This is a genomic window from Mycobacterium sp. E2479 (assembly GCF_001667925.1).
Lineage (GTDB): Bacteria > Actinomycetota > Actinomycetes > Mycobacteriales > Mycobacteriaceae > Mycobacterium.
On record NZ_LZJR01000154.1, the window covers coordinates 1 to 57,671 of the forward strand.

43 protein-coding genes and 2 pseudogenes (1 of these 45 running past the window's edge) are annotated in these 57,671 nt (G+C 66.1%); 28 read left to right on the forward strand and 17 right to left on the reverse strand.

The window, feature by feature from the left end:
* The first annotated feature begins 332 nt into the window (after nt 1-332).
* The 6 genes from A5686_RS22990 to A5686_RS23015 are packed head-to-tail and all read left to right on the forward strand — an operon-like array spanning nt 333 to nt 5,872.
* The gene (locus A5686_RS22990) at nt 333-857 is read left to right on the forward strand and encodes a general stress protein (protein ID WP_067939071.1); all 525 of its coding nucleotides are present in this window, start codon (nt 333-335) and stop codon (nt 855-857) included.
* A gap of 24 nt (nt 858-881) precedes the next feature.
* Nucleotides 882-2,294, forward strand: coding sequence for an extracellular solute-binding protein (locus A5686_RS22995; RefSeq protein WP_067939073.1), 1,413 nt, complete (start codon nt 882-884; stop codon nt 2,292-2,294).
* A gap of 46 nt (nt 2,295-2,340) precedes the next feature.
* A complete protein-coding gene (locus A5686_RS23000; protein WP_067939081.1) occupies nt 2,341-3,276 on the forward strand; it encodes a carbohydrate ABC transporter permease in 936 nt (311 codons plus the stop codon).
* Nucleotides 3,266-4,105, forward strand: coding sequence for a carbohydrate ABC transporter permease (locus A5686_RS23005; RefSeq protein ID WP_067939088.1), 840 nt, complete (start codon nt 3,266-3,268; stop codon nt 4,103-4,105). The genes A5686_RS23000 and A5686_RS23005 overlap by 11 nt, the downstream gene beginning before the upstream one ends.
* 4 nt (nt 4,106-4,109) lie before the next feature.
* Nucleotides 4,110-5,288 carry an ABC transporter ATP-binding protein gene (locus A5686_RS23010; protein WP_067939091.1) on the forward strand — a complete coding sequence of 393 codons (1,179 nt, stop codon included), beginning with the start codon at nt 4,110-4,112 and terminating at the stop codon, nt 5,286-5,288.
* A gap of 2 nt (nt 5,289-5,290) precedes the next feature.
* Nucleotides 5,291-5,872 (forward strand): suppressor of fused domain protein, encoded by a 582-nt coding sequence (locus tag A5686_RS23015; protein WP_067939558.1) that lies wholly within the window; start codon nt 5,291-5,293, stop codon nt 5,870-5,872.
* Between the two features lie 19 nt (nt 5,873-5,891).
* Here the strand turns inward: A5686_RS23015 and corA are convergent, their stop codons facing one another.
* On the reverse strand, nt 5,892-6,992 hold the full coding sequence (corA, locus tag A5686_RS23020) for a magnesium/cobalt transporter CorA (protein ID WP_067939561.1): 1,101 nt from the start codon (nt 6,990-6,992) through the stop codon (nt 5,892-5,894).
* A gap of 189 nt (nt 6,993-7,181) precedes the next feature.
* Between corA and A5686_RS23025 the strand changes: the two genes are divergently transcribed.
* The 3 genes from A5686_RS23025 (at nt 7,182) to A5686_RS23035 (ending at nt 10,325) form a co-directional block, all read left to right on the forward strand.
* On the forward strand, nt 7,182-8,171 hold the full coding sequence (locus A5686_RS23025; RefSeq protein WP_067939094.1) for a malate dehydrogenase: 990 nt from the start codon (nt 7,182-7,184) through the stop codon (nt 8,169-8,171).
* Nucleotides 8,172-8,244: 73 nt separating this feature from the next.
* Complete coding sequence (locus A5686_RS23030; RefSeq protein WP_067939097.1) at nt 8,245-9,453, forward strand: NADP-dependent malic enzyme; 1,209 nt, start codon at nt 8,245-8,247, stop codon at nt 9,451-9,453.
* Nucleotides 9,450-10,325 (forward strand): glycine betaine ABC transporter substrate-binding protein, encoded by an 876-nt coding sequence (locus A5686_RS23035; RefSeq protein ID WP_067939100.1) that lies wholly within the window; start codon nt 9,450-9,452, stop codon nt 10,323-10,325. Before A5686_RS23030 ends, A5686_RS23035 begins: the two co-directional genes overlap by 4 nt.
* Nucleotides 10,326-10,328: 3 nt before the next feature.
* Here the strand turns inward: A5686_RS23035 and A5686_RS23040 are convergent, their stop codons facing one another.
* The 3 genes from A5686_RS23040 to A5686_RS23050 form a co-directional block, all read right to left on the reverse strand.
* On the reverse strand, nt 10,329-11,156 hold the full coding sequence (locus tag A5686_RS23040; protein ID WP_067939103.1) for an SDR family oxidoreductase: 828 nt from the start codon (nt 11,154-11,156) through the stop codon (nt 10,329-10,331).
* Between the two features lie 93 nt (nt 11,157-11,249).
* Nucleotides 11,250-14,957, reverse strand: coding sequence for a multifunctional oxoglutarate decarboxylase/oxoglutarate dehydrogenase thiamine pyrophosphate-binding subunit/dihydrolipoyllysine-residue succinyltransferase subunit (locus A5686_RS23045; RefSeq protein ID WP_067939106.1), 3,708 nt, complete (start codon nt 14,955-14,957; stop codon nt 11,250-11,252).
* A gap of 184 nt (nt 14,958-15,141) precedes the next feature.
* The gene (locus A5686_RS23050) at nt 15,142-15,921 is read right to left on the reverse strand and encodes a hypothetical protein (protein WP_067939108.1); all 780 of its coding nucleotides are present in this window, start codon (nt 15,919-15,921) and stop codon (nt 15,142-15,144) included.
* Between the two features lie 278 nt (nt 15,922-16,199).
* Here A5686_RS23050 and A5686_RS23055 point away from each other — a divergent pair, with 278 nt between their 5' ends.
* The gene (locus A5686_RS23055; protein WP_067939111.1) at nt 16,200-18,218 is read left to right on the forward strand and encodes an MFS transporter; all 2,019 of its coding nucleotides are present in this window, start codon (nt 16,200-16,202) and stop codon (nt 18,216-18,218) included.
* Nucleotides 18,219-18,222: 4 nt separating this feature from the next.
* On the opposite strand, the gene A5686_RS23060 is transcribed toward A5686_RS23055, so the two are convergent.
* Together A5686_RS23060 and A5686_RS23065 are read right to left on the reverse strand one after the other, a co-directional pair.
* On the reverse strand, nt 18,223-21,639 hold the full coding sequence (locus A5686_RS23060; RefSeq protein ID WP_067939114.1) for a TM0106 family RecB-like putative nuclease: 3,417 nt from the start codon (nt 21,637-21,639) through the stop codon (nt 18,223-18,225).
* Nucleotides 21,640-21,699: 60 nt separating this feature from the next.
* The gene (locus tag A5686_RS23065) at nt 21,700-22,290 is read right to left on the reverse strand and encodes an LppP/LprE family lipoprotein (protein ID WP_067939564.1); all 591 of its coding nucleotides are present in this window, start codon (nt 22,288-22,290) and stop codon (nt 21,700-21,702) included.
* 220 nt (nt 22,291-22,510) lie between these two features.
* On the opposite strand from A5686_RS23065, the gene A5686_RS23070 reads away from it, so the two are divergent.
* Nucleotides 22,511-24,214 carry a DEAD/DEAH box helicase gene (locus A5686_RS23070; protein ID WP_067939116.1) on the forward strand — a complete coding sequence of 568 codons (1,704 nt, stop codon included), beginning with the start codon at nt 22,511-22,513 and terminating at the stop codon, nt 24,212-24,214.
* Nucleotides 24,211-25,362, forward strand: a complete 1,152-nt coding sequence (locus A5686_RS23075) for an acyltransferase (RefSeq protein WP_067939119.1) — start codon at nt 24,211-24,213, stop codon at nt 25,360-25,362. The genes A5686_RS23070 and A5686_RS23075 overlap by 4 nt, the downstream gene beginning before the upstream one ends.
* A gap of 208 nt (nt 25,363-25,570) precedes the next feature.
* Here A5686_RS23075 and A5686_RS23080 read toward each other — a convergent pair whose 3' ends face one another.
* The 4 genes and pseudogenes from A5686_RS23080 to A5686_RS23095 all read right to left on the reverse strand — a co-directional run bounded on the left by A5686_RS23080 (nt 25,571) and on the right by A5686_RS23095 (nt 30,154).
* A complete protein-coding gene (locus tag A5686_RS23080) occupies nt 25,571-26,146 on the reverse strand; it encodes a TetR/AcrR family transcriptional regulator (RefSeq protein ID WP_067939121.1) in 576 nt (191 codons plus the stop codon).
* Nucleotides 26,146-27,387 carry a cytochrome P450 gene (locus tag A5686_RS23085; protein WP_197520673.1) on the reverse strand — a complete coding sequence of 414 codons (1,242 nt, stop codon included), beginning with the start codon at nt 27,385-27,387 and terminating at the stop codon, nt 26,146-26,148. Before A5686_RS23085 ends, A5686_RS23080 begins: the two co-directional genes overlap by 1 nt.
* A gap of 142 nt (nt 27,388-27,529) precedes the next feature.
* Entirely contained in the window at nt 27,530-28,897 is a 1,368-nt protein-coding gene (locus A5686_RS23090) for an FAD-binding oxidoreductase (RefSeq protein ID WP_067939127.1), read from the reverse strand.
* A 9-nt stretch (nt 28,898-28,906) separates the two neighbouring features.
* Nucleotides 28,907-30,154, reverse strand: a pseudogene (locus A5686_RS23095) (MFS transporter).
* A 60-nt stretch (nt 30,155-30,214) separates the two neighbouring features.
* Here A5686_RS23095 and A5686_RS23100 point away from each other — a divergent pair.
* Genes A5686_RS23100 through A5686_RS23110 form a run of 3 tightly spaced genes read left to right on the forward strand, consistent with a single transcriptional unit; the run spans nt 30,215 to nt 33,255 of the window.
* Nucleotides 30,215-31,042: a uracil-DNA glycosylase gene (locus A5686_RS23100; protein WP_067939130.1), complete on the forward strand. Its 828-nt coding sequence runs from the start codon at nt 30,215-30,217 to the stop codon at nt 31,040-31,042.
* On the forward strand, nt 31,039-32,169 hold the full coding sequence (locus A5686_RS23105) for an FAD-binding protein (protein WP_067939131.1): 1,131 nt from the start codon (nt 31,039-31,041) through the stop codon (nt 32,167-32,169). The genes A5686_RS23100 and A5686_RS23105 overlap by 4 nt, the downstream gene beginning before the upstream one ends.
* A gap of 54 nt (nt 32,170-32,223) precedes the next feature.
* On the forward strand, nt 32,224-33,255 hold the full coding sequence (locus tag A5686_RS23110; RefSeq protein ID WP_067939133.1) for an LLM class flavin-dependent oxidoreductase: 1,032 nt from the start codon (nt 32,224-32,226) through the stop codon (nt 33,253-33,255).
* A 74-nt stretch (nt 33,256-33,329) separates the two neighbouring features.
* On the opposite strand, the gene A5686_RS23115 is transcribed toward A5686_RS23110, so the two are convergent.
* Nucleotides 33,330-33,764: an HIT family protein gene (locus A5686_RS23115; protein ID WP_067939566.1), complete on the reverse strand. Its 435-nt coding sequence runs from the start codon at nt 33,762-33,764 to the stop codon at nt 33,330-33,332.
* Between the two features lie 125 nt (nt 33,765-33,889).
* Between A5686_RS23115 and A5686_RS23120 the strand changes: the two genes are divergently transcribed.
* Entirely contained in the window at nt 33,890-35,233 is a 1,344-nt protein-coding gene (locus tag A5686_RS23120) for an amidase (RefSeq protein ID WP_067939568.1), read from the forward strand.
* Nucleotides 35,234-35,282: 49 nt separating this feature from the next.
* Here the strand turns inward: A5686_RS23120 and A5686_RS23125 are convergent, their stop codons facing one another.
* On the reverse strand, nt 35,283-35,807 hold the full coding sequence (locus A5686_RS23125; protein WP_067939136.1) for a DNA-deoxyinosine glycosylase: 525 nt from the start codon (nt 35,805-35,807) through the stop codon (nt 35,283-35,285).
* Nucleotides 35,808-35,847: 40 nt separating this feature from the next.
* Here A5686_RS23125 and A5686_RS23130 point away from each other — a divergent pair.
* Nucleotides 35,848-37,021 (forward strand): annotated as a pseudogene (locus A5686_RS23130) (adenylate/guanylate cyclase domain-containing protein).
* A 272-nt stretch (nt 37,022-37,293) separates the two neighbouring features.
* Nucleotides 37,294-37,878 carry a hypothetical protein gene (locus A5686_RS23135; RefSeq protein WP_067939139.1) on the forward strand — a complete coding sequence of 195 codons (585 nt, stop codon included), beginning with the start codon at nt 37,294-37,296 and terminating at the stop codon, nt 37,876-37,878.
* Between the two features lie 30 nt (nt 37,879-37,908).
* Here the strand turns inward: A5686_RS23135 and A5686_RS23140 are convergent, their stop codons facing one another.
* From A5686_RS23140 to A5686_RS23150, 3 genes are all read right to left on the reverse strand, one after another.
* Nucleotides 37,909-39,777, reverse strand: coding sequence for a serine/threonine-protein kinase PknH/PknJ (locus A5686_RS23140; RefSeq protein ID WP_067939142.1), 1,869 nt, complete (start codon nt 39,775-39,777; stop codon nt 37,909-37,911).
* A 200-nt stretch (nt 39,778-39,977) separates the two neighbouring features.
* The gene (locus A5686_RS23145; protein WP_067939145.1) at nt 39,978-41,891 is read right to left on the reverse strand and encodes an ABC transporter ATP-binding protein; all 1,914 of its coding nucleotides are present in this window, start codon (nt 41,889-41,891) and stop codon (nt 39,978-39,980) included.
* Nucleotides 41,888-43,654, reverse strand: a complete 1,767-nt coding sequence (locus tag A5686_RS23150; RefSeq protein WP_067939148.1) for an ABC transporter ATP-binding protein — start codon at nt 43,652-43,654, stop codon at nt 41,888-41,890. Before A5686_RS23150 ends, A5686_RS23145 begins: the two co-directional genes overlap by 4 nt.
* A gap of 182 nt (nt 43,655-43,836) precedes the next feature.
* Between A5686_RS23150 and A5686_RS23155 the strand changes: the two genes are divergently transcribed.
* The gene (locus A5686_RS23155; RefSeq protein ID WP_067939570.1) at nt 43,837-44,394 is read left to right on the forward strand and encodes a DUF3558 domain-containing protein; all 558 of its coding nucleotides are present in this window, start codon (nt 43,837-43,839) and stop codon (nt 44,392-44,394) included.
* On the forward strand, nt 44,391-44,963 hold the full coding sequence (locus tag A5686_RS23160; RefSeq protein WP_197520675.1) for a DUF3558 domain-containing protein: 573 nt from the start codon (nt 44,391-44,393) through the stop codon (nt 44,961-44,963). The genes A5686_RS23155 and A5686_RS23160 overlap by 4 nt, the downstream gene beginning before the upstream one ends.
* Before the next feature lie 64 nt (nt 44,964-45,027).
* Here A5686_RS23160 and A5686_RS23165 read toward each other — a convergent pair whose 3' ends face one another.
* Nucleotides 45,028-45,531, reverse strand: coding sequence for a histidine phosphatase family protein (locus tag A5686_RS23165; protein ID WP_067939151.1), 504 nt, complete (start codon nt 45,529-45,531; stop codon nt 45,028-45,030).
* Nucleotides 45,532-45,741: 210 nt separating this feature from the next.
* On the opposite strand from A5686_RS23165, the gene A5686_RS23170 reads away from it, so the two are divergent.
* The 8 genes from A5686_RS23170 (at nt 45,742) to A5686_RS23205 (ending at nt 56,403) form a co-directional block, all read left to right on the forward strand.
* Nucleotides 45,742-47,265 carry a CdaR family transcriptional regulator gene (locus A5686_RS23170; protein ID WP_067939154.1) on the forward strand — a complete coding sequence of 508 codons (1,524 nt, stop codon included), beginning with the start codon at nt 45,742-45,744 and terminating at the stop codon, nt 47,263-47,265.
* A gap of 185 nt (nt 47,266-47,450) precedes the next feature.
* Nucleotides 47,451-48,080 (forward strand): hypothetical protein, encoded by a 630-nt coding sequence (locus A5686_RS23175; protein ID WP_067939157.1) that lies wholly within the window; start codon nt 47,451-47,453, stop codon nt 48,078-48,080.
* 242 nt (nt 48,081-48,322) lie between these two features.
* Complete coding sequence (locus A5686_RS23180) at nt 48,323-49,588, forward strand: FAD-binding oxidoreductase (protein WP_067939160.1); 1,266 nt, start codon at nt 48,323-48,325, stop codon at nt 49,586-49,588.
* A 131-nt stretch (nt 49,589-49,719) separates the two neighbouring features.
* On the forward strand, nt 49,720-50,235 hold the full coding sequence (locus A5686_RS23185) for a GreA/GreB family elongation factor (RefSeq protein ID WP_067939163.1): 516 nt from the start codon (nt 49,720-49,722) through the stop codon (nt 50,233-50,235).
* A 90-nt stretch (nt 50,236-50,325) separates the two neighbouring features.
* Nucleotides 50,326-50,793: a GreA/GreB family elongation factor gene (locus tag A5686_RS23190; protein WP_067939166.1), complete on the forward strand. Its 468-nt coding sequence runs from the start codon at nt 50,326-50,328 to the stop codon at nt 50,791-50,793.
* Nucleotides 50,794-51,296: 503 nt separating this feature from the next.
* Entirely contained in the window at nt 51,297-52,448 is a 1,152-nt protein-coding gene (locus tag A5686_RS23195) for an exonuclease SbcCD subunit D (protein ID WP_067939170.1), read from the forward strand.
* The gene (locus tag A5686_RS23200; protein WP_067939173.1) at nt 52,445-55,066 is read left to right on the forward strand and encodes an AAA family ATPase; all 2,622 of its coding nucleotides are present in this window, start codon (nt 52,445-52,447) and stop codon (nt 55,064-55,066) included. Before A5686_RS23195 ends, A5686_RS23200 begins: the two co-directional genes overlap by 4 nt.
* 95 nt (nt 55,067-55,161) lie before the next feature.
* Nucleotides 55,162-56,403: an alpha/beta hydrolase gene (locus tag A5686_RS23205; RefSeq protein WP_067939176.1), complete on the forward strand. Its 1,242-nt coding sequence runs from the start codon at nt 55,162-55,164 to the stop codon at nt 56,401-56,403.
* On the opposite strand, the gene A5686_RS23210 is transcribed toward A5686_RS23205, so the two are convergent.
* Nucleotides 56,390-57,671, reverse strand: the 3' portion of a protein-coding gene (locus A5686_RS23210; RefSeq protein ID WP_067939177.1) for an ABC transporter family substrate-binding protein. Its footprint extends 413 nt past the window's final position; only the last 1,282 of its 1,695 coding nucleotides appear in the window; the start codon falls outside the window, past its right edge — the gene reads right to left on this strand; it ends in the stop codon at nt 56,390-56,392. The two genes, A5686_RS23205 and A5686_RS23210, sit on opposite strands and share 14 nt — an antisense overlap.

Genomic DNA, 57,671 nt, shown 5'->3' on the forward strand with positions numbered 1-57,671 from the left:
CGCATCCGGCTGCTCGCCGGCTCCGCTGCCGGCGGACGAGTCAGCCTTTTCGTCATGGCCACCCTCGCCGAAGCCGCCGCCGGGAGCTGTCATGGTGTTCAACCTAGCCCATCCGCAGGTGGCCGGCGCCGCCGCGAATCGCCGACGGGGCACACGAAGATGCCGTGACGTGTCCAGCGTCGGCCGGACGGAAACCTCGGCTCGTCGTGGCAGCGGCGTCCGACAAAACGCACGGCACGGCGCGTCGCGTTTGCGCAGGTGGTGAAAGGTCGGTGGATAGGTTGGCAGGCCTGAGATGAAATGACGCCCGAGGCGGAGGACAATGAGCGGCGATGACTAATTCTTTCCAGCCTGGGCAGGTTCCCGGCGCAACGCCACCGGGTGCGCCGGGGCGCCGTGGGACGCCCGGACTGCCGACGCCGCCGCGGGGTTGGCCGGTCGGGTCGTATCCCACCTACGCCGAGGCGCAGCGCGCCGTCGACTACTTGTCCGACCAGCAATTCCCGGTGCAGCAGGTGACCATCGTCGGTGTCGACCTGATGCAGGTGGAGCGAGTCACCGGCAGGCTGACGTGGCCGAAGGTGCTCGGCGGCGGCGTGCTGAGCGGGGCGTGGCTGGGGTTGTTCATCGGGCTCGTGCTGGGCTTCTTCAGCCCGAACCCGTGGGGGGCGCTGGCCACGGGTCTGGTCGCCGGTATCTTCTTCGGACTGATCACTTCGGCCGTTCCTTACTCGATGGCGCGCGGCACACGGGATTTCAGCTCGACCATGCAGTTGGTGGCCGGACGCTATGACGTGCTCTGTGATCCGCAAAACGCAGAGAAGGCGCGGGACCTGTTGGCGCGCTTGGCGATTTGAGTCGCGCGCGAGAGGTGTGAATTAGTGGTGAGTCGGCGCGGGCGCGTGCGCCGGATGGGCGCTATCGCGCTGGCGACGGCGATCATCGCGGCGGCGGTATCGGCGTGCGGATCGGAAAGTCGCGGGCTGGTCATCAGCTTCTACACAACGGCCGCCGACGGTGCGACGTTCACCGCGGTGGCCCAGGACTGCACCAGGCAATTCAACGGCCGCTTCGCCATTCGGCAGATCAGTCTGCCGCGGGCTCCCGGCGAACAGCGCTTGCAGCTGGCCCGGAGGCTGACCGGACGCGACCGCACACTGGACGTGATGTCGCTGGACGTGGTGTGGACGGCCGAGTTCGCCGAGGCCGGTTGGGCGTTGCCGTTGTCCGCCGATCCCGAAGGGCGAGCCGAGGCCGACGCCACGGTCGACACGCTGCCGGGCCCCTTGTCGACGGCGCGCTGGCAAGGCAAGCTGTTCGGAGCACCCGTCACCACGAACACCGAATTGCTCTGGTATCGGCCTGATTTGGTGACTCAGCCGCCGCGAACCTGGGACGGCATGGTATCTGAGGCCGCCAGATTGCACGATGCGGGGCAGCCCAGCTGGATCGGCGTGCAGGCCAACGAGGGCGAAGGTCTGGTGGTCTGGTTCAACACGCTGCTGGTGAGCGGTGGCGGTCAGGTCCTCTCCGAGGATGGTCGCCGCGTCACGCTCACCGATACGCCGTTGCATCGCGCGGCCACCATCAACGCGCTGCGCATCCTCAAGTCGGTGGCCATCGCGCCCGGAGCCGATCCGTCGATCAGCCGAACCGACGAGAGCACTGCTCGGTTGGCGCTGGAACAAGGTCGGGCCGCGCTCGCGGTCAACTGGCCGTACGCGCTGGCGTCCATGCTGGAGAATGCGGTGAAGGGCGGGGTGCCCTTCCTGCCGCTCAACCGGGATCCGAAGCTGGCCGGCACCATCAACGACGCCGGGACATTCGTGCCGAACGACCAGCAGTTCCGTATCGCATATGAAGCCAGCCAGAAAGTCTTCGGCTTCGCGCCGTATCCCGGTGTGGCACCGGGCCGTCCGGCAAAGGTGACGATCGGCGGCGCAAACCTGGCGGTGGCCAGCACCACCCGTCACCGCGCCGAAGCATTCGAAGCCATCCGCTGCCTGCGAAGTCTGCAACATCAGAAGTACGTTTCGATCGAGGGCGGCCTGCCGCCGGTGCGCAGCTCGTTGTATTCCGATCCGCAATTCCAGAGCAAATATCCGATGTACACCATCATCCGCCGCCAGCTCACTGATGCCGCGGTGCGCCCGGCAACGCCGGTCTACCAGGGTGTGGCCATCCGGCTCGCGGCGACGCTGAGCCCGATCACAAGGATCGACCCCGAGCGGACCGCCGACGAGCTCAGCACCGAGGTGCAGAAGGCGATCGACGGAAGAGGGCTGCTGCCGTGACATGCGCCGGCGACGATGCAGAGCGACGCGACGAGAAGCGGCGGCTATGACAGTAGTCGATGCCGAAACCGACACCGCGCGAACGTCTTCCGTGCCACCGCGGTGTCCCGGCCGGCGGGCCGAACAGCGGCTGGCGTTTATTCTGATCGCGCCGGCGTCAGTCTTGATGCTGGCGGTGACGGCGTATCCGATCGGCTACGCGGTGTGGTTGAGCCTGCAGCGCAACAACCTTGCCGTCCCCGACGACACCGCGTACGTCGGGCTGAACAACTACGTCACGATACTGACCGACCGCTATTGGTGGACCGCGTTGGCGGTGACGTTGGCCATCACGGTGGTTTCGGTATCCCTGGAATTCGTGCTGGGTTTGGCGCTGGCACTGGTCATGCACCGCACCGTGGTCGGTAAGGGCCTGGTCCGCACCGCGGTCCTGATCCCGTACGGCATCGTCACGGTCGTCGCGTCGTACAGCTGGTATTACGCGTGGACGCCAGGAACAGGTTATCTGGCCAACCTGCTGCCGCGGGGCAGCGCACCACTGACCGATCAGATCCCGTCGTTGGCGATCGTCGTCCTCGCCGAGGTCTGGAAAACAACGCCGTTCATGGCGCTGCTGTTGCTGGCCGGCTTGGCGTTGGTCCCGGAAGATCTGCTGAATGCGGCCCAAGTCGACGGGGCCGGCGCGTGGCGGCGGCTGACCGCGGTCACGCTGCCGATCATCAAGCCGGCGGTGGTGGTTGCCTTGCTATTCCGGACACTGGACGCGTTTCGCATCTTCGACAACATCTACGTCATCACCAACGGCGCCAACAACACCGGATCGGTGTCGATGCTGGGATACGACAACCTGTTCAAGGGATTCAACGTCGGGCTTGGCTCTGCCATCAGCGTGCTGATCTTCGTCTGTGCCGGTCTGATCGCGTGGGTGTTCATCAAGGTGTTCGGCGCGGCGGCCCCCGGAGGTGACAACGATGGCCGCTGACGGAGCGGGCGCGCGGCGCACCGCGATCTGGGCCGTTGTCGACACCGTGGTGGCGGTCTATGCGCTACTTCCGGTGCTGTGGATCTTTAGTCTGTCGCTGAAGCCGAGCTCAACTGTCAAAGACGGCAACCTGATTCCGTCATCGGCATCCTTGGATAACTATCGCGGCATCTTTCGCGGCGACTTTTTCAGCTCGGCGCTGCTCAACTCCCTCGGGATCGGGTTGATCACCACCGTGATCGCGGTGGTGCTCGGTGCGATGGCGGCGTACGCCATTGCCCGGCTGGCCTTTCCAGGCAAGCGATTGCTCGTCGGGGCCACCCTGTTGATCACCATGTTTCCCGCGATCTCACTCGTGACGCCGTTGTTCAACATCGAACGATTCATCGGCTTGTTCGATACCTGGCCGGGCCTGATTCTGCCGTACATCACCTTCGCACTGCCGTTGGCGATCTACACGCTGTCGGCCTTTTTCCGCGAGATCCCTTGGGATCTGGAGAAGGCGGCGAAAATGGACGGCGCCACACCGGCTCAGGCGTTCCGCAAGGTGATCGTGCCACTGGCGGCCCCCGGCGTGGTGACGGCGGCGATCCTGGTATTCATCTTCGCCTGGAACGATCTGCTGCTGGCGTTGACGCTGACAGCCACCAAAGCGGCCATCACCGCGCCGGTGGCAATCGTGAACTTCAGCGGCAGTTCGCAGTTCGAGGAGCCGACGGGATCGATCGCAGCCGGCGCCGTCGTGATTACGGTCCCCATCATCGTTTTTGTTTTAATCTTCCAACGACGAATCGTCGCCGGGTTGACCTCTGGCGCCGTGAAGGGATAACTCGATGGCCGAGATCGTGCTGGACCATGTCAGCAAGAGTTACCCCGGTGGCGCCACGGCGGTGCATGACCTCAACCTCACCATCGCCGACGGCGAATTTTTGATCCTGGTGGGCCCTTCGGGCTGCGGGAAGACCACCACGCTTAACATGATTGCGGGGCTGGAGGACATCTCGTCCGGCGAGCTGCGCATCGGCGGCGAACGGGTGAACGAGAAGGCCCCCAAAGACCGCGACATTGCGATGGTGTTCCAGTCCTATGCGCTATACCCACACATGACGGTGCGGCAGAACATCGCGTTTCCCTTGACGCTGGCCAAGATGAAGAAGTCTGAGATCGCGCAGAAGGTCGAGGAAACAGCGAAAACCCTTGACCTGACGGAACTTTTGGATCGTAAGCCGTCGCAATTGTCGGGCGGGCAGCGGCAGCGGGTGGCGATGGGTCGGGCCATCGTACGGCATCCCAAAGCGTTTCTGATGGACGAGCCGCTGTCCAACCTGGACGCGAAGTTGCGGGTCCAGATGCGCGGCGAGATCGCCAGGCTGCAAAAGAGGCTGGGCACCACAACGGTCTACGTCACGCATGACCAGACCGAGGCCATGACACTAGGCGATCGCGTGGTGGTGATGCATTCCGGTGTTGCGCAACAGATCGGCGCGCCAGACGAGCTGTACGAGCATCCGGCCAACCTGTTCGTCGCCGGGTTCATCGGTTCGCCGGCGATGAATTTCTTCCCGGCCTCACTGACGCCCGTCGGGCTCAAGCTGCCATTTGGCGAGGTGGTGCTGGCGCCGGAAATCCAAGAGGTGGTCGCCCGGCATCCGGAACCCGCTAACGTCATCGTCGGCGTGCGGCCCGAGCATCTGTCCGACGCTGGATTGATCGATGGTTACCAGCGCATCAGGGCGCTGACCTTTCAGGTGAAGATCGACTTGGTCGAGTCGCTGGGCGCGGACAAGTACATTTACTTCTCCACCGCGGCGTGGGCGGCACACTCTGCCCAGTTGGACGAGCTGGCGGCCGAGTCGGAAGGCCATAAAGACCAGTTCGTGGCAAGGGTTCCCGCCGAATCGAAGGCGGCCATCGGGCAATCGATCGAATTGGCCTTAGACACGACCAAGCTGGTGGTCTTCGATGCGGATTCCGGGGCTAACTTGACCATCGCGCCGTCGGGGACACCGTGACGCTGGGTCGAGTGCGCGCGCATCTGCAGGCTCACTTCACCGACGCCGACCCCGAAGCGGCGAGTGTGACATTTCTGGGCACCGAGACCATCGAGGTGTTGCGTTTCCGGGAGCCGGACACGACGGTGCACTACGTCACGCTGGGCTGCTCGCGCCACCCGATGACCGAACCGACGCTTGACATCAGCGATCCGTTGCGCGGTCCGCGCGCCGAAATCGTGCTTCAGTTGCGCGATCCCGGTCCGGTCTCCGGCATCGCCCGCAGCCTGGCGATCCTGGCGGCGACGCCGACGGTCGAAGGTGTGGTGCTGTGCGCCGACGCGCTGGTCGATCTCGGCTCACCGCTGTGGGCATCCCCGTCGTCGCGGGTGCCCTTCACCGCTGTCTTGTTGGGCCGCAGTGGGATTCGCGATCTGCCGCTGGACCCGCCCCGGGACCCGGTGCAGTTTCTGTCGGCCACCCCCATCACTGCCACCGAAGCGGCGTGGGTGCGGCTCAAGGGTGCCGATGCGATGCGTCAAGCGTGGGACAACGACGGCGTCGACGTGCTGAATCCGAATCGTCCGGCCGCACAGCCCGATTGACTCCGCTCCAGCGCGCGGCCTAGAGCCAGTTGTTGCGCCGGAACTGGAAGTACAGGCCCACACAAGCGGCCGTCATCAAGGCGATGATCCCCGGGTACCCCCACGTCCAGTTGAGCTCGGGCATGAAACGGAAGTTCATCCCGTAAATGGCGGCGACCATGGTGGGCACCGCCAAAATACCGGCCCAGGCCGCCATCTTGCGCATGTCGTTGTTCTGCTGCATCCCGACCCGGGCCAATGCCGCCTGAATCAGCGAGTTGAGCATGTCGTCGTAGCTTGCGATCTGGTCGGCGGCCTCGGAGTGGTGGTCGACCACGTCGCGCAGATAGCGTCGCACCTCTTTGGAGATCACATCTTTGTTGTCCGTCTGGATGCGGTGGAAGGCGGCCGACAGCGGATTGACGCAGCGGCGCAGTTCGACGACCTCGCGCTTGAGCAGGTAGATCGGCTCGACGTCGATCTTGCTGCCCGGCGCGAACGCGATCGCCTCGATGCTGTCGATGTCGGACAACATCAGACTGCTCACCTCGAGGTAGTGGTCTACCACGTGGTCGGCGATCGCGTGCAACACCGCGTAGGGGCCCAACTGCATCTGAGCGGGGTCGTCGTCCATCCGCTTGCGCACCTCGGACAGTCCGCCATGCTCGCCGTGTCGCACGGTGACCACGAAATCCTTGCCGACGAAGACCATGATCTCGCCGGTCTCGACGATCTCGCGGGCCAGCACCACCGATTCGTGGGGGACGTAGTTGACGGTCTTGAGGACCAGGAACAAGGTGTCGTCGTAGCGTTCGACTTTCGGCCGCTGATGGGCGCACACGGCGTCTTCCACGGCCAGCGGATGCAGCCCGAACACATCGGCCACTTCCTGCATCTCGGACTGGTTGGGTTCGCGCAATCCGACCCAGACGAATCCGTCGTGCCCCAGCGCTTCGATTTCGCGCACCTTATCCAGCGCGGCCGCGTAACCGAGTTTGCCGGGCAACCGGTGGCCGTCTTCGTAGACGGCGCAGTCAACCAGCGTCTCGTTGGGCGGTTTTGGGGCCGGGACCGGCTTGGCGTGCGGCTCGTGCGCAACGGGTCGAAGCGCTTCGGGCAAGGCGTCGAATCCCTGGAACACATCCACCTCCCAGCATTGCGCAGGTCCGACCAAGCGGTGGTCCATGGTACGCGTTCCGGCTTTTCAAAGCGCGACCATCAGGTCCCAGAAAGCCCTGGTAGCGGACCGGAGATTGTCCGTCGAGCGCAGTGCGCTAGTTTCGAGCCCAAACCCAAACCTGCACGAACTTCTCCACAAGGAGTAATCGACGTGAGCGCAAGTCCTCTCAAGGTCGCTGTCACCGGCGCCGCCGGCCAGATCGGCTACAGCCTGTTGTTCCGCCTGGCAAGCGGCTCGTTGCTGGGCGCCGATCGCCCGATCGAGCTGCGTCTCCTTGAGATCGAGCCCGCCCTCAAGGCGCTGGAGGGCGTCGTGATGGAGCTCGATGACTGCGCGTTCCCATTGCTGTCTGGCGTGGAGATCGGCGCGGACGCGAACAAGGTCTTCGATGGTGTGAACCTCGCGTTGCTCGTCGGCGCGCGGCCACGCGGCCCGGGCATGGAGCGCAGCGACCTGCTGGAGGCCAACGGCGCGATCTTCACCGCGCAGGGCAAGGCGCTCAATTCCGTCGCCGCAGACGACGTCCGCATCGGCGTGACGGGCAACCCCGCCAACACCAACGCGCTGATCGCGCTGAGCAACGCTCCCGACATCCCGAAGGAGCGGTTCTCCGCGCTGACCCGCCTGGATCACAACCGGGCGATCTCGCAGCTGGCCAAGAAGACCGGCGCCCCGGTCACCGACATCAAGAAGATGACCATCTGGGGCAACCACTCGGCCACCCAATACCCCGACATCTTCCACGCCGAGGTCGGCGGCAAGAACGCCGCTGAGGTGGTCAACGACCAGAACTGGATCGAGAATGACTTCATCCCGACGGTCGCCAAGCGCGGCGCGGCGATCATCGACGCGCGCGGCGCCTCCTCGGCCGCCTCGGCCGCCTCGGCCACCGTCGACGCCGCCCGGTCCTGGTTGCTGGGCAGCCCGGACGGCGACTGGGTGTCGATGGCGGTCTTCTCCGACGGCTCGTACGGCGTGCCCGAGGGGATCGTCTCGTCGTTCCCGGTGACCACCAAGGACGGCAACTGGTCGATCGTGCAGGGGCTGGACATCGACGAGTTCTCCCGCGGCCGCATCGACAAGACCACCGCCGAGCTGGTCGACGAGCGCAACGCGGTTACTGAGCTGAAGCTGATCTGATCACCGCGGGTCGGCTGGTATGACCCACATCACCAATTAGGGCTACTAATGGGTAGTCAGTACGCTGAAGCGCGTGTCCGAATTGCTTGAATCGATACCGGCGCAAGCCGTGAACGGCGTGATCACCGACGCGGAGATCTTCGAGGCACACGTAGGCGGCAAGCTTTCCGTAGGCATGACGTCCCCGCTGGACACCCAGCGCGCTCTGTCGATCGCCTACACCCCCGGCGTGGCACAGGTCAGCCGTGCGATCGCCGCCGACCACGCGCAGGCCGCCCGGTACACCTGGGCGAACCGGCTGGTGGCCGTCGTCAGCGACGGCAGCGCAGTGCTTGGCCTGGGGGATATCGGGCCGTCGGCGTCGCTGCCGGTCATGGAGGGCAAGTGCGCGCTGTTTCAGGCGTACGGCGGGCTGAACGCCATCCCGATCGTGCTGGACACCAAGAATCCCGACGAGATCGTGCAAACCCTGGTGCGCTTGCGCCCGACGTTCGGCGCCGTCAACCTCGAGGACATCTCCGCGCCGCGTTGTTTTGAAATCGAGCGGCGCCTCATCGAAGCGCTGGACTGCCCGGTGATGCACGACGACCAGCACGGCACGGCGATCGTGGTGCTGGCCGCGCTGATGGGTGCCAGCAAGGTACTCGGTCGCGACATGGCCTCGCTGAAGGTGGCGGTGTCGGGAGCCGGCGCGGCCGGTGTCGCGTGCACCAATCTTCTTATGGCGATGGGTGTTTCGGATATCACCGTGCTCGACTCGCGTGGGGTTCTGCACACCGGTCGCGACGACATGAACCACGTCAAGGCGGCTCTGGCGCGGCGCACCAACCCCACCGGCCTGACCGGCAGCCTGGCCGAAGCCGTCCGGGGCGCCGACGTTTTCCTGGGGTTGTCGGGCGGCGTGGTCCCCGAAGAGATGATCGCCACCATGGCACCCGACGGGATCGTGTTCGCGCTGTCCAACCCCGATCCGGAGATCCACCCGCAGATCGCGGCCAAACACGCCGCGGTGGTGGCCACGGGCCGTAGCGATTTCCCGAATCAGATCAACAACGTGCTTGCCTTCCCGGGGGTGTTCCGCGGTGCCCTGGACGCCGGCGCGCGCCGGATCACCGAGAAGATGATGGTCGCTGCGGCCGAGGCGATCTTCTCCGTCGTCAGCGACGACCTCGCGCTCGACCGGATCGTCCCCAGCGCACTGGACACCCGGGTCGGGGACGCGGTCGCCAAGGCGGTGGCGCTCGCCACGGAAGCCTCAGACACTTCCGTCGCTCGGGGTTGAGAATCGGCAGGCTGGCGGCACCGCTGCTCGCCGCCGTACTCGCGGTGGCGGGTTGCGCAGCCGGCGCTGACCCCGGCGACCGTCGGGCCAGTGCCGAAACTGTGGTCGGATCCCGGGCTGACGCCGATGCGGCGCTGCTGGCCGGCATCTACGTCGCCGCCCTGCGGTCTTATGGCTTCGGTGCGCGGGCCGCGACGGCGGCCGACCCAATGCCGCAGCTGGATTCCGGTGCGTTCACCGTCGTACCCGCCTTCACCGGCCGCACGTTGCTAGTTCTGCAGCCCGGCGCGACGGCGATGTCGGACAAAGACGTCTACCGCGCAATGATCGCTGCGCTGCCCGAAGGAGTCGTGGCGGGCGACTACACGACGGCTGCCGAAGACAAGCCCGTGTTGCTGGTCAGTCGGCCGACCGCCAAGGCGTGGGGCGGTAGTGACGTCAGCGCGGACTTGAGCACCCTGCCCCGCCACTGCGACGGCCTCGTTGTCGGGAGTGTCGTCGGGCGGCAGGAACCGTCGTCGGTCGGCCCCTGCCGCCTGCCCAAGCCACGTGAATTCCCGGACGGCGCAACAATGTTCGCCGCAATTCGGACCGGGCAGCTGACGGCGGGGTGGACCACCTCGGCCGACCCCGGCATCCCCGGCGACCTGGTCGCGCTGTCCGACGGCAAACCCGCACTGATCCGTGCGGAGAATGTGGTGCCGCTTTATCGCCGTAATGCGCTGAGCGATCGGCAGTTGCTGGCGATCAACGAAGTGGCAGGTGTGCTGGATACCGCGGCCTTGGTCGAGATGCGCCGGCAAGTGCGCAACGGTGCCGATCCGCAGGCGGTGGCGGGCGGCTGGCTGGCCGAGCATCCGCTCGGGCGCTGAGGGTCAGACCCTTGGCATCAACCGGCCCATGACTGGGCCGAAGAGCTGTTGGTAGTACGGGCCCGCCACCCGCACCATCACGTCCAGGAGTTTGGCGTCCGTGCCGACCAGGACCCGGGCCTTCTTCTTGCGGACCGCGTCCAGGATGACCTTCGCGGCGCGTTCCGGGCTGGTCCGGGCGAGCCGCTTGTCGAACAGCTTGGCCAGTTGTTCGGGGTCGAGCCCCTCGGCGGCCGTCGCGTTGCGAGCGATCGCAGTCTTGATGCCTCCCGGGTGCACCGTGGTCACCGCCACCGGGTGGCCGGCCGCCCCCATCTCCTGGCGCAGCGCCTCGGTGAACCCGCGCACGGCGAACTTGGCCGAGTTGTATGCGGCCTGCCCGGGTACCGAGAAGAGCCCGAACACGCTGGATACGTTGATGACGTGCCCGTCACCGGAGGCGATCAGGTGCGGCAAAAACGCCTTGGTGCCGTTGACGACACCCCAGAAGTCGACGTCCATCACCCGTTCAATGTCCTTGAACTGGCTGACTTCGACGTCGCCGGTGAAGGCGATGCCGGCATTGTTGTAGATCTGGTTGACCTTGCCGAAGTGCTCCTTGACGCCGTCGGCGTAGGCCAAGAAAGCTTCCCGCTCGGTCACGTCGAGCCGATCGGATTTGAACGAGGCATTGATTGCCTTGAGCTGTTCCTCGGTGTGGGCCAGGCCTTCCAGGTCGACGTCGCTGATCGCCACTTTGGCGCCCGAGCGGGCCAGCTCGACGGCCAGCGCCTGCCCGATACCTGAACCCGCGCCCGTCACCACCGCGACCTTTCCGGCGAACCCTTGCATGAGCACCCTTCCTTATCGGCACGTTTGCGTTGAGGCTAGCCGGTAGGAGCGGTCCCCGATTCCCGCGGGTCGCGGATCCAGTGGTCGTCCCGATCAGCCGAAGGCCGTGTCGATGATCTCCTGCTGCTCGACCGCGTGCACCTTTGACGAGCCCGACGACGGAGCCGACATCGCCCGGCGCGAGATCCGCTTGATCCCGGTCAGCTTGTCGGGCAACAGCTCTGGCAGCTCCAGTCCGAATCGCGGCCAGGCACCCTGGTTGGCCGGCTCCTCCTGCACCCAGAAGTACTGGTTGACGTTCGGGTAGCGGTCCAGCGTTTCGCCCAGCCGGCGCTTGGGCAGTGGGGCGAGTTGCTCGATGCGCACGATCGCCACGTCTTCGCGGTTGTCCTTGGCCTTGCGTGCCACCAACTCGTAGTAGAGCTTCCCGCTGGTCAGCAGGACCCGCGTGACCTTGCTGCGATCACCGATGCCCTCCTCGTACGTCGGCTCTTCGAGCACCGAGCGGAACTTGATTTCGGTGAAGTCCCGCACATCGCTCACCGCAGCCTTGTTGCGCAGCATCGACTTCGGTGTGAACACGATCAGCGGCCGCTGCACGCCGTCAAGGGCGTGGCGCCGCAACAAGTGGAAGTAGTTGGACGGTGTCGACGGCACGGCGATCGTCATCGACCCCTCGGCCCACAGCTGCAGGAAGCGCTCGATGCGGCCTGAGGTGTGGTCGGGCCCCTGCCCCTCGTGGCCGTGTGGCAGGAGCAGTACGACGTTGGACAGCTGGCCCCACTTCGCCTCACCCGAGCTGATGAACTCGTCGATGATCGACTGCGCGCCGTTGACGAAATCGCCGAACTGCGCTTCCCACAACACCAGAGCGTCCGGGTTGCCCACCGTGTAGCCGTACTCGAAGCCGACGGCGGCGTACTCCGATAGCGGTGAGTCGTAGACCAGGAACTTCCCCCCGGTAGGAGTGCCGTCGGCGTTCGTCGCGAGCAGTTGCAGTGGCGTGAACTCTTGGCCGGTGTTGCGGTCGATGATCACCGAGTGCCGCTGGGAGAAGGTGCCGCGCCTGGTGTCTTGACCCGATAGCCGCACCAGCTTGCCCTCGGCCACCAGCGAGCCGAGCGCCAATAGTTCGCCGAAGGCCCAGTCGATCTTGCCCTCGTAGGCCATCTCGCGCCGCTTTTCGAGCACCGGCTGCACGCGTGGGTGGGGGGTGAAGCCCTCGGGCAGGGACAGAAACGCGTCGCCGATGCGCGAGAGCAGCGCCTTATCCACCGCGGTGGCCAGGCCCGCCGGCAGCATCTGGTCGGCCTCTACCGATTCGCTCGGTAGCGCGCCGTGCTTCTCGAGCTCGCGGACCTCGTTGAACACCCGCTCCAGTTGGCCCTGGTAGTCGCGCAGGGCGTCCTCGGCTTCCTTCATCGAGATGTCGCCGCGGCCGATCAGGGCTTCGGTGTAGCTCTTGCGGACGCCACGCTTGATGTCGACGACGTCGTACATCGCGGGGTTGGTCATCGACGGGTCGTCGCCCTCGTTGTGGCCGCGCTTGCGGTAGCACAGCATGTCGATGACGACGTCCTTCTTGAACTCCTGTCGGAAGTCGACGGCCAGCTTGGCCACCCACGCGCACGCTTCCGGGTCGTCGCCGTTGACATGAAAGATCGGCGCTCCGATCATCTTTGCGACGTCGGTGCAGTACTCACTGGACCGTGAGTACTCCGGCGCGGTGGTGAAGCCGATCTGGTTGTTGGCGATGATGTGGATAGTGCCGCCGACGCGGTAACCGGGCAGGTTAGTCAGGTTCAGCGTCTCGGCGACCACGCCCTGCCCGGCGAACGCGGCGTCGCCGTGCAGCATCATCGGCACCACCGAGAAGGCTTTTTCGTCGCCGTGGTCGTCGGCCCCGCGGTCCAGCAGGTCCTGCTTAGCGCGTACCAGACCCTCCAGCACCGGGTCAACGGCTTCCAGGTGCGACGGGTTGGCGGTCAGCGACACCTGAATGTCGTTGTCGCCGAACATCTGTAGGTACACGCCGGTGGCGCCCAGGTGATACTTGACGTCCCCGGAGCCGTGCGCCTGGGCTGGGTTGAGGTTGCCCTCGAACTCGCTGAAGATCTGCGAGTACGGCTTGCCGACGATGTTGGCCAATACGTTGAGCCGGCCGCGGTGCGGCATGCCGATGACCACCTCGTCGAGTCCATGCTCGGCGCACTGGTCGATCGCCGCGTCCATCATCGGAATGATGCTTTCCGCGCCTTCCAGTGAAAACCGCTTCTGGCCAACGTATTTGGTTTGCAGGAAGGTCTCGAAGGCCTCGGCCGCATTCAGCTTGCTCAGGATGAACTTCTGCTCGGCCACCGTCGGTTTGACGTGCTTGGTCTCGACGCGCTGCTGCAGCCATTCCTGTTGCGAGGGTTCGAGAATGTGGGTGTACTCCACGCCGATGTGGCGGCAGTAGGCGTCGCGCAGCAAGCCCAGCACGTCGCGCAGCTTCTTGTATTCGCTACCGGCGAAGCCGTTGACTTTGAACACCCGGTCGAGATCCCACAGCGTCAGGCCGTGGTTGAGGATCTCGAGATCGGGGTGGCTGCGGAACCGGCTGCCGTCCAATCGCAGCGGGTCGACGTCCGCCATCAGGTGACCGCGATTGCGATAGGCCGCAATCAGCTCCATCACCCGGGCATTCTTGTCGACGATCGAGTCGGGGTTGTCGGTGCTCCAGCGCACCGGCAGGTACGGGTTGCCCAGCTCGCGGAAGATCTCGTCCCAGAATTCGTCCGACAGCAGCATCTCGTGGATGGTGCGTAAGAAGTCGCCGGACTCCGCACCCTGGATGATGCGGTGGTCATAGGTGGAGGTCAGCGTGATCAGCTTGCCGATGCCCAGCTCGGCGATGCGTTCCTCGCTGGCGCCCTGGAATTCCGCGGGGTACTCCATGGCGCCGACACCGATGATGGCCCCTTGGCCGTTCATCAGCCGCGGCACCGAGTGCACCGTGCCGATGGTCCCCGGGTTGGTCAGCGAAATGGTAACGCCGGCAAAGTCTTCGGCGGTCAGCTTGCCGTCGCGGGCGCGTCGCACGATGTCCTCGTAGGCGGTGACGAACTGTGCGAACCGCATGGTCTCGCAGCCCTTGATGCCGGCGACCACCAGGGAACGCTTGCCGTCTTTGCCCTGCAGGTCGATGGCCAAGCCGAGGTTGGTGTGCGCCGGCGTCACCGCGGTGGGCTTGCCGTCGACTTCGGCGTAGTGCCGATTCATGTTCGGGAACTTCTTGATCGCCTGCACCAGCGCATAACCCAGCAGGTGAGTGAACGAGATCTTGCCACCGCGGGTGCGCTTGAGTTGGTTGTTGATGACGATGCGGTTGTCGATCATCAGCTTGGCCGGTATGGCCCGGACGCTGGTCGCCGTCGGCACGTCGAGGGACGCGGACATGTTCTTGACGACGGCCGCCGCGGCGCCGCGCAGCGTCTGCAGCTCGTCGCCTTCCGCCGGCGCAGGAGTAGCGGCTTTCGCCGGTCGCGGCGCGACCCCATTGCCGGGAGGGGCTACGGGCTTGGCGGTCTCGGTGGTCTGCGGGGACGCCGGAGCCGGCTTCGGCGGGGCCGCCGCGGCAGCCTGCGTTCCATCACCGCTGGTCGGAGCAGCCTGCGTGGATTCGCCCGCGGGCTCCGGGTTGTAGTCGACCAGGAACTCGTGCCAGCTCGGATCGACCGACGAGGGGTCGTCGCGGAACTTGCGGTACATCTCCTCGACCAACCATTCGTTTTGCCCGAATGGTGAACTTATGTTGCTCACGACCGCAGTTCGCCTCAATCCTTCTGTTCCGCAAGCGCATTCCCGCGGCGCTTGCACCCTTGTCGGCCCCGGACGACCGAACGCCTCACACCCATGGCGGTACCCATTGTTTCCGCCCTATAAAGGCTAACCTTTCGCCGCCGATCCGCCAGGTTGACCGAGGGAACAGGCAGACGGCCGCGCGCTAGCCGGCTTCGTGAATCGGAGGCACCAAGTGCAGCGCGCGGGGCCAGCGCGCGGGCGGAGCGCCGAACGCCCGGTTGGTGTTACGGGTCATCTTCTTGCCGGCCAGATAGTTGCCGATGGCGCCCACCACGATGCCGATGCCGACCGGCAACAGTTTGCCGAACAACAGGGCGCCGCGCCGCAAGGTGTACTTCCGGACCCACGACTTGAGCAGCCGTGAGTTCAGCTTCGACATCGACGACAGCGGCAGGGCGGCCAGGCTCTCGGAGACCCAACCGCCGCTGGTGCGGCGCGGACCGATCAGCTGGGCGACGGCGCGCTCGCTGTTGTCGCCGACGAGGACCGCCAGCACCAGCGCGCGGCGGCGTTCCCGGTGATCGGCCGGGATGTCGTAAACCACCGCCACCGCCAATACGAAGAACGCGGTGGCCTCCAGGAACGTCACCGTTTCCGCGGCTGCCGCGGACAGGGCGCTGATTGTGCCGATGCCGGGGACGGTTGCGGCGGCCCCCACGGCAACGCCGCCGGCGGTCACAATGGCCAGGTATCTCTTCTGCAGCTTGGCCAGGATCTCCGCCGGGCTGGCGTTCGGATTCGCGTTGCGCAGCCGGGTCACATAGGCCTCGGCGGCCGGGCCCTGCAGCCACGAGCTCCGCTCGATGACCTGCGCCAATGCCCGCGCCGACATTTTCGGTCGACCGTTGCCGGCGGTCGGCTGCTGTTTCGCGTCGGACATGGTGAAGAACCGGTTCGGCGACCTTTTCCGTCGACCCCGCATATTGTCTCTCCTGCAAACGGCGTTCCCCCAGGCTAACGTGCCCGCGGCAAATCCTGACGCGTTATGCACCCTGACCGGGTCCTTGGCTGCCGGCCCTATTGCCTCACCGGGAATAATGCAGGCTGGATGTCTGCGACGGTCCGGGCCGTCGGCCGGTCCTCATCCTGTTTACCGCGCAGCGCGCGTGGTGTATCTGCGTGGGTGGGACCAGTCGACGAGCCGCGCCGATACGGCTGAACAGCAGCGGGTGGGCGCGAAACCGAAACGAGGTGGGGTGGATGACGACGGCTACGCCCCGCACGCCCGGGAGGCGCGCGGCATCGGGGCCGGCCCGGGCCGCCAACCGCTGGGACTTTTTCACCCGAAGCTCGCAGCAGTCGCAGAATCCTTGGAACCCGCTGTGGGCCATGATGATCGGCTTTTTCATGATCATGGTCGACTCGACCATCGTCGCCATCGCGAACCCGACCATCATGGCCAGCTTGCGCATCGGCTACGACACCGTCGTCTGGGTGACCAGCGCCTACCTGCTGGGCTACGCGGTCGTGTTGCTGGTAGCCGGGCGCCTCGGTGACCGGTTCGGTCCCAAGAACCTCTACCTGATCGGGCTGGTCGTATTCACCGTTTCCTCGGTGTGGTGCGGGTTGGCCAGCAGTGCCGCGGTCCTGATCGCGGCACGCGTCGTACAGGGCGTCGGCGCGGGGCTGCTCACGCCGCAGACCCTGTCGACCATCACCCGGATTTTCCCGTCGGAGCGCCGCGGTGTCGCGGTGAGCCTGTGGGGCGCCACTGCCGGTGTCGCCAGCCTGGTGGGCCCGCTGGCCGGCGGTGTCCTGGTCGACGGGCTGGGCTGGAAGTGGATCTTCTTCGTCAACGTCCCCATCGGTGTCATCGGCCTGGTGTTGGCGTATTGGCTGATTCCGGTGCTGCCCACCCAGTCGCATCGTTTCGACCTGATCGGGGTCGCGCTGTCTGGTGCCGGCATCTTCCTGATCGTATTCGGGTTGCAGCAGGGGCAGGCCGCGCACTGGCAACCCTGGATCTGGGCGTTGATAGTCGCTGGCGTCGGGTTGATGACGGCCTTCGCGTTCTGGCAGTCGCTGAACGCCGACGAGCCGCTGATTCCCTTGGCGATCTTCGGTGACCGAGATTTCACCCTGTGCAACGTCGGGGTCGCCATCATCTCGTTCACCGCGACGGCCATGATGCTGCCGCTGACTTTCTACGCCCAGGCCGTGTGCGGGCTCTCACCGACGCGCTCGGCGCTGCTGATCGCACCGATGGCGATTGCGAATGGCGTTTTCGCGCCGTTCGTCGGCAGGCTCGTCGACAAGTACCATCCGCAGCCCGTGCTCGGCTTCGGCTTCTCGATGCTGGCCATCGCGCTGACCTGGATCACCTTCGAGATGTCACCGACGACACCGATCTGGCGGCTGGTGTTGCCGTTCTTCGCGATGGGGGTCGGGATGGCGTTCGTGTGGTCGCCGCTGACCGCCACCGCGACGCGTAACCTGCCGGCGCATTTGGCCGGCGCGGGCTCGGCGGTATACAACTCCGTGCGCCAGCTCGGTGCTGTGCTCGGCAGCGCCGGTATGGCCGCGTTCATGACGTGGCGGATAAGCGATGAGATGCCGCGGCAGCCGTCCGGCGAGGCCACCGGCGAGGACACGCTCACCTTGCAGTTGCCCGGGTTCCTTCGCGAACCGTTCGCGGCCGCGATGTCGCAATCGGTGCTGCTGCCGGCGTTCATCGCGCTGTTCGGGATCATCACCGCACTGTTCCTGGTGGGCTTCGCGCCGTGGGCGGGCAAGGGCGATAACGGGGGTGGCGACGATCCCCTCGGGCCCGACGACGGCGTGATCGACGACGACTACGACGACGACCAGTACGTAGAGTTGGTCCTGGTGCGCGAGCCCGACGCACGGTGGGGAAGCCATCCGCAGCCGCCCCGGCAGCGAATTGATCGTCCGCAACCGGCGCCCACCGGAGTGCCGCGCCGTGACCCCGCCGATTCGTGGCGCACGTCGCTCGGCGATTCCGCTGCGGCGTTTGAACCAATCGGCTACGCCCACAACGGGTCTCACGTGGACAACGGCAAACGCCTTCGCCAGGTGGCGGTGCGGCGCCCGCCCAAATCCCTCCCGCCCGGTGATCGGCTCACTAGGCCGCCACGCCGCCAGGTCAACGGCTCGGGGAGCCGGTACTTCCCCGAAGGCGAATCGCTGCGAGGTCAGCATCACCGCTCCGATCCCGATGACGACCCCACCGGTTCGGGCCGGCACTCGTCGACCGGCTAGGCGGTCACCGCAGATCGCGCTGGGTGAGCGCCAGGAAGGCGCCCAAATCGATCAGGCCCGCGGGTGTGGCGGGCAGATACTCCGTCAGCGACGGGGAGCGCACGACCACGGCCGCGTACTGGGCGCGGCTTACCGCGACGTTGAGCCGGTTCCTGTTGAGCAGGAAGGACATTCCGCGGGGCACCGCGTCCACGGATGACACTGTCATCGAGATGTAGACCACCGGCGCCTGTGCGCCCTGGAACTTGTCGACCGTCCCCACCCGCACTCCGGCGAGCCCCGCGGCGGTCAACCGATGACGTAGCAGCGCGACCTGGGCGTTGTAGGGCGCCAGCACCAACACATCGGTGGCGGCCAACCCCCTTGTGCCGTGTTCGTCGGTCCACGCCGCGCCGAGCAGCTGGTTGATCTCGGCGGCGATCGCATCGGCCTCCTCGGGACTTTCGGTCGAATTGCCTTGATGCTCAACCGAAAGCAGTTTCACACCGGGTTGACATCCGTCGAGGCGGCGGGCGGCGGTGCACTCATGCGAATGCAGCCTGTCCTCGTAGGAGAGCGCCGAAACCGCTGCGCAGACGGCCGGGTGCATGCGGTAGGTGAGGTTTAGGAAGTAACCGCGTTCGTCGGACAGGGTGCGCTGGCCGTCGACCAGCCAGTCCAGCGCGGAAACGTCTACCGGCTCGGGATGAGTGCCCTGGCTGACCTGCGGCAACTGCTGAGGATCTCCGAGCAGCAACAGGTTTGCGGCGGACGGGGCCACGGCGATGGTGTTGGCCAGACAGAACTGGCCTGCTTCGTCGATTACCAGGAGATCTAGGCTTCCCGGCGGCACCCGATTGGCGTTGGCGAAATCCCATGCCGTTCCGCCGATCACGCATCCCGGGGTGTCAGCGAGGAACGCGGCGTAGGCGCCGCCGTCAATCTCCCGCCAGCGCGGGGCTCGGTGGTCGTTGCGCTTCTTCGCGATCCGTTGCGGATCCAGACCGGCATCGATTACACAGTCCAGCAGGTTTTCCACGGTGGCGTGCGACTGCGCGATCACACCCACCTGCCAGCCATGCTCGGTGACCAGGTCGTGGATTACCCGCGCCGCGGTGTGCGTCTTGCCGGTGCCCGGCGGACCGTGCACTGCCAGGTATGACGAATCCAGATCGAGTAGCGCGGCGGTGATATCGGCGACAATGTCGTCGCTACGGGGGAGGGGAGTGCCGCCCCGCGCGCGGGGCGCGCCCCGCAGCAGCACGTCGATGATCGCGCTGCGCGGCAGTTGCGGCAATCCGGCCGCCACCCCGGCCGCGGTTGCCTCGATTGACTCCCGTAGCGCCGTCGTCGGGATGGGCGGACCTGGAGTCAGCGCGAACGGCAACTGGTGAAAAGTCTTGCCATCGGCGCCAACTCGTTCGAGTACCACCACTTCGGTGGGGACCGCTGGATCGTCGGCCTCAATGACCGAGACCCGCCCGGCCGCCCGCCGGTCGGGGCTCTCGGTCATGCCGGGCGGGGCCGGAGGGTGGTAGAGGGCAAAGACATCGCTCTTCAAGTCGCCGCGCGCCAGTTCGCCGCGCAGTTGCAGCCGCCGCTGCGGTTTACGCGCGCGTGGTGGCGTGTGCCAGTCGACGCTGACCGACGCGTGCTCGACGACGAACACGTCGGTGTCATCCGCCCACTCGTCGATGGGAAAGTTCAACCGGTCGAAGTGCGCCCACCAGAAGGGCTTGTCCTCGCGCCGGTGGTAGCCGCGCGCCGCGGCCAGTAGCCCTACGGCCGTCTGCTGGGGGGTGCGGACGTCGACGCCGGCGGCTCCCGTAAACCTCGACAACGTCACCGCCAGTTGGTCGCGGTCGTCGACAGTGTTGCCGTCGGCCACGGGCTGAGCGCCGATCGGTACCACGCCGGATTCGTAGGCGCGCAACATCAACCAATTCCGCAATTCCTGGGTCGAGCGGCAGTCGTAGTGGTTGTAGTCCTCGATCTCCTTGAGCACCGATGCGGCCTCGTCGCCGCGGCCGTCTGCCTGCAGTTCGCAGTATCGTGCGTAGGAGGTGATCGAACCGGTGGCCGTGGTCACGTCACCCACGCGCAGTTGAGCCCCCATGTAGAGAGGCTCTAGCGCCTTGAGACTGAATGACTCCGCACCCACCCGAATGCTCCTGCGCACCAACGGGTAAAGATCGACCAGCGTGCCGCTGCGCAGTAGTTCGTCGACTTCGTCCTCGCCCACTCCATAGCGACCGGCCAGTCGCAGCAGCGCGCTCTTCTCGTATGGCGCGTAGTGGTAGATGTGCATGTTGGGGCGGCGCTTGCGGCGCTTGGCCACCAGCGCCAAGAACTCGATCAGCGCCTTGCGTTCGTCGGCCCGGTTGTGCGCCCACAGCGGGCGAAACTTGCCCATCGGGCCTGCTTCCAAAACACCGAACAGATATTCCAGGCCCCATTCACGTCCATCGGTGGTCCACAGCGGGTCGCCCTCGAAGTCGAAGAACAGGTCCCCTGGGTCGGGCTCGGGTAGCAGGGCCAGCGGTTGCGGATCGATGACCTGGACCTGTGGGACGCCGGTTTCACGTTGGCGGACTTGTAGTTTGGCCTGGATAGCGAGTTTGTTCAGCACGCTGGTCGCCAGTCCAGGCACTGGTCCGCGAAGATCGGCCAGGTCGGCGACGGTGCTGATGCCGGCATCAAAGAGCTTGTCGCGCTGGCTTACTCGCAAACCGGCCACCAGCAGCACGTCGTCGGCCGCCCGCAGCTGCTCGAGGCACAGCGGGCAGTGAAAGCAGGCGGCCACGCCCTCGTCGTCCCAGCGAACCGCGGCGCCGCCCGCGTAGTGCTCATCGAGGAGGCGCTGCAGGCGGGCGCGCTGCGAGCGGTACACCGGGATCAGGTCGCGAACCCGGTGCCGCACCGTGGTTCCATCGCCAAGGCGCAGCTCGGCCTCCGCAGCGACCGGGATGCCCGCGGCGGCCAACGCGTCGGCGTAGGCGGCCAGTTGCAACAGCGCGGTTACCTTAGCTGAGCGGGCCAGTTTGGTGTCCACGACCCGGTACCGTTCGTTCTCGCGCACCAGGAAGTCTGCGAAGCCGACGAAGCGGCCGTCGAACATGGCGGCTTGATACACCACGGGAGCGTGGTTGGCGACGGCGCGCCGAGTGGCGTCGGCGGCCGCCGCTAGGCCCGCGGGCGTGTAGGCCGGGCGGCCGATGATCGCGACGGCCGGCCCGTACCGGTCGCGCAGCGACGCGAGTTCGCGTCGCTCGTGTTCGCTACCGAGGTCAGCCGTCCGCGTGAGCAGTTCGTCCTCGACGGTGACGGGAGCGGGACCGCGGCCCAGCTTCGCGTCGAACTCCCGTAGTAGTGCGAATTCGCAGCGGGCGGCGGCGGCCAGATCCGATGCGCTGTACACGATGCTGTCGCCGGAGACCAACACTGGAGCCACTGTAGGTCAGCGCTCCGACAACAGGGCCGTGCCGGGCGGGCGTGCCCCGGATCAGTGCGCGGGGGTGTTGCCGATCAGTTCGACCGCGTTGCCGTTCCAGTGGAATTTCACATCGGTGTTCAGGCCCTTGATCCCGCTGGGATAGGTCAGTGCCACGGTGTCGCCCGTCGTTTGCGCCGCGTCGACGCCGTTGAATCCATAGGTGTCGGGCACGCCCTGCGGGATGAATTGGCCGAGGTGGAACAGCACTGCGCGGGTGGTCGGACTCACTGCGTTGGTGTTGGCCTTGACGATGATCGCGGACAGCTGCGCGCACTGGTTGTAGTTGCCCGCCAGCGGTTCGGGGCTCCAGGGCTGCTGACTGCGCGGATCGCGAGGCAGCTCGGAGACCACCTTCGCGATGATGGGCGAGGCGAGGTTGACCGCGCAGGGATCAAGCGGAGGGGCGTTGCCGGGTGGCGCGGCCGCCGGGAGGGTGGCCGGAGCCGTGACGGACGCGGCAAAAGTGGTTCTGGCCTGGGGCGTCTTGGCGACGGTGGAGTCCCCCGAACCGCAGCCCGTCAGCGTGACGGCGAGTAGAACGACAGCGGCCGAGCCGGTCAGTGGCTCGGTACGACATGGCAACGACCACACATCGGGCACCGTACCTTCATGGGGTCCGCGGCTGCGGCAGGCACGGCCGGGTGTGCCGGCGATCACCCGCAGCGCTCAACTCCGTTGAGCTCGCGATCACCACGGGGCCGTCTGGTGGTGACCCGCAGCGCTCAACTCCGTTGAGCTCGGATCACCACGGGGCCGTCTGGTGGTGACCCGCAGCGCTCAACTCCGTTGAGCTCGCGATCACCACTAGACTCCTTGGACGATGACCCCCTCGGACAGCTCGACTGAAGCTGCCTTACCGACGTTTGCCGACCTGCAGATCAATCCCTCGGTCTTGCGGGCGATCGCCGACGTCGGCTATGAGTCGCCCACCGGCATTCAGGCGGCGACGATTCCGGCGCTGATGGCGGGCTCCGACGTCGTCGGGCTGGCCCAGACCGGCACTGGCAAGACCGCCGCGTTCGCGATCCCGATCCTGTCCAAGATCGACGTCACCAGCTCCGCCACCCAGGCGCTGGTGCTCGCCCCCACCCGGGAACTGGCCCTGCAGGTGGCCGAGGCGTTCAGCCGGTACGGGGCGCACCTGCCCAAGATCAACGTGCTGCCGATCTACGGCGGCTCCTCCTACAGCGTGCAGCTGGCCGGGCTGCGCCGCGGGGCACACGTAGTGGTCGGCACCCCGGGCCGGGTCATCGACCACCTCGAGCGCGGGACGCTGGATCTGTCCCACGTCGACTACCTGGTGCTTGACGAGGCCGACGAGATGCTCACGATGGGATTCGCCGAGGAAGTCGATCGCATACTGTCCGAAACCCCCGAGTACAAACAGGTGGCGTTGTTCTCCGCGACCATGCCGCCGGCGATTCGCAAGATCACCACCAAGTACCTACACGATCCGCTCGAGGTCAGCACCAAAGCGAAAACCGCCACCGCCGAGAACATTTCGCAGCGTTACATCCAGGTCGCCGGTCCGCGCAAGATGGACGCGCTCACACGGGTTCTGGAAGTCGAGCCGTTCGAGGCGATGATCGTCTTCGTCAGGACCAAACAGGCCACCGAGGAAGTCGCGGAAAAGTTGAGGGCCCGAGGCTTTTCCGCGGCCGCCATCAACGGCGACATCCCGCAAGCCCAGCGCGAGCGCACCGTCGCCGCATTGAAAGACGGCAGCATCGACATCCTGGTCGCCACCGACGTGGCCGCGCGCGGACTGGACGTGGAGCGGATATCGCACGTGCTGAACTACGACATCCCGCACGACACCGAGTCTTACGTGCACCGGATCGGGCGCACCGGTCGGGCCGGTCGCTCGGGAACCGCGCTGCTGTTCGTTTCCCCCCGCGAGCGCCACCTGCTGAAGGCGATCGAAAAGGCCACGCGGCAAACGCTCACCGAAACAGAATTACCCACCGTCGAGGATGTCAACGCGCAACGGGTGGCCAAATTCGCAGATTCCATCACCACGGCGCTGGGTTCACCCGGAATCGACCTGTTCCGCAAGTTGGTCCAGGATTACGAACGCGAGCACGACACCCCGATGGCCGACATCGCTGCCGCACTGGCCCTGCAATCCCGCGACGGTGAAGAATTCCTGATGGCGCCCGAACCGCCACCGGAGCGCCGCGAGCGGCGCACCGAGCGACGTGACCGTCCCGAAAGACCAAGAAATGCACAGCCATTGGCCACCTACCGCATCGCGGTGGGCAAGCGGCACAAGATCGGTCCGGGCTCGATCGTCGGCGCCATCGCCAACGAGGGTGGGCTGCATCGCAGCGACTTCGGCCACATCGCGATCGGGCCGGATTACTCTTTGGTGGAGCTGCCCGCAAAGTTGGGCAAATCGACGTTGAAAAGGCTTGAGCAGACCCGGATCTCGGGCGTTTTGATCAACCTTCAGCCGGAGCGCTCATCCGCCAACAAGCCCCGCGGCCGAGACGGTGGCAAGCCGCGCAGGAAACACGGCGGATGACGCTGTCCGAAGAGCAAGACGCCCAGGGCGGGCTCGAGCAGACCTCCCGCGTCGACCGGGTCGCCTCGCTGACCGGAATCCGCGCGGTCGCAGCGCTCCTCGTTGTCGGCACCCACGCGGCCTACACCACCGGCAAATACACGCACGGGTATTGGGGTCTGGTCGGTTCCCGGATGGAGATCGGGGTGCCGATCTTCTTCGTGCTCTCCGGCTACCTGTTGTTTCGTCCGTGGGTTAAGTCGGCGGCCGAGAGCCGCGTTCCGCCGTCGTTGAGTCGCTATGCGTGGCACCGCGTTCGACGAATCATGCCGGCCTACGTGATTACCGTGTTATTCGCCTATGTGTTGTACCACTTCCGCGATGCCGGGCCGAACCCCGGACACAGCTGGCTGGGGCTGGCACGCAATCTGACGCTGACGCAGATCTACTGCGACGGTTACCTGGGCAAGTATCTGCACCAAGGGCTGACTCAGATGTGGAGCCTCGCGGTGGAGGGCTCGTTCTACGTCGTGCTGCCGCTGCTGGCATACCTGCTGCTGGTGGTGATTTGCCGACGGCAGTGGCAACCGAAACTCGTGCTGGGTGCCCTGGCGGCAATGGCGTTGATCAGCCCGGCGTGGCTGGTCCTGGTGCACACCGATCACTGGTTTCCCGACGGCGCGCGGCTGTGGCTGCCTACCTATTTGGCCTGGTTCCTTGCCGGCATGATGCTGACCGTGTTGCAGGAGATGCGGCTGCGCGCGTACGGGTTCGTGGCCATACCTCTTGCGGTGATCTGCTATTTCATCGTGTCCACGCCCATTGCCGGGGCGCCCACGACCTCCCCGGCGACAATGAGTGAAGCGTTGTTCAAGACGTGTTTCTATGCCGTCATCGCCGCACTTGCGGTGGCACCGCTGGCCCTGGGCGGCGCTCCAAGTATCCAAGGCTGGTATTCCCGAATACTGGCCAGCCGCCCGATGGTGTGGCTGGGAGAGATCTCCTACGAGATCTTCCTGATCCATCTGATCACCATGGAATTCGCGATGGACTACATCGTTGGCGCGCGCGTTTACACCGGCTCGATGCTGTACCTCTACGTGGCGACGGTGGTGGTGACCATCCCGTTGGCATGGCTGCTGCACCGGTTCACCCGCATCCGGGACTGAGTCGGCCGCCGCCCCGTCGGAGCACAGCCGGGCGCCGCGGTGCACCGTCCGTAACACCGACCCCGGGAGTCTCTGCGCGGCTGGAGAGGCGATTTGCCCGCCTCACAGCGACAACCTCGTTTACCGGCGTGACCAGCGGAAACAGGTTGTCGCTCGGAGGCGGGCACTTCCAACGATGGTCGCGGGCCGCCCGGCGTGACGCGCGGGCTTAGCCGCGGGCGGAAACCGGTGCGACGATCGGCAGGACGAATTCCTCAATCATCGCCCGCTCGTCGTCTTCGTCGCGACCCGGGTAGGTCAGCAGCGAGACGATCACCCGCACCGTCCAGCGGGCGCGGCGTTCGATGGCGGCGGGATCATCGGTTCCCAGCGAGTGCAAGAACGCCACCGCCAGGGCCGTGATCACGTCGGACTGCCCGGCCAGTTCGCCACCCACCGGCGGGCGGGAGGTGGCAAACCAGGATGCCAGCGCGGGGTTTTCGCGAACCATCCGCAACGTAACGAGGATGCTCGCGACCAGCCGTTCGCGTGGGTCTTCGATCTCGCCGGTGCGCGCGATGATTGCGCGGCCCAACCGGTGTGTTTCGCGGTGGATGTAGGCGGTGCGCAGCGCCTCGCGATTCTCGAAGTAGCGGTACAGCGTCGCTCGCGAGCAGCCTGCGGCCCTGGCGATTTCGTTCATGCCGATCGAATCCGAGTCGCGCTGCGTGTAGAGCCGCGCGGCGGCATCGAGGATCCGGTCGGCGGCCGCCTCGGTCCGGTGGGTTCCCAGCCAGTCGGGCATCAGGATTTCACTCGAATCGGCACCGACAGCGGACGACGGACGTAACTGCCACCGGCCCAGACGATGCCCGATTCGTCCACGTCGAAGTTCGGGCAGCGGGCCAACAGTTCGGTCAGCGCGACCCGGGATTGCATCCTGGCGGCGGCGGCGCCTAGGCAGTGGTGCGCGCCGTGGCTGAACGTCAGGATGTTGCGCGGGCAGCGGGTCACATCGAGTTCGTCGGCGTCCGAACCATATTGGCGTTCATCGCGGTTGGCTGAACCGTAGAGCAGCAACACCCTGCGCCCGGCCGGGATGGTGGTCTCACCTACGGTCACGTCGCGGGTCACAGTGCGGGCCAGTCCCTGGGCCGGCGCGGTCAGCCGCAGCAGCTCCTCGACCGCGTCGGGAATGCGGCCCGGGTTGTCGACCAGCAGCTGACGTTGGTCGGGTCGTTGATGCAGCAGCGGCATCGAGCCACCGAGCATGCCGGTGACGGTGTCGTTGCCCCCGGTGACCATGGTGAACGTGAACGCCAAAATCGACAGCGTGCCGGCGATGTCACCGTCGGCGCCGACGCCCGCGGCCACCAGGTGCGAGATCGTGTCGTCCTCGGGTTCGGTCCGGCGCCGCTCGATCAGTCCATTGAAGTAGGCCATCATCGAACCGACCGCATCGCCAACGGTTTGCAGTGCGCTCGCTACGCCGCCTTCGGCGGTGTTGGCCGCGACGATCGCCTGGGTCCAGCCGTCGAATTGGACCCAGTCCTCCTCCGGCACACCGAGATAGTGGGCGACCACCATCGACGGCAGTGGTTTGAACAGCTCCGTGACGATGTCGCCGCCGCCGGCCGAGCGCAACCCCTCGATGCGCTCAACGACGAACTCGCGGACCTTGGGTTCCACCGCCTCGACCTGCCGCGGCGTGAAGCCGCGCGAGACCAGCTTGCGGAACCGGGTGTGCACCGGCGGATCCTGCATCACAAACGGTGGATTATCTTGCAGCCCAATCATTTCCAGGTCGCCGTAGTTGACGGTCAACCCCTGTGCGGAGGAATAGGTTTCGTGGTCGCGTGCCGCGGCCCATACGTCGGCGTGCCGGGAAAGCACGTAGTAGTCATCTTCGGGATGGTTCGCCGGAACGACGTGGTGCACCGGATCGTGATCTCGCAAAGCGCGGTACATGGGCCACGGATTGGACCATGTGTCGGCAGTGGGCAGCTGAAACTTGACCGGTGCGTCGTGAGACATAACAGCAGCCATGTCTCATTCGTACGACAGCGGCGGCAATATGTCAACCGCCGTCGGAGAGAAATGTCCCGTGCAGCCCGCCCCCCGACACCATCCCCAGGCGGTCGGGCGCTGGGTACCGACTCCCTGACCATCGGGGCGCTCAGCGGTGAAACTAGATCCCCGACCCCGGGTTCAAAATGCCGTGCGGATCCAGCGCCTGCTTGATGCGCCGGTTAAGGTCCATCACGTCAGGGCCCAGATAGCCGGCCAGCCAGGGCCGCTTCAACCGGCCGACGCCGTGCTCGCCGGTGATGGTGCCGCCCAGCCCGACGGCCAGGTCCATGATCTCGCCGAACGCCAGGTGGGCGCGTTCGGTCATGTCGGCATCGGCGGGGTCATAGACGATCAACGGGTGGGTGTTGCCGTCGCCGGCGTGGGCGATCACCGAGATCATCAGGTCACGTTCGGCGGCGATGCGCGCGATCCCGGTGACCAGCTTGCCCAGTGCCGGAAGCGGCACCCCGACGTCTTCGAGCAACAACGAACCCTTGGCTTCGACGGCCGGGATGCACATTCGCCGTGCAACGACGAACGCCTCGCCCTCGTCGGGATCATCGGTCGAAAACACCTCCGTGGCAGCGTGTTCCGCGAAAACCTCGGCCATGATTTCGGCGTCCTCGCTGCCGGCGCGGCCGCGCTCGTCGGACCCGGCCACCAGCATGGCGGCCGCCCCGCGGTCCAAATCCATCCGCAGGGTGTCCTCGACGGCGTTGATCGCCGCCGAGTCCATGAACTCGAGCATGGAGGGGCGCAGCCGCGCGGTGACGCCGAGCACCGCCTCGACCGCGTCTTCGATGGTCGCGAAGCTGGCCACCACGATGCTGGACGCGTTCTGCTTGGGCACCAGCCGCAGCGTCACCTCCGTGACCACGCCGAGCGTGCCCTCGCTGCCGACGAACAGCTTCGTCAGCGAAAGGCCCGCGACGTCCTTGAGCCGTGGGCCGCCCAGCCGCACCGCGGTGCCGTCGGCGAGCACCACCTGCATGCCCAGCACGTAGTCGGTGGTGACGCCGTACTTCACGCAGCACAGCCCGCCGGCGTTGGTGGCGATATTGCCGCCGATGCTGCAGATTTCGAACGACGACGGATCCGGCGGATACCACAGGCCGTGCTCGGCGGCGGCCTTTTTCACCTCGGCGTTGAACAGCCCGGGTTGGCATACCGCGGTGCGGGTCACCGGGTCGATGGCGATGTCGCGCATCTTCTCGGTGGAAAGCACGATCCCGTTGTCCAGCGCGGTCGCTCCACCGGAGAGGCCGCTGCCGGCGCCGCGCGTCACCACGGGTACTCGATGTGCGGCGGCCCAGCGCAGCACAGTCTGCACCTCTTCGGTGCGCCGCGGCCGCACCACGGCCAGCGGCTTGCCGGCCGACGGGTCGAAGGCGCGGTCCTGGCGATAGCCCTCGGTCACCGTGGGGTCGGTGACGATCATCCCATCGGGCAGGTCAGCGATCAGGCTGGCCAGGGCGTCGGAGCTCACGGCCCGATACTAAGCCCCGCCTGACGGCCCCGAGTCTTCCGCGAACTCCGGCGCGCGGTCCAGTTCGTGTAGCAACGGCAGCCGGCAGGCGGCCAGGCCGATGAGCAGGATCGGTACCGCCAGCACCAAGAACGTGACCTTCAACCCGGCCGCGTCGGTCAGCGGCCCGGCCACCAGCAAGCCCAGCGGGCCTGCCGCGTAGGTCAACCCGGTCATCACCCCGACCACTCGGCCGCGCAGCCGATGCGGGGCCCGGGTCTGCATCATGTAGTTGTAGATCGGCTGGATCGGTCCGTAGACCACGCCGGTGACCGCGCACAGCACCAGGATCACCGGCTACGGCGGCAGGAACGCGAGCCCGACGGTCGCCGCCCCGAAGGTAAGGGTCGCCGTCAGCACAGCCGCGCGCCGTCGCAGACGTTTGGACAGCGCGGCATAGCCGAGCGCTCCCACCACACCACCGAACCCGATGGCCATCAACGCCCACCCCAGGTGCGCGGGTTGCTGGCGATCGGAGAAGTACTTCGGAAACAGCACGCTTTCCATCGGCAGGTAGAGCGCGGTGACGGCCAGGTCGATCAAGCCCAGCGTCCGCAGCACCCGCATATTCCAGACGAAGCGCAACCCTTCGGCGATGCCGGACATCCATCCGGGCCGGGACTCGCGCGCGGGCTTTCCAGCGCCTTCGAGCCGCAACGACCCGATCGTCAAGATGGACAGCCCGAACAGCCCCGCCGTCACCCACATCGTGTTGATGCCGCCGACGGTCGCGATCATCAGGCCCCCGAGGCCGGGGCCCACGATGAACCCCAAGTTGAGAATCGCCTCGTACATGCTGTTGGTGCGGGCCAGCGACCAGCCCGCGCGGGCGGCGGCCTCGGGCAGCATCGACTCGCGCGCCGTCGTTCCGGCCGGGTCGAAGGCGGCGGCGAAGAAGGCCAGGACGGCCAGCACCGCCAGGCTGAGCGCGTCTGCACCGAGGCCCCACGCGATCAGCGGGACCGCGGTCACCGCCGCTCCGGAGAACGAATCGGAGACCAGCGACACCCGGCGGCGTCCGAAGCGGTCGACCGCAGCGCCGGCGACGAGAGTGGATAGCACCAGCGGCAGCGTCATGGCCAGGGCCACGGCCGAGGCGTCGCGCGCGCTGTTGTGGTGCTGCAACGCCAGCCACGGGAACGCGACTATCGAGATGCCGCTACCCGCCGTCGCCATCAACGTGGCGAACAGGATCAGGAGTGCAGGGCCACTTTTCATGGGAATTCGCCGCTGAATGTATGCCAAAGCGCCGTTTGCAGCGACCGAATTTTTCGGCTCATGCAGGATGTTCATGTGCTCGCCCACCCCCGTACCGGCCAGGAGTTCAGCTCGCCGGTTGGCGCCGGCACCGGATGGCCAGGCGATCCGGCCACACCGCAGACACCGGTGGCAGCCGATGCCGAAGCCGTCGCCGAACTTGCCGAGCATGCCGCGTCAATCCCCGAAATCGATGCCCTGGTCAGCGTCTGCCGGGCCTGCCCGCGGTTGGTGAGCTGGCGCGAGGACGTGGCAGTCGTCAAACGCCGAGCGTTTGCCGACCAACCGTATTGGGGGCGGCCGGTACCCAGTTGGGGGTCGGCGCGGCCCCGGCTGCTGATCGTCGGGCTGGCGCCGGCCGCGCACGGCGCCAACCGCACGGGACGGATGTTCACCGGCGACCGCTCGGGCGATCAGTTGTACGCGGCGCTATACCGGGCCGGGCTGGTGAATCAACCGACCAGTGTCGACGCCGCGGATGGGTTGCAGACTAAGAAGATTCGCATCGTCGCGCCGGTGCGGTGCGCGCCTCCCGCCAACGCCCCGACGCCGGAGGAGCGCGACACCTGCTGGCCGTGGCTGCAGGCTGAGTGGCGGCTGGTGTCCGACGATGTTCGCGTGGTCGTGGCCCTGGGCGGATTCGGCTGGCAGATCGCGCTGCGGCTCCCGGGCACCTCGACCGGGCGCAAGCCCCGGTTCGGTCATGGCGTCGTCGCTGACCTGGCGCCCGGGGTGCGATTGCTCGGCTGCTACCACCCGAGCCAGCAAAACATGTTCACCGGTAGGTTGACTCCAGTGATGCTTGACGACGTCTTCCGCGAGGCAAAAGAACTGGCAGGGATCAAGTGACAGAGGTGCTGGTGTCCGGCGCCAGCGTGGCGGGCGCGGCGACGGCTTTTTGGCTTGAGCGGTATGGCTTTTCGGTGACCGTGGTCGAGCGGCACCGCGGGCCGAGGCCGGGCGGTCAGGCGATCGACGTGCGGGGACCGGCGCTGACTGTGCTCGAGCGGATGGGGCTGTTGGGCGCCGCGCAGAAGCGCCGAACGCAAATCCGGGGCTCCTCCGTCGTGGACCGCGATGGCAACGAATTGTCCCGGGACACCGAGGCGACACCCACCGGTGGGCCCATCGATAGCCCCGACATCGAGCTGCTGCGCGACGACTTGGTCGAATTGCTTTACGGCGCAAGCCAATGGAGGGCCGAATACCTCTTTGACGACACCATCACCGCCGTGGACGACGATGGCGCCGCCGTCCACGTCACCTTCGAGCGGGCAGCGCCGCGCAGTTTCGACCTTGTCATCGGCGCGGACGGATTGCACTCCAACGTGCGGCGTCTGATCTTCGGACCGGAAGAAAATTTCATCGAGAAGCTGGGGACGCACGCGGCGATTTTCACCGTGCCCAACTTCTTGGATCTGGACTACTGGCAGACGTGGCACTACGGCGACTCCACCATGGCGGGGGTCTACAGCGCGCGTAACAACGCCGAGGCGCGGGCGATGTTGGGTTTCATGGAAACCGATCTGCGGATCGACTACCGCGACGTCGAGGCCCAATTCGCCGAACTGGAGCGGCGGATGGCCGGTGACGGCTGGGTTCGTCCGCAACTGCTCGAGTACATGCGCAGCGCGCCGGACTTCTACTTCGACGAGATGTCACTGATCAAGATGGATCGCTGGTCGCGGGGCAGCGTGGCGCTGGTCGGCGACGCCGGGTATTGCTGTTCGCCCCTTTCAGGACAGGGGACCAGCGTTGCCCTGCTGGGCGCCTACATCCTGGCGGGTGAGCTCAAGGCCGCCACCCAGGGCGAAACGGTCGACCACGAAGCCGGCTTCGCCAACTATCACCGCGAGTTCAGCGACTATGTTAAGCGCAACCAGTGGCTGGTGGTGGACAACATTCCGGGCGGTGCGCCGATACCGCAAGAGGTATTCGACCGGATCGTCGCCTCGATCACGCTGAAGGACTACTGAGCCGGCCCGGCCCGCAGCGGGAACGTTTGTCGGCCCGCGTGCGTTGACTTTTCCGTGCGTCTTTCCGTCCTAGATCTCATTCCGGTGCGCACCGACCAGACGACTGGTGGCGCGCTGGCGGCCACGGTGCAGCTGGCGCAAGCCGCAGATCGGTTGGGTTTCACCCGCTACTGGGTCGCCGAGCATCACAACATGCCGTCGGTGGGTGCCACCAGCCCGCCAGTGGTGATCGCCTACCTGGCCGCGCAGACCTCGCAACTGCGGCTGGGCTCGGGTGGTGTGATGTTGCCCAACCACGCCCCGCTGGCCGTGGCCGAGCAGTTCGCGCTCCTAGAAGCCGCCGCCCCGGGCCGGATCGACCTCGGTATCGGCCGGGCGCCCGGATCCGATCCCGTGACGTCGTATGCGTTGCGCGGCGGTCGCGACGACCGCGACATCGAGAACTTCCCGGAATATCTCGACGACGTGGCGGCCCTGATGAGCGCTCGCGGCGTACGGGTTCCGTTGCGCTCGGGTAATTACACGCTCAAGGCCACCCCGGCCGCGGCCGGCGAACCGCGCCTGTGGCTGCTGGGATCGTCGATGTATTCGGCGCATCTGGCCGCCGCCAAAGGGCTGCCGTACGTGTTTGCGCATCACTTTTCCGGCAACGGAACCAAAGAAGCGCTTGAGGTCTACCGTTCGCGGTTCAGGCCGAGTGAGCTCGCCGCCGAGCCGTTGACGTTTCTGACGGTGAACGCGGCGGTGGCCGAAACCCGGGAAGAGGCAACGGCATTGATGTTGCCCAATCTGCAGATGATGGCCCGGCTGCGGACCGGGCAGCCGCTCGGGCCGGTGCCGCTGGTCGAGGAGGCGGCGGTCGCCGAGTTGACCGAACAACAACGACGGATCGTCGAAAGCGGTTTCAAGCGAGCCGTTTTGGGGACGCCGGCCGACGCCGCCGACCAGATCCGGGCACTGGCCGACCGCTTCGGCGTCGACGAAGTCATGGTGAACCCGGTGGCCTCGGCCCGCCGCGGTACCGATCCCCGTACTGCGCCGGGGCGGGTGGTGACGCTGGAGCTACTGGCGAAGGAATTGTTCTAGCCCTCGTTTGGTAGCGCGCCCGCTGAAGTGCTTCGGCGCGCGGCTAATCTTTCGTTGGGCGCCGAACGATAGGCTCAATCCGACTGACTCGCATCAATGCGGGTCAACGCGGTGCGCAGAATCTGGCCCGTGGCCTCCCGGTCGGGGTCGCGACGCAACAGCAATCCCTTGGCTACCGACAGCTTGTCGCCGTTGCGCCGGGGCAGCACGTGCAGGTGGATATGGAGCACGGTCTGGAAAGCGGCGCTGCCGTCGTTTATGGCGATGTTGGTAGCGTCGGCCAATTCGGTCGTGCGCGCGGCCCGGGCGATGCGTTGGCCCAGGGTCACCATCCCGGCCAGCGTTTCCGGCGCGGTATCGGTGAGATCGACGCTATGCCGTTTGGGCACCACCAACGTGTGACCTCGGGTGAACGGACGAACGTCGAGGATGGCCAGGTAGTCGTCGTTTTCATAGATCCGGATGGCCGGGGCCTCGCCAGCGACGATCGCACAGAACACGCAGGACATGTCGCCCACGGTACTGGTTGTTGCGTTCTAGCCACGCGAGACCAGTCTGGGGCCGCCACCAGCTTCTCCGATACGCTGCCGCGGTGAACGATGTCGCCTTCGCCGGCGCGGCAGCACACGCGCGCATGCTGGCCAATGGTGAACTGACCGCGCCGGAGTTGCTCGAGGTCTACCTGGAGCGGATCGCCCGGCTGGACAGCCAGCTGCGCTGTTACCGCGTGGTGCTCGCCGACCAGGCTCGATATGAGGCTGCGGTGGCGCAGCAGCGCCTGGATGCAGGCGAGCGGCTACCGCTGCTCGGCGTGCCGGTCGCGATCAAGGACGATGTCGACGTCGCCGGCCAGGTGACGACGTTCGGCAGCGGCGGTCATCGACCCGCTGTCACCTCCGATGCGGAGGTGGTGCGCCGGTTGCGTTCGGCGGGTGCGGTGATCATCGGCAAAACCAATGTGCCCGAGCTCATGATGTTTCCTTACACGGAGTCAACGGCCTTTGGCGCCACCCGTAACCCATGGGATCTGACCCGTACGCCGGGCGGCAGTAGCGGTGGGAGTGCCGCCGCGGTCGCTGCCGGGTTGGCTTCACTGGCATTGGGGTCCGATGGGGGCGGGTCTATTCGCATCCCGGCGACGTGGTGCGGGGTGTTCGGCCTGAAGCCGCAACGCGATCGCGTGCCGTTGGAACCGCACGACGACGCCTGGTACGGGCTGAGCGTCAACGGGCCGATCGCGCGCACGGTGATCGACGCGGCCCTGTTTCTGGATGCGACGTCGACGGTGCCCGGTCCCGGTGGGGAGTTTGTGAGCGCGGCAGGGCGCAGCCCCGGCCGGTTGCGAATCGCGTTGAGCACCAAGGTTCCAACCCCACTGCCGGTCAAAGTCGGCAAGGCGGAGTTAACGGCGGTCGACCAGGCCGGTGCTTTGCTTCGCGACCTCGGCCATGAAGTCATCACCGCCGACCCCCAATATCCGATTTCAGCGATGTTCGCCAACTATCTGCCCCGCTATTTGCGCGGCATCTGCGACGACGCGGACGCCCTCGCCCACCCGGAACGGCTGGAACCGCGCACCCGCAACATCGCCCGCTTGGGGTCATTCTTCTCGGACCGGCGAATGGAGGCCATCCGAGCGAACGAGGATGCTGTGATCTCGCGGATTCAGGCGATCTTCGACGATGTTGACGTCGTCGTCACCCCCGGCACCGCGACAGGCCCGTCCCGTATCGGTGCATTTCAACGCCGCGGCGCCGTGTCGACACTGCTGAGGGTCGGACGATACGTTCCCTATCAACAGATTTGGAACCTGACCGGTCAGCCCGCGGCGGTGGTGCCGTGGGACTTCGACCGGGACGGCCTGCCGATGTCGGTCCAACTCGTCGGCAGGCCGTATGACGAGGCGACCCTGTTGTCGCTGTCGGCACAGATCGAAGCGGCCCGACCGTGGGCCGTCCACTTGCCGCCGATTTCATAAAGCTCCAAGCTTCGCCCGGCTGCGCCGCGCTCGCGATCACCCGCTGGGTCTATCGGCGGTGACCCGCTTCGCCCGGCTGCGCCGCGCTCGCGATCACCCGCCAGGCCGCGAGCTTGGCGCCCGGCCGCATCACGTGAGCCGGGCTGGTCGACGGCAGGCGTTGATATCGGATTCGATCGGGCGCCGTCGCCAGCCTGCGGAAAAGGTCGGCGGCCTTGGCTCCGTTGAAGTACACCGTCTTGATAGTCGGATAATGCGCGAATAACTTACCAAAATCGTTGGCGGCTAGACTTTTTAGTTCAATCGCTGAGTCGGCGCTGCCGACCCGCCGACACGCGTGCAGGGCATCCCAGAGCGCGACACCATGGGACCGCAGGGCCGCCAGTCGTCTGTTGTAGGGTGCGGCCGCGTCAAAACCGAACAGTTCACCGGTGATCGACCAGAACGCATTACGTGGGTTGGCGTAGTACTGGCCCGTCGCCAGTGATTGCGCGCTGGGAAACGAACCCAGGATCAGCGTCCTGGCGCGCTCGTCGACGACCGGCGGGAGTCCCCGCAACAACGGTGTGCTCATCACCTCACATCATGGCTCGCCTTCGTTGTACGTTGGCGACGTGCAGGACGGTGCCGACGACAACATCGACGATTTGCTCGAGGGGCTCGAGGGAAGCGCACGCACCGAACGGGCCGAACTCATCAAATGGCTGTTCGAGCAGGGCGTCACCGCCGAGGAGATCCGCACGACGAATCCACCCCTGCTGCTGGCCACGCGCCATCTCATCGGCGACGACGGTACCTACGTGTCCACCCGCGAAATCAGTGAGGCCCACGGCATCGACCTGGGGCTGCTTCAACGCGTGCAGCGCGCGATCGGTCTGGTCCGAGTCGATGACCCCGACGCGGTAGTGCACATGCGCGCCGACGGTGAGGCCGCGGCCTTCGCCCAGCGGTTCGTGGAGGTGGGGCTGGATCCCGAACAGGTGGTTCTGGTGGTGCAGGTGCTCGCCGAAGGACTGTCGCGGGCGGCTGAGGTGATGCGGTACTCGGCGCTTTCGGCGATCATGCGCCCAGGGGCCAGTGAGCTCGAAATCGCCAAGGCGTCAAAGGCTTTGGTGACCGAGATCGCGCCGATGCTGGGTCCGATGATCGAGCAGATGTTGTTCATGCAGTTGCGGCACATGATGGAGACCGAAGCGGTCAATGCCGCGGAGCGCGCGGCCGGCAAGCCGCTCCCTGGGGCGCGCCAAATCACCGTCGCCTTCGCGGACCTGGTCGGCTTCACCCGGATCGGCGAGGCGGTATCGCCCGAGGAGCTGGGTCACCTGGCCAACCGGCTGGCCGTCCTCGCCCGGGACTTGAGCGTGCCACCGGTGCGATTCATCAAGACCATCGGTGATGCCGTGATGTTTGTCTGCCCGACCCCGGGTCCCTTGCTCGACGTCATCCTGAAACTCGTGGAAGCCATCGACACCGACAATGACTTTCCCCGATTGCGAGCGGGATTGGCCTCTGGAATGGCGGTGAGCCGCGCCGGCGACTGGTTCGGCAGCCCGGTCAATGTGGCAAGTCGCGTCACCAATGTGGCGCGCCCGGGCACCGTCTTGGTCGCCGATTCGGTGTGGGACGACATCGGCGACAGCGGTGAGTTCTCCGGGTCGTTCGCCGGCGCCCGCCGCCTCAAGGGCCTGAAGAACGAGGTGAAACTCTTTCGCATCCGGCGGGGCGACGGGGACTAACGGGCACGCTGCCCGCAAGGATGACACAAGGGCAGGCCCGGCGCGACTCTAGGGGGCGTCTGACTCCGTCTTACGCGTGTCCTACGCGGCCGGATTCCTACCCCGTGTTCCGGCACTTCGAATTGGTCGCTTCCGGGCCTGCTTCGCTAACCAAAATACGCCGTCGAACAGCCCAGATCAACGGCTTTTCTCAGTCGGGTTGTGCCCTGGGAAACCCCTGGCCTGGCGCCGGACAAGGGGGGAGGCGCTCCTCCTTTCTGCCCAGTGTTTCGCTGCTGGAGAAACGGTGTTCCCCTAACTTTGCAACGATGTAATCATGTAATCATGAAGTCCCACCACACACACGGGCGGCGGTACGGCCGCCCCGGGGGTTGGCAGCAAGCCCAGCAACCAGACGCCAGCGACGCCGCGGAATGGTTCGCCGGACGTCTTCCGGATGATTGGTTCGACGACGACCCCACGGTGGTCGTCGACCGCGAAGAAATCACCGTCATCGGGAAGCTCCCGGATCCGACGAGCGCGGAAGGCGAAGCGAGCGAGGCCCGCGCGGCCGGGCGAGCTTCACGATTCCGCGAAGAAACCCGGTCGGAGCGCATGCGCATCGCCGACGAAGCGCAAGATCGTTATGGACGCAAGGTTTCCTGGGGCGTGGAGGTCGGCTCTAGGACAGGCACCGAGCGAATTCTGTTCACCCACATCGCAGTACCGGTCATGACTCGGCTGAAGCAACCCGAACGCCAGGTGCTGGACACGTTGGTCGATGCCGGTGTCGCCCGCTCCCGCGCGGATGCCCTCGCGTGGTCGGTGAAGCTGGTCGGTGAACACGCCGACGAGTGGCTGGCCAAATTGCGCGACGCCATGTCGGCGGTCGACGATCTACGCGCCCAGGGACCTGACCTGCAGTCGTGACAAGGCCGCAGCGCTTTAGTGGTGCGACGGTTAACCTTCCGGCTTTTCGCTGTCGATCTTGGCGACGATCTTGTCGGCGATCTGGCCGCCCTGATCGCTGATGTGGTACCCGCACGCGTTGATGTCGACGACTACGTTGTTGGCCACGCTGAGGGCCCGCTGACACTCCCAGCCGTCCGCGCCCTCCTGGGTGTCCATCAGCGTGACCTTCGGTGGGGCGCCCTGAACCTGGGCGAAGGTCCACCGATAGGTCTTGCTCTTGTTCGTGACGGTCACCGTCTTGCCGGCGCAGCCCTTCCACTTTTCTGCGGAGTTCTCCACGAAGCTCTTGGCCTTGTCGGCGGACGGAAAAAGCACCACGGCCTGGTTGACCCAGTGATCGTAGTTATCGCCCGGCTCCGAAGACACCAGTCCACTGACGGCCGAGTAGCCGGTGCCCGCGTACACACGATCCTGGGTGGTGTAGAGCGCGCCCTGGCAATCGGGCGCGGACACCGTCACCGAGGAGGTGTCCGTCGACGTGATTGGTTTGCCCGGCTGCATCGATGACGAGCCCATCACCGCGTTGATATCGGCCGCGCTGAGCAGCAGCGCGCTGAGGCGTTCGGGCCCCAACGGCGCGGCCTGCGGCAGTTCCGGTTTGGGTCGAACGACCAGCCAGATACCGACCCCGCTCGCGATGACCACGAGCACCACGGCGACGGCCACAATGATCGGCCAGACATTGCGCTGCGGCTTGGGCGCGGGCTGACCCCAAGGCGTCGAGCTGGTGAACTGGGGCGGGCCGCCCCAGTTGGCGTTGCCGCCTTGGTAATAGGGCGGCGCGGGTTGTCCGGCCGCGAGGATCGGGCCGCTGGTTGGGGCCCACGCTTGAGGGCTCTGCGACGGTATCGGACCGGAACTGGGGGTCGGGTCGAATGGCGATGGTGGCGGGGTGTTGTACGTGGGCTGGTACGCCGGTGGAGGCGCTGGAGCGGCGTGGGCCTGCGCGCCGGGGATGTCCGCGGTGGGCAGGGCGGCTTCCTGGCTGCGACGCAATATAGTGGCGGCTCGGTCTTGATCGGGGTTGCTGAGCGCTTCCTTGGCGGCCAGGGCCAGGTCACCCGCGCTGGCATAGCGGTCTTCGGGCTTTTTGGCCATGCCACGGGCGATCACCGCGTTAAAGGCCTTGGGGACGCCCGGGCGCTGCTCGCTGGGCGCGGGGATGGGGTCCATCATGTGCGCGGAGACCAGCACGCCGGCGCTGTCGGCTCGATAGGGCGGGGATCCGGTCAAGCACTCGAACAGCACGCAGGCCAGCGCGTAGATGTCGGCGCGGTAGGTGACCTCCGCATCGGAAAACCGTTCTGGGGCCATGTATTTCCAGGTGCCGACCGCGGTGCCGAGCTGCGTGAGCTTCTCGTCGGTGGTTGCGCTGGCGATGCCGAAGTCGACCAGATAGGCGAAGTCATCGCGGGTGACCAGGATGTTCTGCGGTTTGATGTCGCGGTGCATCACTCCGGCAGCGTGGGCGGCGTCGAGCGCGGATGCGATCTGGGTGATGATGGCGACCGCGCGGGGTGGAGTCAGCGGGCCGAAGCGCTTGAGCACACTGTCCAGATCGGTGCCCTCGACCAAGCGCATCTCCAGAAACATCTGGCCGTCGATCTCGCCGTAGTCGTGCACCGGCACCACGTGCGGTTCCTGCAAACGACCGGCGGTGCGTGCTTCGCGTTTCAACCGCTCACGAAAGACCGGGTCTCTGCTGAAGCTTTCGGAGAGGAGTTTGACCGCAACCGTCCACTCCTTGACGGTGTGTTCGGCTTCGTAGACCTCACCCATCCCACCACGCCCCAGCAGCCGTTTTAGGTGGTAAGGGCCGAACATCGACCCCGCCCGCGAGGACTGCTCGTCACTCATTCCTAATCCTTCCAAACCGACCCCTGGACTGCCGGTCTCATCCAAGACTTTGTGGACAGACACATGATTGCAACCCGTGACTGAGCAATCATGACGGTAAGCGCCCACCCGTCTCACCGCACGATAACGGGAGCAATTGCCGCGCGTGTCAGCACGGGTCGGCTTGCCGAGGTCCCACCCTCGCGGCCGCAGATCCGGCGCTAGGCCTGGGTCATCGCGTAATACGCGCCCCGCCGGGCGACCAACTGGGCGTGACTGCCCTGTTCGACAATCCGACCGCTCTCGATCACCAGAATTCGGTCGGCATCACGGATCGTCGAAAGTCGGTGCGCGACGATAAAACTCGTGCGATCGCGACGCAGTTCACACATCGCGTGCTGAATAAGAGCCTCGGTGCGGGTATCGACCGAACTGGTCGCCTCGTCGAGGATCAACAATTGTGGGCGGGCCAGAAATGCGCGTGCGATGGTGATCAGTTGCTTTTCGCCGGCGCTGATGTTGGCGCCGTCACCGCTGATTCGGGTCTGATAGCCGGCCGGCAACGCCTGCACAAAACGATCGACGTAGGCGGCTTTGGCGGCGTCGAGAACATCGTCTTCACTGGCATTGGGACGTCCGTAGGCGATGTTCTCCAGGATCGTTCCGTCGAAAAGCCACGTGTCCTGCAGCACCATGCCGATTCGAGACCGCAGCGACTGCCTGTCCATCGTGGTGATGTCGACACCGTCGAGCAGGATCTGGCCCGCGTCGACGTCGTAGAACCGCATCAGCAGGTTCACCAGCGTGGTTTTGCCCGCTCCGGTCGGACCGACGATCGCGACCGTGCTGCCCGGCTCGGCCACCATGGACAGGTCTTCGATCACCGGGATGCCCGGGCGGTAGGCAAAGCTCACGTGAGCGAATTCGACGCGCCTACCCGGTCGGGGTGTGGTGCCCGCCGGGCCGGATTGGGCGGCAGGCATGGGATCCGGCGATTCCTCGGGTTCGTCGAGCAGCGTGAAGACGCGTTCGGCGCTGGCCGCCCCTGATTGCAGAGTGTTGTACATGCCGGCCAGCTGGCTCAGTGGTGAATTGAATTGCCGCACATATTGAATGAACGCCTGGATGTTGCCCAGTGTGATCTGACCGGTGGCCACCTGCAGGCCACCGGTCACCGCAACGGCGACGTAGCCGAGGTTGCCGATGAACGTCGTCGCCGGTGCCACCAGCCCGGAAAAGAATTGGGCCCCGAAGCTGGCGTGGTAGACGTCCTCGTTGAGGTTGCGGAATTGCTCGCGCGCGGCGGCCTGGTGGCCGAACGTCGTGACCACGGTGAAACCGCTGTAGGTCTCCTCGATGTGGGCATTGAGGCGCCCGATGCTTGTCCACTGGGCGACGAACAGCCGCTGGGAACGTCGCGCGATCGCTCGCGTCGCCAGCAGTGACAACGGCACTGTCAGCACGGTGATCGCCACCAGCAGCGGCGAGATGGACAGCATCATCGCGAGCACCGCCACGACGGTCAAAACCGCTGTCAGCAGCTGGCTGATCGTCATCGACAGCGAGGTTTGGATGTTGTCGATGTCGTTGGTGACGCGGCTGAGCAGTTCACCACGTTGCCGGCCATCGAAGAAGGACAACGGCAATCGGTGGACTTTGTTTTCGACATCGGAACGCAGCGTCACCATGGTGCGCTGCACGGTGACATTGAGCAGCCGGGCCTGCGCCCAAATCAGCACCGCGGAAACGAGATAAAGTCCGAGGGCCAGCGTCAGGGTTCGGGCGACCGCCCCGAAGTCCACGCCGTGGCCCGGCACCACGTTCATTCCGGACAGCAAGTCGGCGAAAGTGTTGTCGCCTCGGCTGCGTGCGGCGGCGACGGCCTGCGCCTTGGTGATTCCGGCCGGGAGCCGGCGGCCGATGACGCCGTTGAACAGCAAATCGGTGGCATGCCCCAGGACCCGCGGCACGACCACTCCGATCGCCGTGCCGGTGATTCCCAAGACCATCACCGCTATGCACAATCGCCGTTGCGGCGCAAGCTGTTTCACCAGGCGGGCGGCCGCGCCCCAGAAGTCACGCGAACGCGTGACGGGAGCGGGCCGGCTGGCCGTCGTGGTGGCCGCCCGGGTCACGACGTGCCCCCGACTTGGCCCGACCGCACGGCGCCGACCGACTGCGAGTCCGCGAATTCGGCGTAGGTGAGGCAATCGGCCAGCAGTGATTCGTGCGTGCCCACGCCCACCAGGTTTCCGTTGTCGATAACGATCACCTGGTCGGCTTTGGATGCGATCGAGATACGTTGGGTGACAACGACGATGGTGGCATTGCCGGAAGCCTCCTGCAGTGACGCGCGGACCCGGGCGTCGGTGCGCGCGTCGAGCGCGGCGAACGGGTCGTCGAATAGATAAATGGCCGGCCGGCGGATTACCGCCCGTGCGATGGCGAGTCGTTGCCGCTGACCGCCGGAGAAGTTGATGCCGCCCTGGGCCACGCGCATGTGCAGCCCATCGTCGTGGGCACGCACGAAATCGTCTGCCGCGGCGATCCGCAACGCTTCCCACATCTGTTCGTCGGTGACTGACTGGTGTGGTGCAGCGCCGTACCGCAGGTTGTCGGCAACCGTTCCGGAAAACAGGTAGCCGCGCTGGGGAACCAGCCCAATCGCCGACCACAACCGCTCGGTCTGGTAATCGCGGACGTCGATGCCGTCGACCGTGACGGCTCCGCCGGTCACGTCGTAGAGCCGACAGATCAGCGAGACCAGCGTCGACTTGCCCGAACCGGTGCCGCCGACGATGGCGGTGGTGGCTCCGGGCAGCGCGGTGAACGAAATATTCTGCAGCACCGGGCGATCGGCGCCCGGATAGGTGAACGTCGCGCCGTCCAAACGTATCGTCCCGGTGATCGCTCCGCGGGGGGACAGCGGATTCGGAGGGTCAATTACGGCGGGGCGGGTGGCGAGCACCTCGGTGATCCGTTCGGCGCAGACGGCGGCCCGCGGCAACACCACCAGCGTCATCGTCGCCATCAACACCGCCATCAGGATCTGGGTGAAGTAGGCCAGGAAGGCGGTCAACGAGCCGACCTGCATCTGGCCGCGGTCGATGCGCAACCCGCCGAACCAGATCAGCGCGACGCTGGACACGTTGATGGTCAGCGTGGTCACCGGCAGCATCAACGCCTGCCAGTTGCCCGCGGTCAGTGCGGTCTTCGACAGCGCGGTGTTGGCGCGGGCGAAGCGGTCGCGCTCGAAATCTTCGCGGGCGAATGCGCGGACGACCCGGACGCCCGCCAGCTGGTCGCGCATCACCCTGTTGATGCCGTCGATCAGGCCCTGCATTCGGCGGAACAGGGGCAGCATGTGCGACATCACCCAGTAATTGGCCACGGCCATTATCGGCACGCTGACCAACAAGAGCCACGTCAGCGCGGCCTCCTGACGGATGGCCATGAAGATCCCGCCGAGGCACATGATCGGGGCCGTCACCAGAACGGTGCCGGTGATCTGGACCAGATATTGGATCTGCCGCACATCGTTGGTGCTGCGCGTGAGTAGCGTCGGCGCTCCGAATCGGGCGGTCTCGCGCTCGGAAAAGGTGGTGACGTGTTCGAACATCGCCGCGCGTAGGTCGCGTCCAAAGCCCATCCCGGTGCGCGAGCCGAAATAGACGGCCCCGACCGAGCACAACACTTGCAAGGCGGTGACCCCGAGCATCACCATGCCGAGCCGGACGATCGTGGTGGTGTCGCCCTTGGCGATGCCCTGATCGATGATGGCGGCGTTGACCGTCGGCAGATACAGCGATGCGAGGTTGCTGACCAGCTGCAGCGCCATCAGCACCGCGACCAGCCGTCGGTACGGCTGGATGTACTGGCGCAGCAGTGCCAGGAGCATTGGGTAACTGTCGCATACCGTCCACCCGGCCGTCCTCGCCAACCACCGGACGGTCAAGGTTCGCCCAGCGCTTGTTGGCAGCCTGGAATTACCTGCTCAGGCGCGTCGGTGGTTGACCCGCTGGGCTGCCGCTACAGTGCATCGTGTGGACCAGCAGCGGGCGGAACGGAAGCAGGGCAGCGGTGCGGCGTGACACGAGGGCGCTGGCTCTCGTGGCGTCAGCATTGACGATCCTGATCCCCGCGGCCGCGGGCTGCTCGGATTCCGGCGGCAACAAGCCGGGAGCGACGGCGTCGTCGACACCGCAGAGCGGCCAGGGCAGCCACGGCGCGATGTTCCCGCAGTGCGGCGGCATCAGCGACCAGACCGTGGCCGAGCTCACCAGGGTCAACGGACTGATCAACACCGCCCGCAACTCCGTGGGGTGCCAGTGGCTCGCGGGCGGTGGCATCCTCGGTCCGCACTTCTCTTTCTCGTGGTATCGCGGTAGCCCCATCGGGCGCGAGCGCAAAACCGAGGAACTCTCGCGTGCCAGCGTCGACGACATCAACATCAACGGCCACAGCGGTTTCATCGCCATCGGTAACGAGCCCAACCTGGGCGACTCGCTGTGTGAGGTGGGCATTCAGTTTCAGGACGACTTCATCGAGTGGTCAATCAGTTTCAGTCAGAAGCCGTTCCCGCCGCCATGTGACATAGCGAAAGAGTTGGCTCGTCAATCGATTGCGAACTCGAAATGACGGCCGCGATGCGCGCCGGATCGCGCAGCAGAAGGACAGCCCGCAATGCGGCAACGGCATTGCTTGCCGCGTTGCTGGTGTTGACTGGCTGCTCCCGCTCGATCGGAGGCAACGCGGTCAAGGCTGGTGGCAATGTGCCCCGCAACAACAACTCCCAGCAGCAGTATCCGAACCTGCTCAAGGAATGCGAGGTCTTGACCAGCGATATCCTCGCCAAAACCGTGGGCGCCGACCCGCTCGACATCCAGAGCACGTTCGTCGGTGCGATCTGCCGCTGGCAGGCAGCCAACCCGGCCGGCCTGATCGACATCACCCGGTTCTGGTTCGAGCAGGGCAGCCTGTCCAACGAGCGCAAGGTGGCCGAATTCTTGAAGTACAAGATCGAGACGCGTTCGATCGCCGGCATCGACTCGATCGTGATGCGGCCCGACGACGCGAACGGTGCGTGCGGCGTTGCCAGCGATGCGGCCGGGGTGGTCGGATGGTGGATCAACCCGCAGGCGCCGGGCATCGATGCGTGCGGACAGGCCATCAAGCTGATGGAGCTGACGCTGGCCACCAACTCCTAGCGGCGATCGCAAGCGCGGCGAAGCCGGGCGCGGCGGGTCGCCGCCAACGACTAGCCTGCCGACCTCAGCGCGGCACCTCGAAGTCGATCAGCGTCGCCGTCCCGAGTTCCAGCTCTTTCCAGGCGCACGGCACCGTGAGCACCGCTATCGCCGACGTCGGAAACTTGGCCGAAATACGTTCGGCTGCAGTATTGTTCGTATCCGGCGCTGCGCCGAGGCCCAGTGCCAGGGCCGACATCGTCGGCTCATGCCCGATCACCAGCAGCGTGCCGACGTCGTCGTCCACCGTGGTGATCTCGTCGATCATCGTGCCCGGGGTGGTCGCATAGAGACGTTCGCTGTATCGCACCGGCGCCTCGATACGGGTGTTCAGCAGCGTCTCACGGGTGCGTGTCGCCGTGGAGCAGAGCACGCGCTCGACAGTGGGCGCATGAGCACGCAGCCAGTCGCCGGCGAGGCCGGCCTGCCGGATGCCGCGCGGTGCCAACGGCCTCTCATGGTCGGCCACGCCAGGCGGGTAATCGGACTTCGCATGCCGCATCAACAGCAAGGTGCGGTGACCAGTCACGAAAAATCAGATTAATCAGTGCGGCCCCGAGACGGCTACGCCGAGTGCTCGTCACCATCATCATGATCATTGCCTGATTGACAGGACCCGCTCGTGAACGCGCGGCAATCCCGTAGCGAGGCCTGACTGAGAAAATCGGGCAAGACATTTCCCTGGGACGCGCTTGACTCCTGGTTAGGCTGACTAGCAGTTCGGCATGAGGAGCCGCCGGTGATCACGTTGGACCGCTTGGTGAACGTGCTGGGTGGTTATGGAGTCCGCTTGCGTTGGTCGTCGGTGCCCAGGTCGACCGAATTGCGCAGCGTGGTGATCCACGAACCCGCGTCGGACCGTGTGGCGGTAGGCGATGTTCTGCTGGCCATCGGTGCCGGTTCCCTTGGCGAAGCGGTGCAGTGGGCTGCTTCAGCGCGCGCTGTCGTGGTGTTGGTGCGCGCCGGTGAGGAACCGATCGCGTTTGACGAGGACGCCGAAATCGGCGCGGTCATGGTCGTCGACCCGACGCTGACGTGGAGCGAGGTGAGTACGGTCGTCTACGGACTGGTGCTCGAGGGCCGTGAGACTGAATCCGGTCGTGGCCCAACGGATCTGTTCGCGCTGGCCGATAGCCTCGCGGACGCCGTGGGCAGCCCGGTTGTCATTCACGATGGGCGGTTGCGGGTGCTGGCGTATTCGAAACTGCAACAGCATGCCGACCCGGCGCGGGTGCAGACCATCTTGGCACGACAGACACCGGAGCAGCTGCGCGCTGTGTTCGATGCGCGGGGCGTATTCGCACACCTGGGGGTCTCCGACGAGCCGCTGTTTGTCCCCGAGGACTCCGAACATGGCTTGATCGGGCGCATGGTGGTGGCCGTGCGCTCCGGGGGAGAGCTGATCGGGTCGGTGTGGGTGGCGTGTTCGGCGCCGCTGGACGAAGCGGCGCGCACCGCCTTGGCCGACAGTGCGCACACGGTGGCCCTGCATCTTCTGCGGTCACGAGCCAGCGCGGACTTGGAGCGCCAAGTCGAATCCGAACTGGTGATGCGGTTGCTGGAGGGCACGGCTGATGCCGCGATGGTGGCGAGCAGGCTGGGTTTGCCGCATGACGGTTTGAGAGTTATTGCGCTGCAGGCGTTCATCGGCGATGAGCGCGATGCCGCCCTGTTGATGGCGTTCGAGCGCGCCACTGCCGGGTTCGGCTGGTCACGGCCTGGTCGCAGCGCTTTGGCGGCCAATATCGTCTACACGCTGCTTCCGGGTGGGCAGGCGGCGTCGGCGAGGCGCTGGGTAACCGGTCTGCGCGCGGCCCTCCCCGAACAGGTGACGATGTTGGCCGGCGTCAGTGGTGCGGCTGAGGTGACGGACCTCGCCGCCGCACGCCGGGAAGCCGAGGAATGTCTTGCGCTGCATGAGATGTCACCCGAGGCCACGCCTCCGGTCTATGACGAGTCATGGGCCGACATCCTGCTGCAGCGGTTGCGCACTGCGGCGCGCTCAGGCCGCTCGCCATCCCGTGGCCCGGTGGTCGAGCTCGGCCGCCATGACCGCGCCCACGGGACCGATTACGTGGCCACGCTGCGCGCATGGCTGGAGGCCCAGGGTGACCCGACCGAGGCCGGTGAACGGCTGGGAGTGCACGAAAACACCGTGCGTTACCGACTGCGCAAGATGGCCGAAATCACCAATCTGCCGCTAGACGATGCCAGGAAGCGGCTGGCGATGATGATAGAACTCGCGGCCATCGACACAGATTGATCGAGGCCGCTGTCGGCACCCGACAAACCGAGGCGGCGTCGTTGTCCGGTTGCGGCAAAGCTTTCGGCAGCGATCCACACCATCATGAAGGTTGCCAACTCAGAGGGCAGGTTTGAGGGAAGGCGGGTTCACGCCGCCCTCGCCATACCTCAAACCCACGAAGAATCGCCGATAGGAAACGTTCGATGTCCACCTCAGACCCCGATCATCGATCGATCGCCGACCGCCGACCGGATGATGACTCCGCGATGGAGACCTTCAGCGTGCGTTTGCCGTGGAGGTTGTTCATGCGCCTGTTTGGCCGTAATCCGCTGATACGCACGACGGACCGGGTGGAGGCAATGGTTTTGGCGTTGGTCGTTGCGGCGTCGCTGATCGCCGTGCCTATCAGTGCAGCCGTGGGCACAGCGGTCCACGATTCTCGAAGCCGGCTCTATGCCGAGCAGGTCCAAACTCGTCACCCGGTGACCGCGACTGTTACCGGAGGCAGTCACCCTGGCCGCAACCTTGAAAGCCCCACCGTGACCGTTCCGGCCCGATGGTTTGCCGCCGGGACCGAACGCACCGGCGACGTCACCGCGCCGCTGACAGCCAACATCGGCGACGATATTGAGATATGGGTCGATGACGAGGGCGTCCCGGTCGCCCGACCGGTGAACACGGCCCGCGACGACGCGCTGGCCTTCGCAGTAGCGACCTGGTGGGCCGTGAGCCTCTTGGCGGTCGCCCTGTTCGCCCGGGTACGTATCACGCTTGACCGGCTCCGCTACGACGGATGGCAACAGAGCTTCGACCGCCTCGTCGAGCGACGATAAGCAAGCGCGCGCCTGCTTCGATCCCCAACCCAGTCCCGCGGTGCGCGTCCGCGGGATTGAGTTTTCCTACCTACGAGGCGCTCTCGTCGCTCAGGCTGTGGTCGCTTCGGGTGCGCCGCGGCAACACGTTGTCGGGCGGCGACAATGCTTCGCACTGTCGTTGTCGGTTTCCGGCAAACACCGATGTGCCCGTGCAGCCCACCATGGAATTACCAAGTCAAATTCAGTTGCGGAGGTGTGCGATGGGTAGCGTCGAGCGCATTGAGGGCGGACCCAGGTCGGCGATCGTCATCGGCGCCGGCATCGTCGGATTGTCAACGGCGTGGTTCTTACAGGAGCGCGGCGTCGATGTCACGGTGATCGACCGCACCGGCGTTGCGGCCGGTGCGTCGTGGGGTAACGCCGGCTGGATCGCCCCGGGGCTGACCCTTCCGTTGAACTCCCCGGCGGTACTTCGCGGGGGGCTCCGTTCCCTTTTCGACTCGACAGCTCCGTTACACATGCAGCTGACCGCCGACGCGCACCTGGGTGTCTTCTTGATGCAGTTTCTGGCCAATTGCCGGCGATCGTCGTGGCAACGGGCGATGCGAGCCAACGTCGCGCTCAACGAGGAAAGCATCGAAGCTTTCGACGTGCTCACCGCCAATGGAGTCGATGCTCCGGTGACCGACTCGCCAATCACCGCGGTGTTTCGCAGCACCGAAGCGGCGCAGCGCCTGATGGACACGCTCCATCAGCTTGAAAACGCCGGTCAGACAATGTATGTCACCGCCCTGGCTGGCGAGGCGTTGCGCGAGCAAGTGCCCCTGGCATCGCCGGCGGTCACCGCCGGGCTGAACATCAATGGTCAGCGCTTCGTTGACCCGCGACGGTTCGTGGAAGCCCTGGGCCGTTCGGTGGTGTCTCGTGGGGCCGCTGTGCGCACTCTGGAGATCGACGACGTGGTCAGCACGCGCTACGGCGCTATGGTTTACCCGCGCCGCAGCACCCCGCTGTTCGCGGACGCCGCGGTGATTGCCACCGGGGCACGGCTGCCACGGTTGGCCAGCCGGTGGCTGCCGGTCCCGGTGCACGCCGGTCGCGGCTACTCGTTCACCGTCCCCGTGGATCGCCCGGTATCGGGCCCCATCTACCTGCCGGACGCACGGGTAGCGTGCACGCCCTACAAAGGCGCGCTGCGGGTTTCGGGCACCCTGGAATTCCGCCAGCCGCGCGAAGCTCGCGCCGCCCAACGGGTGGAGGCCATCGTCGCGTCAGTCAGCCCCTTGCTGGATGGAGCACGCTGGGACGTGCGCAGCAATCTGTGGGTGGGTGCGCGCCCGGTCACCCCCGATGGCCGGGCATTGATCGGTGAGGTGGCCCGTGACGTGTACGTGGCGGGCGGGCACGGCATGTGGGGCTTAGCGCACGGCCCCGTGACGGGTCGACTGCTAGCCGAACAGATCACCACCGGCAAGCAACCCGAGGCACTGCGCGATTTCGATCCGTTGCGCCGAACCGGACGCTAACCGCTCACGAGAAACCTCCAACCGCACCGGAGCTTCGCCCACCAAGGGCCTCCGAGTCGTCAGCGGCGGCTGCCTACCTTGGCCCGCCTCTGACGACGCTCCCCCGATAAACGAAAGGACACCCACTCAAAATGACCAGCACTGAATCCGTCTGGATGACACGACAGCACTACAACCGCCTGCGGAATCAACTCAACGCGTTGCGGTCAGGGCTGATCGTTGAAATTCCGGACGACTCAATGGACTTCGACGCGAACCGCATAGCGCTGCAACGACGTATCCGCGCAATCCAGAACCTTCTGACCAAGGCGGTCATCAGCGAGAATCCTGCCGATGACCCCACCGCCGAACCGGGCATGGTTTTGACCATCCGCTACGACGTCACCGGCGAGACCGAAACGTTCCTCTTGGGCAGACGCGGCAGCGAAGGCGCCGACGTCAAGGTCTACTCGATGGCGTCGCCGTTGGGCCGTGCAATAGCCGGCGCGCGCCCCGGCGACCAGCGCATCTACTCGATTCCCGATGAGACAGGACGACTGGTGACGCTGCTGGAGGCCGTGCCCTATGAGATGTACCGAACGAAGTGCGCCCGGTCGCAGTCAGCCCGCCGCGCGCCGATGTCAACAGCGACTCAAGCACCTTACTAACAGATATCGTCCGGAGACCAACCGCACCAGCGACTTTCGCGTCCCCGAGGCCGCGACCGCAAACCCCCTCACATTAGGAGAGCAACGACCATGACCAGCACCCAACCCGTGTGGATTTCACCGCGCGGCTATGAGCGGCTACAAAGGGAACTGGCCAGGTTACGTGAGTTGCACGGCCGCGCAGCCGCTGACAGTCAGTCGGACGACAACGCCATCGCCGTCCAACACGCGTCGCAAACCAGAATCCAACGAATTCATGATTTGTTGGTCAATGCCGTCGTGGGAAAAGACCCACCCGACGACGGGATCGCCGAGCCTGGCATGGTTTTGACCGTCCGTTACGACGATACCGGTGACACCGAAACCTTCCTTTTAGGTGTGCGCGGCACGGAATGCAGCGACATCGAGGTTTACTCCAAGGCATCCCCGCTCGGCGCCGCGGTCGCGGGCGCACGCCCCGGCGAACGGCGCACCTATACCCTGCCCAGTGGCGCGACCCTGACCGTCACACTGCTTGAAGCCGTGCCGTACGGAGTTCACACGGCCGGTGTGACGTGACGACCGATCATCTAGCCGCGATTCAGCACACGGCGCCCGGAGATGTTGAACCACAACCATATACGTCGGGAGCTCAGACACGACGCGTTCAATCGTCCATCACTGGCGGTCCTGCCCGGGCGGGGGTGATCACATGATGTTCGAACTAATCGACCCGGTGGCGACAATGTTTCTCCTGCTAGCGGCTGTGGGCCTGATCGTGGCCGTCGGGTACGGACGCAGCTGAATCGTCACCGTACCCGAACGCTGATTGAGGCAGGTCGACACGACGCGCCGGCCGCCTCGCGTCGCGCGCCGTACCCATGGTCCCGCTCGCTGCGCTTGCCGCGTCGGCGACTGGGCTGAGGATTGGGGCGACGCAGATAACGCTGGCACCCGCTGGTGGATCACTTGTCGGATTTCTCAGACCTAGACGTGCCGGTGGAGGTCCCGCTTGTTGTCGGTGCGCAGACCTAAACTCGCGATGCCCTGGTAAACACGCACTTCGCTAGGAGGTCGCCGGCATGCGATTCCTGCACACAGCCGACTGGCAGTTGGGCATGACCAGGCACTTCCTCGCTGGTGACGCGCAGCCCCGTTATTCGGCGGCGCGCCGCGACGCGGTTGCCGGTCTGGGCGTGTTGGCGGCAGAAGTCGGCGCCGAGTTTGTCGTCGTGTCGGGTGATGTCTTCGAACACAATCAGCTTCCGCCCAACGTGGTCGGGCAATCCCTGGAAGCCATGCGCGCCATCGGGATTCCGGTGTACCTGTTGCCCGGCAACCACGATCCTCTGGACGCCGCATCGGTGTACACCAGCGCGCTGTTCGCCGGCGAACGTCCCGACAACGTCGTGGTGCTCGATCGGGGCGGTGTGCATCAGGTCCGTCCCGGGGTCCAGATCGTGGCCGCGCCGTGGCGGTCAAAGGTGCCGACCACCGACCTGGTCGCCGACGTCCTCGACGACCTGACCGCGGGTGTCAGCACCCGGATCCTCGTCGCACACGGCGGTGTCGACGTCCTGGATCCCGATCGGGACAAGCCCTCCTTGATCCGGCTCGCCAAGGTCGACGACGCGCTGAGCCGCGGCGCGGTGCACTATGTGGCGCTGGGGGATAAGCACTCGCTCACCCAGGTCGGTGACACCGGCCGGGTGTGGTACTCCGGTTCCCCGGAAGTGACCAACTTCGACGATGTGGAATCCGACCCCGGTCATGTCCTGATCGTCGACATCGACGAGGCCGACCCGCAGCGGGCGGTCGTCGTGACGCCACGGCACGTCGGAAGCTGGCGGTTCGTCACGATGCACCGGCAGGTCGACACCAGCCGCGACATCGCCGATCTCGACATGAACCTGGATCTGATCACCGAAAAGGATCGAACCGTGGTGCGTCTGGGGCTGACCGGTTCGTTGACGGTCACCGACCGCGCCGCGCTGGATGCCTGCCTGGACAAATACGCGCGGCTGTTCGCCTGGCTGGGCCTGTGGGAACGTCGCACCGACCTGGCGGTGATCCCGGCTGACGGCGAATTCAGCGACCTCGGTATCGGAGGTTTCGCCGCCGCGGCGGTCGAGGAACTGATGGCCACCGCGCGCGAGGAGGGCTGCGCGACCGCCGCGGATGCGCAGGCGGCGCTGGCGCTTCTGCTGCGCCTTACCGACCGGGGCGTGGCGTGAAACTGCACCGGCTGACCCTGACCAACTATCGCGGCATTTCGCACCGCGAAATCGAATTCCCCGACCATGGCGTGGTGGTGGTGTGCGGCGCTAACGAGATCGGCAAGTCGTCGATGATAGAGGCCCTGGATCTGCTCCTGGAAGCCCGCGACCGCTCGACGAAGAAGGAAGTCAAGCAGGTCAAGCCCACCCACAGTGACGTGGGTTCGGAGGTATCCGCGGAAATCAGCTGCGGCCCTTACCGTTTCGTCTACCGGAAGCGCTTTCACAAGAAATGCGAGACGGAGCTGACGGTGGTCCGGCCGTGCCGCGAACAACTGACCGGCGACGAAGCCCACGAACGGGTCCGGGCGATGCTGGCCGAGACGGTGGACAGCGACCTGTGGCACGCCCAGCGGGTGCTGCAGGCGACGTCGACCGCCGCGGTGGATTTGTCCGGGTGCGACGCGCTCTCGCGGGCGCTCGATGTGGCCGCCGGAGACAGCGGGGGGCTATGCGGCACGGAACCTTTGCTGATTGAACGCATCGACGCCGAATACGGGCGTTACTTCACCCCAACCGGACGGCCGACGGGCGAGTGGGCGGCCGCCATAACCCGGCTGGCCGACGCCGAGGCGACGGTCGCCGAGTGCGCGGCGGCCGTTGCCGAGGTCGACGATCGGGTGGCTCGTCATGCCGTGTTGACCGAGCAGGTGGCCGACCTCTCCCAGCGCCGGATCGCCGCCGGACCGCGGGTTACCGCCGCGCAGGAAGCCGCCGACAAAATCGCAGCGCTGACCGCGCAGCGGCGAGAAGCTCAACTTGTCGCCGAGGCAGCTGCCGCCACCGTCGCGGCGGCCAACGGCGCCCACACAGCACGCCGGCAACTGCTCACCGAGATCGACACCCGGGCCGGTGCCGTAGCCGAAATACAAACGCAGGCACTGGAAGCCGCGGCTGCCCAAGCCGCCGCTTGCGCGGAGGCCGAAACAGCCGGCGCCGCCCTGCAACAGGCCACCGAGACTCTCGCCGAGCTGGAACGCCGCACGGAAGTTGCTCGGCGCACGGTCGACCAACTCACCACCCGCGAAGAGGCCGACCGGCTGACCGCGCGGTTGGCCAAGATCGAGGCCATCGAGCGAGAACGCGAGCGGATTAGCGCTGAGCTCAGCGTCATCGCCGTCACCGAGGCAGCGCTCCGGCGAATCGAGGACGCCGCGGCCGCGGTCGACCGCACCGGGGACCAGCTGGCACTGACCTCGACGGCCATCGAATTCAGCGCCGCCGCAGACATTCAACTGGTCGTCGCCGACCAGCAGATCTCCTTGCCGGCCGGGCAAAGCTGGTCGATCACCGCAGCCGGGCCTACCGCGGTGGAGGTTCCCGGCGTTCTGACCGCCAGGGTCACCCCGGGTGCGACCACACTGGACATTCACGCCAAACATGCTGCAGCACAAGAAGAGTTTGCGGCGGCGCTGGCCGCCGGTGACGTGGCCGACCTTGCCGCAGCACGGTCCGCCGATCAGCATCGCCGCGAGCTGCACAGCACCCGCGATCAGCTCACGGCGACTCTGGCCGGCCTGCATGGTGACGAACAGGTCGACGAGCTGCGGTCGCGGCTGGCGCAGCTGCACGCCGAAGAACTCGCCGGGGCCGAACCTGTTTTCGTGGATATCGGCGCTGCCCGTGCCGAACTCGCCACGGTCCTCCAGGCCCGAGCGGCCGCATCAAGCGAATGCCAGGCCCGTCGTCAGGCCGCTGCCGCCGCCGCGACCGGGCTCGCCGAGTTGGCCACGCGGGCAACGGTTCTGCAAAACGCCTTGGAGACTCGGCGCGCCGAGCTGGACGCGGCTGCCGCCCGGCTGGCGGCCGAGCGCGCGTCGGCCGAGGATGACGAACTCGCGGCCGCGTCGGTCGCAGCGTTGGCTGCGTCTCAGGCAGCGCAACAACGAGTCGCCGAGCTCACCGACGCCTTGGCCGCGGCATCACCGGACGCGGTCGCCTTCGAGTTGACCGATGCCAAGAAGGAAGCCGACACGCTGCGTGAGCGCTACGAAGAAGCCAGCCGGGCGTTGCGTGAGGTCACCATCGAACTCTCGGTGTTCGGCACCGAGGGACGCCAGGGCAAGCTCGACGCCGCGGAAACAGAACGCGAGCACGCCGCCACCGAACACGGCCAGGTGGGCGGCCGCGCGCGGGCGGCGCAGCTGTTGCGCTCGGTCATGACGCGCCACCGTGACACCACTCGGCGGCGTTACGTTGAGCCCTACCGAGCGGAACTGCAGCGGCTTGGCCGCCCGGTATTCGGCCCGAGTTTCGAGGTCGATATCGACAGCGACTTATGCATCCGCAGCCGCACGATCAACGGCATTACGGTGCCATACGAATCATTGTCGGGTGGCGCGAAGGAGCAACTCGGCATCTTGGCGCGGTTGGCCGGCGCGGCCCTGGTCGCTAAGGAGGACGCCGTCCCGGTCGTGGTCGACGACGCGCTCGGTTTCACCGACCCGGAGCGGTTGACCAAGATGGGCGAGTTGTTCGACACCGTGGGCACCCACGGACAGGTAATCGTGCTCACCTGTAGCCCCGAGCGTTACAACGGTGTCAAGGGCGCACACCGCATCGTTCTCAGCGCCTAGCCCTGGCGGCCGCCGATAGCCGACCACTGGTCAGCCAGATTTGCTGCCGGCTGGTCGCCTTGCCTGCAGAATGGGACCATGGCGGGCCGACGCTGATGACGATGAACGGGAAACGCAGCCGAATACAGGAGAGACTGGCGAAACTGCCGGGGGTACGGCCCGTGCGCCGGCCCATCTCCCCGCACAGCGCCGAAGAGTTCGATCTGTACTACGTTCGCTCGGGACGCAAGTCCACCCATCCGCTGGTCATCATCCCCGGCGGGCCGGGAGTCGCCTCCGTGCAGATGTACAAGGGGCTGCGGCGGCGGGCCGCGGCGGCCGGCCTCGACGTCATCATGATCGAGCACCGCGGGGTAGGAATGTCGCGCCACGACGATTCGGGCGCCGATCTGCCGCCGCAATCGATGACCGTCAACCAGGTGGTCGACGATGTGGCCGCGGTGCTCGACGACGCTCAAGCCGAGTCGGCCGTCATCTACGGGGCCTCGTATGGCACCTACATCGCGGCGGGCGTCGGGGTGCGCCATCCGCACCGGGTTCGCGGCATGGTGCTCGATTCACCCCTGTTGTCCCGCCACGACATCGTTATCGTGCGCCGCGCGATCCGCCGGCTGTTGCTGAAGGGTGACAGCCCCGAAACCGCCTCAGTAGCACCGAAAATGCGCAAACTCGTCGACGCCGGCGTCATGAATGCCACGGCGACCCAGGTCGTCGCGACAATCTACGGGTATGGCGGAACAGACCTGCTCGAGCGTCAACTCGACCTGCTGCTTGACGAACGAAAGTTGTTGTGGTGGGCGCTGTCCCGATTTATTACCCTGAGCAACCTGCCATACCGTTACGAGGAAGACTTGGTGAGCCGCATTGCGTTCCGTGAACTCGACTACGCGGCCGAACCTGATGGCCTACCGCTCGATCCCGCGATCGCCGAAAGTAGAGCACGCACCCAACGTGTGACTTTCGAGGACGAGCCCTACGACCTGGCGGCCGAGATGCCGAATTTCGACTGGCCCACCGCGGTGGTTTCTGGAGGTCGTGACCTGATCACCCCGCCGGCCGTCGCGCACCGTGTCGCGTCGCTGCTGCCGAATGCGGTGCTGTTGAGCTTGCCGAGCATGGCACACAGCGCGCTGGATTTTCGTGAGCCCGTGGCGCTCGCCACGGCGGACGCGGTTCGGCGGGGCGACCTGGAGGGCCTCGCCGCACAGGCATCGGCGCTGGACGCGCTGCCGCCGCGTCCGGAGGTGCGGCTGCTGTGGAAGGCACTCGCAGCGGCGGCCATCGTCGAGGGGGCCCTGCCGATTCCGAGTCGGCTACGGCGGCTCAACGCCGCGTGAAACCGATTGCGGTGTAGTCGAGGTCGGCGAGGCCGGTTGCTCCGAAATTGGCCAGCGAGCTGCGCACCGCGACGTCACCGGGTGACTGGATCAGTGGAAGGCTGAATCCCTCCGCCCAGATCATCTTGTCCAAATCGTTGGCCAACGCTTGCGCCTTGGCCGGATCGAGCTCTTCCAGTGTGCTTTCGATGGCGGCATCGATCTGCCCACTGCCGATCTTGCCGAAATTGCTTTCTCCGTCGGACTTGTAGATCTGGGTCAGCGACGAGAGCGGGAAAGCGTCTCCGAGCCAACCGAATTGCGCCATATCAAAATCTCCGACGTTGATGTAGTTGGTGAAGAAGCCGTTGCCCGACCGCGAGACGAGCTCGAGTTTGACGCCGATCTGGGCGAGGCTGTGCTGGGCGATCTGCGCGAACTGCCGGCTGCCCTGCGCGTCGTAAAACAGATCGCGGATGACCAGCTGCCGGCCGTTCTTCTCTCTGAATTGTCCGGCCCGCTTCCAGCCGAGCGCGTCAAGCGCTCGGCCGGCGGCGGCCGGGTCGTAGGGCAGCACCGAGCCGTTGTCCTGGTAGCCCTGCTGCCCGGCGACGTAGATGTGGTTGCCCAGCGCGGCCGGATCGTTGGTGAGGCCGTACTGGACGACCCTGGCGATGGTCTGCCGATCGATCCCCTTGGCTACCGCTACACGTAACGCCCGGTCGGCCAGGATCGAGCCCGGGGCGCCATTGAACGTGATGTGCGACCACGCCGGGGCGGGGGCGCGCCGTATCGAGATCCCCTTGGTGCGCCGCGCGATGGTCAGCTGGTCGATCGTGCTGACCCCGGTGGCGTCGATCGTGTTGTTCTGCAACGCCGGAAGCCGCGCGGTGTCGTCGAGCACCAGGTAGGTGATGCTGTCCAGGCGGGGCCGGGCGCCCCACCATTTCGGGTTGCGGCTCAACACGATCCGCTGGGTGGTCCGGTCCAGCGACGAGACGACGAACGGGCCGGCCGAGGGACCCGGCCCCTGCAGCTGGCCCTTGTTGAACGCCTCGGGGGTGGCCGTCATGCTCTTGGGCAGCAGCATTCCGTTGCCGGCGAACATGCCCCGCCATTCGGCGTAAGGCTTCGCGAAGGTCATGATGGCCTGGCGATCGTCGACACCGCGAGTCACCGACGCGACGCGGTCGGCGCCGCCGGGCCCGGCGATCTCGAAGGTCTTGTCGGCGCCGCTCAGGGCGTGGATCTGGCTGGCGATGTCCTCCCAGGTGATCGGCGTGCCGTCG

Excerpts from the sequence above, each read along its gene's own strand:
- A5686_RS22990 (WP_067939071.1), top strand. The coding sequence starts at position 333 with ATGACTAATTCTTTCCAGCCTGGGCAGGTTCCCGGCGCAACGCCACCG.
- A5686_RS23000 (WP_067939081.1), top strand. The coding sequence starts at position 2,341 with ATGACAGTAGTCGATGCCGAAACCGACACCGCGCGAACGTCTTCCGTG.
- A5686_RS23005 (WP_067939088.1), top strand. The coding sequence starts at position 3,266 with ATGGCCGCTGACGGAGCGGGCGCGCGGCGCACCGCGATCTGGGCCGTT.
- A5686_RS23010 (WP_067939091.1), top strand. The coding sequence starts at position 4,110 with ATGGCCGAGATCGTGCTGGACCATGTCAGCAAGAGTTACCCCGGTGGC.
- A5686_RS23040 (WP_067939103.1), bottom strand. The coding sequence starts at position 11,156 with ATGCAAGGGTTCGCCGGAAAGGTCGCGGTGGTGACGGGCGCGGGTTCA.
- A5686_RS23050 (WP_067939108.1), bottom strand. The coding sequence starts at position 15,921 with ATGCGGGGTCGACGGAAAAGGTCGCCGAACCGGTTCTTCACCATGTCC.
- A5686_RS23055 (WP_067939111.1), top strand. The coding sequence starts at position 16,200 with ATGACGACGGCTACGCCCCGCACGCCCGGGAGGCGCGCGGCATCGGGG.
- A5686_RS23070 (WP_067939116.1), top strand. The coding sequence starts at position 22,511 with ATGACCCCCTCGGACAGCTCGACTGAAGCTGCCTTACCGACGTTTGCC.
- A5686_RS23075 (WP_067939119.1), top strand. The coding sequence starts at position 24,211 with ATGACGCTGTCCGAAGAGCAAGACGCCCAGGGCGGGCTCGAGCAGACC.
- A5686_RS23080 (WP_067939121.1), bottom strand. The coding sequence starts at position 26,146 with ATGCCCGACTGGCTGGGAACCCACCGGACCGAGGCGGCCGCCGACCGG.
- A5686_RS23085 (WP_197520673.1), bottom strand. The coding sequence starts at position 27,387 with ATGGCTGCTGTTATGTCTCACGACGCACCGGTCAAGTTTCAGCTGCCC.
- A5686_RS23100 (WP_067939130.1), top strand. The coding sequence starts at position 30,215 with ATGCAGGATGTTCATGTGCTCGCCCACCCCCGTACCGGCCAGGAGTTC.
- A5686_RS23115 (WP_067939566.1), bottom strand. The coding sequence starts at position 33,764 with ATGTCCTGCGTGTTCTGTGCGATCGTCGCTGGCGAGGCCCCGGCCATC.
- A5686_RS23120 (WP_067939568.1), top strand. The coding sequence starts at position 33,890 with ATGCTGGCCAATGGTGAACTGACCGCGCCGGAGTTGCTCGAGGTCTAC.
- A5686_RS23125 (WP_067939136.1), bottom strand. The coding sequence starts at position 35,807 with ATGAGCACACCGTTGTTGCGGGGACTCCCGCCGGTCGTCGACGAGCGC.
- A5686_RS23135 (WP_067939139.1), top strand. The coding sequence starts at position 37,294 with ATGAAGTCCCACCACACACACGGGCGGCGGTACGGCCGCCCCGGGGGT.
- A5686_RS23140 (WP_067939142.1), bottom strand. The coding sequence starts at position 39,777 with ATGAGTGACGAGCAGTCCTCGCGGGCGGGGTCGATGTTCGGCCCTTAC.
- A5686_RS23150 (WP_067939148.1), bottom strand. The coding sequence starts at position 43,654 with ATGCTCCTGGCACTGCTGCGCCAGTACATCCAGCCGTACCGACGGCTG.
- A5686_RS23160 (WP_197520675.1), top strand. The coding sequence starts at position 44,391 with ATGACGGCCGCGATGCGCGCCGGATCGCGCAGCAGAAGGACAGCCCGC.
- A5686_RS23175 (WP_067939157.1), top strand. The coding sequence starts at position 47,451 with ATGTCCACCTCAGACCCCGATCATCGATCGATCGCCGACCGCCGACCG.
- A5686_RS23180 (WP_067939160.1), top strand. The coding sequence starts at position 48,323 with ATGGGTAGCGTCGAGCGCATTGAGGGCGGACCCAGGTCGGCGATCGTC.
- A5686_RS23185 (WP_067939163.1), top strand. The coding sequence starts at position 49,720 with ATGACCAGCACTGAATCCGTCTGGATGACACGACAGCACTACAACCGC.
- A5686_RS23190 (WP_067939166.1), top strand. The coding sequence starts at position 50,326 with ATGACCAGCACCCAACCCGTGTGGATTTCACCGCGCGGCTATGAGCGG.
- A5686_RS23195 (WP_067939170.1), top strand. The coding sequence starts at position 51,297 with ATGCGATTCCTGCACACAGCCGACTGGCAGTTGGGCATGACCAGGCAC.
- A5686_RS23205 (WP_067939176.1), top strand. The coding sequence starts at position 55,162 with ATGACGATGAACGGGAAACGCAGCCGAATACAGGAGAGACTGGCGAAA.